The sequence below is a fragment of the Aeromonas sp. S16(2024) genome (genome assembly GCF_041403065.1).
In the GTDB taxonomy this organism is placed as follows: Bacteria; Pseudomonadota; Gammaproteobacteria; order Enterobacterales; family Aeromonadaceae; genus Aeromonas.
The window spans coordinates 57,672-111,286 of sequence record NZ_JBGLQX010000014.1; the positions used below are offsets into that span (position 1 = coordinate 57,672).

Genomic DNA, 53,615 nt, shown 5'->3' on the forward strand with positions numbered 1-53,615 from the left:
TGGGAGAGCTGGCTCTTGGCGTTGGCGATGTTCTTCTGGTACTGCGCCATCGCCGCCTGCTCCTTCTTCAGCCCGAGCAACTGCACGCTGCCCACGGGATCGTCCGAGGGCTGCAGGATCCGCTTGTTGGAGGAGATCTGGCGATCGAGGCGGGCATATTCGCCGAAGCCATGCTGCAGATTGTCGAGCATGCTGAGCTGGATCTGGTTGGTGCTGATACGCATGCGGACTCCGTCAGAACTTGTTGAGGATGGAATTGAAAAGCTGGATTTGATTGGTGCTGATACTCATGCCGGCCTCATCAGAACATGTTCAGGATGGAGTTGAAGAGTTGGATTTGATTGGTGCTGATACTCATGCCGGCCACCTCATCAGAACATGTTCAGGATGGAGTTGAAGAGTTGATCCGAGGTACTGATCACCTTGGCATTGGCCTGATAGGCCTTGGTATAGGCCATGATCTTGACCCCCTCCTCGTCGGTGTTGACCCCGCTGACGCTGCTGAGCTTGGTCGCCAGCTGCTTCTCCATGTTGGCATCGGCCTCCATGGTCGCCTTGGCCTGGCCGCTCTGCACCGCCATCTTGCCGAGCAGGGCGCTGTAGGCGTCGTACTGGCTGTCCTTGATGGTCAGCAGCTCCTGCAAGTTGCGGTTGTCGCCATTGCCGCCGCCCGCCTTGGCGAAGGCCAGGTGATCCCCGGTAAAGCCGTCGGCCACCTTGAGGGTGCCGGAAGGGTTGAGGGGATCGTAGCTGAACAGGGGTTTACCCGGGTCACCATTCAAGTCGATGCCCCCCGCCTGCTTGGCGTTGAAGTCGTCCGCCAGCTTCTTCGCAATCTGGTTCAGCTCGTCGCGCAGGGGGCGCAGCACCGTGGTGCGATACTCCAGCACCCCGGCCAGGGTGCCCCCTTGCAGCTTGGGCACCTCGAAGGATTGCGGCCCGAAGCTCAGGCTCAGAGTATCGCCGGTGAGGGAGAGGGTACTGCTGCTGCCCGCCAGCACCAGGGGCTGACCCTGGGGCAGGCTCAGGGAGAAGGAGCCATCGCTCTGGCGGTTGACCCGCACCTCCATGAAGGTCGACAGCTCACGCACTATCTGCTCGCGGCTGTCTTCCAGGGCCGAGGTGTTGACCCCCTTGGAGGCCTGCTCGCCAATCTGGGTGTTGAGCTCGGCCACCTGTTTCAGATAGCTGTTGACCTGAGTGACTGTGCTGCCGAGCTGATCGTCGATCTGTTTCTCCTGGGTCAGCAGGCTCTCGTTCAGCTGGCCGAAGCGGTTGGCCAGGGCCCCGGCAGAGCTGACGATCTGGCTGCGCTGCGCCGGCGTCTCCGGACTGTCGAGGGCGGCGCTGAGGGAGGCGAAGAAGCTGTCCAACCCCTTGGTGATGTTCATCGATTCGCTGCCAAGCAGCTGCTCTGTGGTGTTGATGTACTGATGAAACGCATAGGAGGAGCCGGTCGAGGAGCGGCTGCGCCAGTGCTGGGACACCAGATAGTCATCGGTGATCCTGCGGACCCCGGTCACCTCGACCCCCATGCCGTTATCCAGTCGGCCAAAGCCGGACAGGCTGCCCATCATGGCTTCCTGGCGGCTGTAACCGACGGTGTTGACGTTGGCGATATTCTGGGCGGTGACGTTTAACGCGATCTGCGCCGCGTTGAGTCCGCTAAAACCGATATTGAGCAGCGACATCAGTCAACTTTCCTCATGTTTGCCGAATTCAGAGGCTGACTGAAGGCAGCCAGGGTCTGGGGTTCTGAAGCGACCACAGGCTCGGCATTCTTTAATGTGGGGGCTAGCTGATTGACCATCTGCTCCTTGAGCCCCATGCCGCCACGCTTGACCAGGCTCATCGCCAGCTGGCTGTCGTACATGTCGCGGTAGAGCGCCTCCCCCTTGATGAGCTTGTCATCGTCATCCTGCATGGCGTCGGAGGCCGAGCGCATGTGCTTGAGCACCGTCTGCAGGAAGCTCACCTCGAACTGGCCGGCCGCCGCCTCCAGGGCCGCGCGCTGATCCGGGTTGCTCTTTATCTGCTGCAGTTCATTGAGATCCTGATAGAAACCAGGCTCAGAGGTAATTCTGGTCATAGAGATCCTTAGATGACCACCAGCTCGCCTTCGAGGGCTCCCGCCTCGTCGAGGGCTTGCAGAATGGCCATGACATCGTCCGGGGTCGCCCCCAGGGAATTCACTGCCTTAACGATCACCTCCAGGGAGGTGCCATCCGGCCAGACAAACATGTTGTTGCGCTCCCGGTCAACCTGGATCTGGGAGTTGGGCGTGGTGGTGGTCCGACCGTTGGAGAAGGCATTGGGCTGACTGACCGTCTGGCTCTCGCCTATGGTCACCGTCAGGCTGCCGTGGCTGACCGCGGCCTTGCGCACCTTGACGCCCTGCCCCATCACCACTGTGCCGGTGCGGCTGTTGAAGACCACCCGCGGTCGCTCCTTGCCCATGTCCACCTGGATGTCCTGCAGCAGCGCCATGAAGGAGATGCGCTGACTCTCGTCACGGGGCGCCGCAATCTGGATGCGCCCGGCGCTGACCGCCTTGGCCACGGGGCCGAGCTGACGGTTGATCTCCCGCTCCACGTTGCGGGCCGTCTTGAAATTCGGCTGATGCAGGTTGAGGGTGACCTCGGGCTTGTCCGAGAAGCTGCTGGCCGCCTCCCGCTCTATGATGGCGCCGTTGGGAATGATGCCCGCCGTCGGCACATTGATGGTGACGGACGAGCCTGACTGACCCTCCGCCTTGACCCCGGCCACCACCAGGTTGCCTTGGGCTACCGCATAGACCTCGCCGTCGATGCCGCGCATGGGCGTCAGCAGCAGGGAGCCGCCCCGCAGGCTCTTGGCATCGCCGATGGAGGTGACCGTCACGTCCACCAGCTGCCCCTTGCCCGCCAGGGCAGGCAGGGTCGCCTGCACCGAGACCGCGGCCACGTTCTTGAGCTTGGGGTCGATGTCATCGGGCAGTTGCACGCCAAACTGCTTGAGCATGTTGGTCATGGACTGGCCGGTGAACTTGACCTGGCTGCGATCCCCGGTGCCGGAGAGGCCGACCACCAGGCCATAGCCCACCAGCTGGTTGGTTCTCATCCCCTGCACATCGGCGATGTCCAGCAGCGCCCGTTTGGCGGGCGCGGCCGCCCCGGCCACCCCAGACAGGGAGAGGCAGAGCAAGGCGATATACCATCTGTTCATCGAAATCCTCACAAGGGGGCGAAGGCGGAGCTGAAGAAGCGCGACAGCCAGCCCATCTGGTTGCTGTCGGCGAGGGCACCGCGACCCGCATAGGTGATGCGGGCATCGGCGATGCGCTGGGAAGAGATGCGGTTGCCCTGATCGATGTCCTCGACCCGCACCATGCCCCCCAGACGGATGTACTCATCCCCCTGGTTGAGGCGGATCCACTTCTCCCCCCGGATCCCCAGCACGCCGTTGGGCATCACCTCGGCCACGGTGACCGTGATGGCCCCCGCCAGGGTGTTCTGCTGGCTGGAGGTGGCGCCACCATCGAAGTCCCGATCCGCCGAGACGGAGGCGCCCCAGTCGGGCCGCGACACGCCACCGATGGAGGGGGCCGGCACATTGATGCTGCTGGCCTTGTTCATGCTGGTGTTGGCTTTCTTGCTGGACTGGGTCCGCTCCTCCAGCATCACGGTCAGGATGTCACCGATGCGATAGGCCCGGCGATCCTGGAACAGGGTCATCATGTAATCGTTACGGTAGAGGCTGCCATCTTCCCCTTTGCCCGTCTTCGTCATCTCGGAGCGGGAGGGTGCCCACTTCTCGTCACCGGGCTCGGGAGCCTGCAACTCATAGGTGGAGCAGCCCCCCAGCAGCAGGCTGACCACGACACAACGCCACATCGCCCTCATCATCACAACGCCTGGGTCACGAACTTGAGCATCTGATCCGCGGAGGAGACCACCTTGGCGTTCATCTCGTAGGCGCGCTGGGTGGTGATCATGTCCACCATCTCCTCCACCACGTTGACGTTGGAGCTCTCCAGGGTGAACTGCTTGATGGCTCCCATGGCCTCTTCCCCCGGCACCCCTTCGATGGCTTCGCCAGAGGCACCGGTCGCCCGATAGAGGTTGCCCCCCAGGGCTTCCAGACCGGCCGGGTTGGAGAAGTTGGTCAGGGTGATGCGCCCCAGCTCGACGTTCTCCTGCTGGCCCGGCAGGGTGGCACTCACTGTGCCGTCGGTGCCGATGGCTATCTTGGTGGCGTTGTCCGGGATCTGGATCTGCGGCAGCATGGGCAAGCCGTCGGCGTTGACCAGCAAGCCTTCCGCGTTGCGGTGCCACTGACCATTGCGGGTATAGGCCGTCTCGCCATCCGGGCGCTCGACCCCGAAGAAGCCGGCACCGACCACCGCCATGTCCAGCTCCTGATTGGTGTTCTGGAACTGACCCGGGGTGAATACCTTCTGGGTGCCGACCACCCGCACACCGTTACCCATCTGGATGCCGATGGGGGACAGGTTCTGCTGATCCTGCTGGGCCCCTGGCTGGCGTTGCACCTGATAGAAGAGATCTTCGAACGCTACCCGATCGCGCTTGAAACCGACCGTGTTGACGTTGGCCAGGTTGTTGGAAATGCTGGCCATCTTGGCATCTTGTGCCGACAGACCCGTTTTACTCACCCAAAGCGCTGCATGCATCTTCGTCTCTCCACCGATTCATTCGGGGGCGCTCAGGCGCCCCATCAACTCTTGTTCACGGTCGGCCGGGGCCACCGCCTTCAATGCCGTCAGCCCTGGCCCGAGATCAGCCGGGCGCCCTGCCTGGCCTGATCGTCTGCCGTCTTCATCAACTTGACCTGCAACTCGAAGTTGCGGGTCAGGGACATGCTGCTGATAAGCTCATCCACCGCGTTCACGTTCGCCCCCTCGAGGAAGCCCGAGGCCAGCACCACCTGTTCGCTGATCTCCGCATCCCCGCCCTGGCGCTGACGGAACAGGCCATCCGGCCCCTTGACCAGCTCGGCCGGGTCCGGATTGACCAGCTTGAGGCGACCCACATCCAGCCGCGCACCGCCACCGGGCGGGGTGATGCTGAGGGAGCCGTCCTTGCCAAAGCTCAGATCCCGATAGGCCGGCAGCACCATCTCGCCGCCGTCCCCGAGCACGGGGCGGCCATTGAGGGTCAAGAGCCCCTCACCGTCCACCTCAAGGTTGCCGGCGCGGGTGTAGGCCTCCTTGCCATCGGCCGTCTGCACAGTGATGAAGCCTTCACCGCGTACCGCCACATCCAGCTTGCGGCCGGTCTGCATCAGGGCGCCCGCCCGAAAGTCGGTCCCCGCCTGCTCCTCCCGGGCCATCACCCGGCTCTGATAGCCGTCGCCAGCCAGGGCATAGGCGGAGGCCCGCTCGAAATCGGCCCGAAAACCGGCGGTGTTGACGTTGGCCAGGTTGTTGGCCCGGATTTGCTGGGCCATCAGGGTATGTTGCGCCCCCGACATGGCGGTATAGATAAGCTTTTCCACGCATCACGCCTTAGAAGGAGTTGAAGAGAACCTGGGTCATCTTGTCAGCCGAGCTGATGGTCTTGGCGTTGGCCTGATAGTTGCGCTGGGAGGTCATCAGGCTCACCAGTTCACCCGTCAGATCGACGTTGGATGCCTCATAGGCCCCCGCCGTCAGACCACCCAGGGTCCCGGTGCCCGGCGCGCCCAGCACCGGCTGGCCCGAGCTGAACGACTGCTGCCAGGTAGTGTTGTTGGTCTGGAGCAGGCCGTTGGGGTTGGTGAAGTTCGCCATCACCACCTGGCCCTGGAGCAGGCTTTGACCGTTGGTGAAGGTGGCGTAGACACCGCCGTCCGCATCCACCCGCACCCCGGTCAGCTCCCCGGAGGTATAGCCGTTGGACTGGTTGCGGGTGGCGTTGAAGTCGGAGGCATACTGGCTGACCTTGGCCAGATCGGCTTTGAGGCTGATGGGCTCGGCGCCGGCGGGGGCCAGGTTCAGCACAGGGGCCGTGGTCGGTGTCTTCAGGGTGCCGTTGGTGTTGAACTCCATGGCCACCGGGGTGCCGGTCTGGGTGCCGTTGAAGGCGTAATTGACCTGCCAGCTGTTGTCACCCGTCTTCACGAAATACTGGGTGACAGTGTGCTCGACCCCGAGGGAGTCATAGACCTTGCTGGACTGGGAGTAGCTGAAGCTGTCGGACTTGGCGGGATCGAAGGGATGCACGGCTTGATCGATGACGCTGGCGTCCGCCTTGAGGTTGGCCACGAACTCCAGGCTGTCGGACGGCTTGGCGGGCAGGCTGCCGGTCTTGACCTGGATGTCCCCCACCACGCCAGACTGCAACTCACCGCCCTCGTTGGTGGTGTAGCCCTGCAGACGGGTGCCGCTGGCGGTGGTCAGATAATTGCTGGCATCCCGCTGGAACATGCCGGCCCGGGTGTAGGAGGTCTGGCCGTTGCCATCCTTGAGCACGAAGAAGCCGTTGCCGGAGATCGCCAGATCCAGCCCGCGCCCGGTGCGGGTCACGTCGCCGTTGCGATCGAAGTTCTGGGAGACGTTGTTCATCTCCACGCCACCGGCCTGACCGCCGCCGTAGATGGCGGCAAACTCGGCACGGCTGGACTTGAAGCCGGCGGTGCTGGCGTTGGCCACGTTGTTGCTGATGACACTCAATTCCTGGTTGACGGCGCGCAGGCCGCTCAGTCCGATACTAAAAGACACAGTTTCGCTCCTATCTGATTACGCCGACTTGCCGAACTGGACGGCACTGAACAGGGGAACATCCCCCACGCCTGCCACTTGCAACATGATCTCGCCCGTGCCCGGCAGGTTGACCCGTTCAACCTCGCTGGCCACATAATTCTTGGTGGTGGTGGCAACCCCGGCGAGGGAGGCCTTCACCTCGAAGCTGTATTCACCGGCGGGCAGGGTCGGCAGCGCATAATCCAGCGCCCCCGCCTTGCTCTCGCCCCAACCCTTGGTCGCGACCAGGGTGCCGTGCTTGTCATACACCTTCAGTTCGACCGTATCGGCCGCACCGGCCAGCTCCACCTGACCACGGATGGCCCCCTCTTTCTGCTGCTCCAGGGTCTGGCTCGGCACCATCACTTCCTGGCCGACCAGGCCAGTGCTCTGCAGCACCTGCTGGGTATCCATCATGTTGATGGACTTCTGTTGCAACACCTTGAGCCCTTCCACCCCCTCCACCATGCTGAACTGCGCCAGCTGGGTGACGTACTGGGCCCCGTCCAGCGGGTTGGTCGGATCCTGGTTCTGGATCTGGGCCACCATCATCTGCAGGAATTCGTTGCGCAGCTGTGCGCCCTGACCGGCAGTCGTGTTGTTGCTGGCGATATCTGGCGTCGCCGAGTACTGGCTGGCACTGCGGGCGGTATCCAGACCGCTGACCTGTGGCAGGCTCATTTATGCCCCCTGACCGAGACGCAGCAGCCCTTGCTGCATGCTGTTGACGCGGTTGATCACCTCGACCGAGGTCTCGAATCCCCGGGAGGCGCTCATCATGTCCGCCATCTCCTCCACCGCATTGACGTTGGAGTAGTAAACGAAGCCATCGCCATCGGCCAAGGGGTTGGTCGGTTCGAGGCGCTTCTCCACCTGGCGGTCCGACTGCACTATGCCGGCGATCTGCACCTGGGCGGCGCCGAGCCCCTCGGCATCCTGCACCCGTTGGTAGAGGGTGGAGAAGACCGGCTTGATGGCCCGGAACGCGGCATCTTCGCTGCCGGCGGCGCTGTCGACGTTGGCGAGGTTGGAGGCGACGGTGTCGAGGCGGACGGTTTGCGCCCGCATGGCACTGCCGGCGATGTCATAGATGCGATTGAACGACATGATTAACGGCCCTCGATCGCCTTGGCGATCCCGGTGATTTTCATATTCAAGAAGGTGAGGCTGGTCTGAAAGTCGGTGGCATTGCTGGCAAACTTGCTCTGCTCCACGCTGAGCTCGGCGGTGTTGCCGTCCATGGAGACCTGGTAGGGAATGCGATAGAGGGGATGCTTCATGTCGGTCTCGCCCTGGCTGATGGCGCTGCCCTGCTCGCCCGCCGCGACCTGCTGAGCGACGCGACCGAGGATCGACTTGTAGTCGACATCCCGCGCCAGATAGCCAGGGGTATCCACATTGGCCAAGTTCCCTGCCAGAATACGGGCTCTGTCCGCCCGCACATCGAGGGCATAGGGGTGCACGCCAAGCGCGCTGTCAAATGAGATACTCATGCTTCATCCTTCTTGTGAACCAGTCAGACCAGTGCATCCTTTATCAAGACTCATGCCAATCATGAAAAACCGTTATTTCCGCTGGTCTGGGCATAGACTGCGACTGATGGCGCAGGCAAAAGGGGAAGCGTTGTTTCCCACATGGAAGCGAGGGGGCCTGCTCGCCCTGCTGATCCTGGCGCTGCCCCTGCGGGCCGAACCCGAACCGCTGGCGCAACGGCTGACCGACGGACTCAAGGAAGATGCGACGCTGGCCCTGCGCGACTATCTGCAGCAACAGGGCTGGCCAGACACCCAGGCCGACTATCAGGTCTGGCTCTCCCCCGCCGTGGCCCATCTTCCCCCCTGCCAGCAGGCGGTGCGGTACCAGGCGGGCGGGCAGTATCGCCAGCCCTGGGGGCGGCGGCCCTATCTGGTGGAGTGTACCGAGCCGGCCTGGCAGCTCAGGGCGCGGGTGGAGGTCACCCTGATGCTGCCGGTCTGGGTGACGGCGCAGGAGATCCAGAAAGGGCAGACCATAGGGCCGGGGGATCTGCTCGAGAAGTCCCTCGACGTCAGCCGGTTGCAGCGCGGTTTCGTCCCAAGCAGTGAGTCCCTGGTGGGCAGCAAGAGCACCCGCCACCTCAGGATGGGCCAGCTGATAGGGGAACTTGACTTGCAGCTGGCCTGGGCCGTCCGGGCGGGGGAAGGGGTATTGATCAGGGCGGGCCAGCAGGGCTTTTCCGCCACCACCCGTGGCACTGCACTGACCAATGCCGCCATTGGCGAGGGGGTCAGGGTCAGAAACCTCAGCTCGGGCAAGGAGATCCAGGCCTGGGTGATCGACAAGGGGGAAGTCGAAACCCGTTTTTAGCCAGAAGGAGGAGTTTGATTCAAGTTCGGCCGCTTTCGGGTCGCCTTTCAGAGATAGACCATCAGGAATTGACGTTATGAAAATCACACGCACCGACCCTATCTATGTTCAACCCCAGCAGCAGCGCAAGCCGGAGTCGGCGGCCACGGCGCAGCCACGGGCCGGCCAGGGGGATGCCCTGATCAGCAGCACGGCCCAGAGCATCAATCAGGCAAGGTCCCAGCTGGCATCCACTTCTGACGTGGACATGGAGAAGGTGAACCAGATCCGCCAGGCCATCAGCGAGGGCCGGCTCGAGCTCGACATGGATGCCCTGAGTCAGGCCATCCTGGACATGCACCGCCGATGAGCATGGCCCCCAAGCTGAGGGTCAAGGAGCTGATCATCGGCATCCAGCAGGACTGCGGCCGCTACGCCGACCTGCAGCAGTTGCTGCTCAACCAGCACTCTCTTCTGGCCAACCATGATGTCGAGGGGCTGACCGGGCACAACCGGCAGCAGACCCGGCTGATGGCCGACATCCAGCAACAGGCCCAGCAACGCTGTCAGCACCTGCTGGCGCTCGGGCTCAAACCCGACGAGCAGGGCATGGCGACGCTCATCACCAGGCTGCCCGACCCGCTGCAACAGCGCGTCGGCGAGCAATGGCAGCGCCTCGAGTGGCTGTTGCAGCAGTGCCGGCGACAGAACGAACTCAACGGACGCCTGCTGGCCGGCCAGATCGAAACGATCAACACCCTGCTGGGCCAGGAGTCATCCTATGGCAGGCAGGAACACTTCCCCGACTGAATCGTCAGCGCCCCTGCAGGGTGCGATGACGCAGGCTGGCAAGCTCGTCCAGTTGCCGTTGCTCCCCTGACTCCTGCCGCTGGCGCGCCGCCAGAGCCCGCTTGTCCAGCAACAGTTCCAGCCCCTTGACCCGGCCAAATTGCTTGAGCAGTTGTCCCTCGTGGCGCGCCAGGTCGAGGCTGGCCAGCGCGGACTGCTGCACCTGGTGATCCAGCAGGTGGCGCAGTTGCCCCTGCATCTGCTGCTTGTTCTGCCACAGCAGGGGATGGAAGCTGGCCGAGCCCGGTTGCAGGGTATCGATCACCTCTTTCAATTTCACGGCACGCAACTCTTCACGCATGGCCAGATCGCGCAGCCGCTGTCGCTCCTTGCCCATGGTATCCAGGGCATCCTGTTGCAACCCGAGGTAGGATTTCAGCATGGGGCGTCCTTAGGCTCTGCCAAGCACTTGCTTGAGGCCGCTCACCACCTGGGTGATGGGGGTCTCTTCATGGATGCCCTGCTGCAGGAAGCTGGCGATGGCGGGATAGCGCTGCACGGCTTCGTCCATCTGGGGATCGGCGCCGGGCTGATAGCCACCGAGGGGCAGCAGCTCGCGCACCTGCTGATAGCGACCCCACAGCTGGCGCAGGTTCACCGCCAGCCCTTGCCACTCCTGGGGCACCACCTGCGGCATCACCCGGCTCACCGAGGCGCCGATGTCGATGGCGGGATAGTGTCCCTCCTCCGCCAGCCGCCGCGTCAGCACTATGTGTCCATCGAGAATGGCCCTGGCGGCATCCACCACGGGATCCTGCTGATCATCCCCCTCCGCCAGCACTGTATAGAAGGCACTCAGGCTGCCGTCGGTACGGGTGCCATTGCCCGCCCGCTCCACCAGCTGGGTCAGCATGCTGAACACCGAGGGCGGATAGCCACGGGTGGCGGGCGGCTCTCCGATCGCCAGGGCGATTTCCCGCTGGGCCTGGGCATAGCGGGTCAGGGAGTCCATCAGCAGCAGCACATCCTGGCCCTGCTCACGGAAATACTCGGCGATGCGGTGGCACAGCTGGGCGGCCCGCAGGCGCATCAGCGGGGATTGATCCGCGGGCGCCGCGATCACCACGGCGCGGGCCAGCCCCTCTGTTCCCAGGCTGTGCTCGATGAACTCCCGCACCTCCCGGCCCCGTTCGCCGATGAGCCCCACCACCACTATCTGGGCGCTGGTATTGCGCGTCATCATGCCGAGCAGCATGCTCTTGCCCACCCCTGAGCCGGCAAACAGCCCCAGTCGCTGGCCCTTGCCGACCGTCAGCAGGCCGTTGATGGCGCGAATGCCCACATCCAGGGGTTCGCGCACCGGGGTGCGCAGCAGGGGGTTGGGGGGAGGAGAGAACAGGGGAACCCGCTCTCCCTCATCTGACAGCGGACGACCGTCCAGGGGATGCAGCAGGCCGTCCAGTACCCGGCCGAGCAGGTGTTCGCCGACCACTATGGTCTCCTCCCCGTCGATGGGCAGCACCCGGGCACCGGCATAGAGGCCGCTCATGGGTTGCAGGGGCATCAGATAGGATATGTCGCGGTTGAAGCCGACCACCTCGGCCAGCAGGGAGTCACCCGTTGCCGTTTCCACCCGGCAGCGCTGCCCCATCACCAGCTGACAGCCCACCACTTCCAGGGTCAGCCCGGTGACGCGCACCAGGCGGCCATAACGACGAAAGCCCGGGATCTCGTCCAGGCTGTCCAGCGCCGAGGTCAGCGCCTGCTGCAACGCCTCATGCATCCCGAGGCAGTTCCAGGGTCTGGTTGAGCTGCTCGATGCAACGACTGAGTCGCTCCCCCGTGTTGATCTCGATCACCGCGGCCCGGGTCTCGATCCGGGCGTCACCGACCCCCAGGGCCCCATCCACCTGCAGCGGCCACTTCTCGCAGCGGGTCACCCCCTGCTCGGCCAGGCGCTGTCTGTCCCCCTCATTGAGGTAGATCACCAGATCTTCCGACTCGCTCGGCAGGGTCGCCATGGCCTGTTCGACCTGCTGGAGCACCTGCTGCGGGTTGAGGGTGAATTCGGCCTGGATCACCCGCTTGGCCACCTGGGCGACCAGTTGGGCGATCAACGCCTTCTGCTCCAGCATCCGGGCCCGGGTCAGAGACTCCCACTGCTGTTGCAGCTTGGCAAAGGGGACCATGGCCTGATCGAACGAGGCCCTGCCCTCGGCCAGCCCCTGGGCCAGGCCACGCACCTGTCCCTGTTGCAGGCCCTTGGCCTCCCCTTCAATCAGACCGCTGGTCAGCCCCTGCTGGTAACCGGCCTGATACCCTTCGGTCTGTCCCTGCTCCAGCCCCTGCTGATAACCGTATTCGAACTCTTCCTGCTGGCTCCTGGCCTCTTCCCCGCTCTGTCCCAGTGCCGGGAAACGGTAGAGACGGGTGGCACCGGCCGCCAGTTTGCGAACATGCTGACTCATGCCTGTCTCCTGTTAGCTGACGGTGGCTTCTTCGAACAGCTGGAACTCGATCTCGCCCTGCTCCACCAGTTCCCGCACCAGTTGCATCACCTCTTCCCTGGCCTGCTCCACCTTGCGCAGGGAGACGCTGCCCTGATCCTGGATCTGGGCTTCCAGTGCCTGCGCCATCCGCTTGGGCATGGCCCCCAGCACCACCTTGCGAAAACCGGCGTCGGTATTCTTCAGGGCCAGCGCCAGCAGATCCGCCGGCAGCTCCTGCACCAGACGCTGCAGGGTGTCGTCGCTCTGGCGACGCAGGGCCATGAAGTCGAACATGTTCTTCTCGATCTCGAGGGCCATGTCGCCGTCGTGTTCCCGCAGCAGGGAGAGCATCTGCTCCTTGTCACCCTGATAGCGATTGAGGATGTCGGCCACCTGGCGCACCCCGTTCACCTTGGCGCCGGACTGATCGGCCACGTAGGCGAGACAGCGATCCAGGGTCAGCCTCAGCTCGGCCAGCACATGCTCGCTGACCGAGCTGAGGCTGGCGACCCGGACCAGCAGATCGTCGTGGAGCGACCCCGGCAGGGCATCGAGCACGGCCGAGGCGGTCTGGGGCGGCAGGAAGGCGAGCAGCACCGCCTGCATCTGGGGGTGTTCGTTGCGAAAGAAGCGGGCGAGGACATCCGCGGGCACCCATTGCAGGCGCTGGATATCCTGGCTCATCGCATCGCCGTAGAGGCTGTCGAGCAGGCTGCGGGAGAGGCGCTGACCCAGCGCCAGATCCAGGGTCTGCTCCAGGTATTCTCGGGACGCGCTGCCGATGCCGCTCTGCTCGCGATACTGGTTGAAGAACTGCTGCAGGGTCCACTTTGCCTCTATCGAGCTCACGCCGGAGAGGCCAGCCATCTTGGAGATGAGCCGTTGCACCTCGTCCCGCGACAGCTTCTGCATCACCTTGGCGGCCGCCTCTGTGCCCATGCTCAGCAGCAGGATGGCGGCCTTCTCTAGGTTGTCGATGTCGATGTCGACCGCGCTCTGGTTCAGATTACCGTTGTTCATTGCCACTCACCCATTGTCTGACCACTTCCGCCACCCGGGCAGTGTCTTTATCCACCAGCAGTTGCAGGTGCTTGAGCTGCACCTCCAGCTCGGAGCCAGGCTCCGGCAGCGCCTCCAGATCCAGCGAGGAGAACTGGGGTTCCAGCTTGTATTCCGCCTGCTGCAGGCTCTTGCCAACCGCAGTACCGTCACTCTCGTCATCCCCGTCACGGCGCATGGAGAGGCCTATGGTCGGCTCTTGCGCCTCATCCTGCTCCTGTTCCGACTCGGCATCAGGATATTGCTGGGTACGCACCAGGTGCTTCACCAGGGGGCGAATGCCGAAGAACACCAGAGTCAGCCCCAGCAGGCCACCCACCAGGTAGCGCAGAGAGTCTTGCCAGAAAGGGGTCTCCAGCCAGCTCGACTCCGGTGGCGTCACAGGCACGGCGCCGGTGAAGTCGAACACCTGCAGGCTGATCTGATCGCCACGCACATTGTCAAAGCCGACCGAGCGCTCCACCATCTGGCGGATCTGCTCCAGCTGCTCGGCGCTCCAGCCCCCCTTGGGGCCGCTCTGCTGATTGAGCAGGATGGAGACGTTCATCCGCTCCAGCCGTCCCTGCTGATAGCGGGTGTGCACTATGGTGCGGCTGTTCTCGTACTGCTTGCTGACCTCCTGCCGTTCGGTGCGGGTGTCATTCTTGGCAGGCTCCGGCGCCGCCGCATTCCCCTCGGCAGCCTGATCGGTCTGGGGCGCCGTCTCGGGAGGACGGTTGGAGAGAGCCCCCGGAATGCCGAGCGCCAGGGCATCTATGGTCTTGTCGGACTTGTTGGATTCCTTGGTCACCACCCCATTGGGATCCAGCTGTTGCTGGGTCTCTTCCACCGCGTTGAAGTTGACGTCAGCGGCGATCTGGACCCGGAAGTTGCCGGTGCCCAGCATGGGGTAGAGCATGTCGCTGGCACGCTGGCGGATGTACTGCTCCAGCTTGCGCACGTATTCCATCTGCTGGACGCTCTGCTTGCCGAAGCCCGCCTTGTCGCCAAGCTCGGCACTCAACAATTGGCCCGCCTGATCCACTATGGTCACGGCACCGGGCTTCATGCCCGAGATGCTGCCCGCCACCAGATTGGCGATGGCCTCGACCTGACCCGGCTCCATGGACTGGCCGGGTTGCAGATCCAGCATCACGGAGGCGCTGGGCTTCTCTTCGTCACGGCCGACAAACAGGGTCCGCTTGGGGATGGCCAGATGCACCCGGGCACTGCGCACCGCATCCAGCGAGATGATGGTTCTGGCCAGCTCCCCTTCCAGGGCATGGCGATAACGCGCCCCTTCCATGAACTCGCTGGTGCCAAGACCTGTCACTGTGTCCAACCCCTCGAGGCCGGCCGGCATGGCCGCCCTGACCCCGCGCGCCGCCAGCGCCATGCGCACGTGGGCGAGCTGGCTCTCCGGCACCAGTATCTGGCCCGAGCTTTTCTCCAGCCGGAAGGGCACCTGCTCCTTCTCCAGCATCTCCATGATGTTGGCGGTGTCGTAGAGCTCCTGCTTGCCGTAGAGGGGCACATAGTTCTTGCTGGAGGTCCAGAGGATCACCACTATGGTGCCCGCCACTATGGCGGCGAGCAGCGCTATGGTCAGGATGGATTTGTTGTCCCGGGACAGGGTGCGCCAGTTGCGCATCCCTTCCTGTACCCGGGCGATCAGGGAGCCCGACGCCCCCGGCGAGGATGATACCAATTCAGTCATGACCTACCCTCAGAGCGGCATGCGCATGATGTCATCGAAGCCGGTCATCAGTTTGTTGCGCACCTGCATCAGGGCGGAAAAACTGAGACCTGCCTTCTGGCTGGCCACCATGGCCCCCACCAGATCGTCGCTCTGACCCGCGTCGACGGCGGTCATCAGGCTGGACGCGATATTCTGCTGTTCGTTGACCCGGCCGACGACGTCACGCATGGCGTCGCTGAACGAGACAGCCGAGGCGTCGTTAGGCTCGATGGAGGGGGTGTGACTGGCAACGCGCTGCATTTCCTGCATCTGCTGCAGTAGCGTCACCTGTGATGACATGATCTCAATCTTCACTCGGTTATCCCTTAGTTTTGAATCTGCTGCTCGACATCGATGCCCTGCTCGCGCATGGCAGCCAGCTTGTATCTAAGTGCCCGGGTCGTCATCCCAAGGGCTTCGGCCGTACGAGTCCGGTGACCACGAAAACGGCGCAACGTCTCCAGGACGAATTGAAATTCGGCATGCCGTTTGGTCTCGCTGAGCCCCTCCGGGGCCGCAAGCGTCTGCGGTAACAGGTTGTCGGCTTCGACGGCATAATGGGGCAGCATCAAATCGACCGCCTGAATATGCAATCCGCGAGCCATAATAAGCGCCCGCTGGATCACGTTGTCCAGTTCACGCACATTGCCCGGCCAGTCATAGGAGAGCAGCTGTTTGCAGGCGCTCTCGCTGAGGCGATACCCCTGCTGGGCGGCGTAGCGCTCGATGAAATACTCCGCCAGCGGCAGTATGTCGTCCGGCCGCTCCCGCAGGGCGGGCCAGCTCATGGGCAGCACATCGAGGCGGTAGAAGAGGTCCTCGCGAAACGCCCCCTGCAACACCAGCTCCCTCAGGTCTCTGTTGCTGGCGGCGATGATCCGCACATCCAGCGCAATCACCTGATGGCTGCCCAGCCGCTCGACCTCTTTCTCCTGCAGCACCCGCAGCAGCTTGGCCTGCAATGCCAGCGGCAGTTCGGAGATCTCGTCGAGCAACAGGGTGCCCCCCTGAGCCAGCTCGAACTTGCCCTGCTGGCTGGCGGTCGCGCCGGTAAAGGCTCCCTTGCTGTGTCCGAACAGGATGGATTCGAGCATGGCTTCGGGGATGGCGGCACAGTTGATGGCCACGAAGGGCTTGCCCGCCCGACTGGACATCTCGTGGATGTAGCGTGCCAGCCGCTCCTTGCCCGTCCCCGACTCGCCGCCGATGAGAATGGTGGCCGAGGTCTTGGCCGCCCGCCTGGCGAGCTGCAATACCTGCAGGCTCAGAGGCGAGGTGGCGATCAGGTTGGGAATGGCCTGACGCAGACGCAGGGACCCCTTCACCACATCGAGGATCTGGCGCTGACTGAAAGGCTTGATGATGTAATCGATGGCGCCGGCCCGCATGGCTTCCGCCGCCAGATAGGCCTGGTGCTCATTGACCAGGATGACGCAGTCGGTATCCGCCAGCTCCTGCACCATGGCGGGTCCGGCCTCGGTCATGACCGCCATGTCGAGCAGCACGAGATCGGCTGAATGGTTCGAGAGAAATTGCTTGGCCAGCGGGACAGAATTCAGGCAAGAGACTCGATAACCTGCATTCAACAATATTCCCTCAATACCATCCCCATTTGAGGATGAAGAGGAGACTAATAATAAATGAGCATGCGTTTCAATACCGACAGGTATTGAACTTTCTTTGATAGATAAATCAGAAAACATATTAACCCGAACCTGTGATTGCACATGAATCAATCAACAGAACTGACGCTCAAAAATAAAAACGCACCAAGACGGAGCAGCACCTCTTATTGAGCGCTTACCCTATATCGGTATGAAAACAAGGCTGGAATCATGACCTTGGTAACCCCGCTATCATTAGCATCAATGCCGTTAGACCGGAGGCTTTGCGTCCTGACTTTTCAGTTCAGTTTGCCTTTATCATGCGACGACCCGTATTAGGATGGCATGGCTTGGTTGTCCTTAAGCCATGTGACACATCTGACTGTTTCTATTTTATTTTTTCACTGTCAGTCTGTGTCGCGTCAAAAGCCGCCACATCATAACGGCTTTATATGACAATTCAAGCAAATGTGCGGAATAGTCTCTTCCTGTCGGCAGAGGGCCAAGGCAATTCAACTTCAGCCCAGGGTGCCAATTACCTCGACCCGCAAATCTTCCGGGATCTCGTTATAAGAGAGCACTTTGAGACCTTTCGAGAAGGATCGGGCATAGCGGGCGATCAGGGGCCTGAGCTGGGGCATGACCACCAGCACGGGCGCATACCCCTGTTGCTGCAACTGCTCCTTCACCAGCGGCATGTTCTGCTGCAACTGCGCCAGCAATTGCGGGTCGACCGGGAAGCTGTCCAGCTGGATCTTTCCCTGCTGCTGGGACTGGTTCATTGCGCTCAGCAGGGTCTGCTCCAGCCGGTCATCCAGGGTGAAGGCCGCCAGTATGTCGCGGGATCCGATCGCCTGCCTGACGATCTGGCGCTTGAGGGCGCAGCGCACGTCCGAGGCCAGCAGCACAGGGTCCTTGGTCAGCTCGCTCGCATCCAGCAAGGTGGTGGCTATGGTGCGGATGTCGGTGAGGCTGATCTGCTCCTTGAGCAACTGACGGAAGACCCGCAGTTGCTGCATCTGGGTCAGGGCCAGATTGAGCTCTTCCGCCAGGCGGGGGGACTGGGTGGCCAGATACTGGCCCAGCTTGCCCACCTCGTCATGACCGAAGAGCCCATCGAGCTGCTCCCTGAGCAGCTTGCTGGCATGGGTGGCAATGACGGTGGCGGAGTCAACCACGGAGTAACCCAGGTTGAGCGCCTTGGCCTTGTTGTCCGGCGAGATCCAGACAGCGTTCATGCCATAGGCCGGATCCTGGGTCAGCTCACCGTCCAGGGCACCATAAGTCTCGCCGCTGCTGATGGCCATCAGCCGCTGGCAATCCACATTGCCCGTGGCCAGGGCGATGCCAGACAGCTTGATGCGATACTGCTCCGGTTGCAGTTGCAGGTTGTCCCGCACCCGGATCTCGGGCAGCAGGAAACCGTACTGCTCCGAGAGTGTCTTGCGAATGCCGCGCACCCGGGCGAGCAGCTCGGCCCCCTTGTTCGCCTCGGCCAGCGGTACCAGCCGATAACCCAATTCGATGGCGACCGCGTCCACCGGCGGCAGATCCTGCCAGTCCAGCCCTTGCGGCTCCGGCTGCACCATCTGCCTCGTCAGCTCCTCGGCCGCATCCAGGGCAGGATCCTTTGCCCGGCGCTGGCTGACGCTCCAGCCGGTCCAGGCCAGCACGGCGGCAAAGCTGAGGAAGGCCAGCATGGGCATACCGGGTACCAGGCCCAGGATCAGCATGATGGCCGCCGCCGTATAGATGACCCGGGGAGAGGCGAGGATCTGCTGGCCGACCTGGTCCGACATCTCTCCCTCGTCACTCACGCGAGTGACTATGATGGCCGCCGCGGTGGACATCAGCAGGGAGGGGATCTGGGCGACCAGACCATCACCTATGGTGAGCAGGGCATAGATGCGGAAGGCATCGGAGACCGGCAGCGAGTGCTGGAAGATACCGATGGCGAGACCGCCCACCAGGTTGATGATCAGCACCAGCAGGCCGGCGATGGCATCGCCACGGACAAACTTGGAGGCCCCGTCCATGGCGCCGTAGAAGTCAGCTTCCCTGGCGATCTCTTCCCGCCTGGCACGGGCTTGGTGCTGATCCAGGGTACCGGCGTTGAGATCGGCATCTATGGCCATCTGCTTGCCCGGCATGGCATCCAGGGTGAAGCGGGCGGAGACTTCGGAGATCCGCTCCCCCCCCTTGGTGATCACCACGAAGTTGATGATCATCAGGATCACGAACACCACCAGGCCCACCACGTAGTTGCCACCGATCACCACTTCCCCGAAGGCCTGGATGACCTTGCCGGCGGCCTCGTTGCCCTCATGACCATGGAGCAGCACCACCCGGGTGGAAGCGACGTTGAGGGACAACCGCATCAGGGTAGCCACCAGCAGCACGGTCGGGAACACGGAGAAATCGAGCGGGCGGCGAGCGGAGACAGAGACCAGCAGCACCAGCACCGCCAGCACTATGTTGAAGGTGAACAGGGCGTCCAGCAGCCAACCGGGCAGAGGCAGTATCATCATCGCCAGGATGGCCAGCAGCATCATGGGGATAGCCGTATAGGATTGGGTCAATACACGCCAGTTCACAACTTACCTCTCAGGTTGACGTAACTCGGGCGGCACATGCAAAGGAGCAAGGGGATTGGGTTTTTTGCCCTTGCCTGCCTCATAGGCCCGTAACTGCAATACGTGGTTCAATACATAGGCGACCGCTGTGTAGAGGCCCGCCGGCACTTCCTGATCCACCCGGGTGGAGTAGTAGATGGCCCGGGTCAGCTCAGGCAGGCTCATCACCATCTTGTCGTGTTGCCTGGCGACCTCGCGGATCCGCTCCGCCATGCCGTCTATGCCCTTGGCAATCACATAGGGGGCGTTGGCCCGCGCGGGATCATACTTGATGGCGACCGCGTAATGGGTCGGGTTCACTATGATCACGTCTGCCTGGGGCACCCGCTGTTCGATGCGCGCCCGCGCCAGCATGCCCTGCACCTGGCGGATCCTGGCCTTGATCTCGGGGCGCCCCTCGCTGTTCTTGTGCTCGTCCTTGACTTCCTGCTTGGTCATCTTCAACTGCTTGTTCAAAGACCAGCGCTGATAGGGGACATCCAGCACGGCGATCAGCATCTGCACGCTGCCTAGCAAGATAAATGCCTGAGAGAGAATGCTCAGCGCCTGTTCCATGGCGGCCTGGGGCGGCATGCGGTTCATCATCATCAACAGGGGCCACTGATGCTGGAGCATCAGGGCCAGGGTGCCGCCGATCAGCAGCACCTTGAGAAGGGATTTCAGCAGCTCCATCAGGCTGTGGGTCGAGAACATCCGCTTGAGGCCCTTGAGCGGGTTGAGCTTCTCCCCGCTTGGCATCAGCTTCTTCCAGACCAGCACCATGCCCCCCGGCACTATGCTGAGCAGGACCAGCAACAGGGCGAGCAGGCCGAACAGCGGCAGCAGGACCCACAACATGCCGATCAGCGCATCTGCGGTCCACTGGATCATCATCTGCGGATCCCGCGCCCCCTGCCAGTTGAAGCGCTGGGGCTGCTTCATCAGCTCGGCAAAGAAAAGACCGAAGCTCGGCACCATCCACTGCATGGCCAGCCCGCCTATCAGCAGCAGACCGGCGGAGCTCAGCTCCTTGGAGCGCGCTATCTGCCCCTCTTCCCGCGCCTTGCGCCGTTTCTGGGTGGAGGCCTCTTCGGTTTTGTCCTGGGCGCTGTTCTGACTCATGTCGGCGTCAACGCCCTGAGCTGGGCCAGCACATGAGCGACCAGATCCAGATACCGGGCTGGCACACCGCTGATGGAGATGGCCATGGTGAGCAGCCCCAGCAACAGCGTCATGGGGAAGCCCAGAGAGAAGATGTTCAGGGAGGGGGCGGTACGATTAAGCACCCCGAAGGTGAGGTTGACCATCAGCATGGCCACCACGGCAGGCAGGGTCAGGATCAGGGCCGCCCCTATGCTCCAGCCGAACAGGTCGATGACCCCCTTCAGGTCCAGCGCGTAGAGGGAGGCGCCCGGTGGCCAGCTGCGCAGGCTCTGCACCAGCACCTCCAGGGTCACCAGATGACCGTTCAGGCCGAGGAACAGCAGCGAGCAGAAGATCAGCATGATCTGGCTGACGATGGGCGCCGTGTCCCCGTTGGACGGATCATTCATCACCGCCATCGCCAGGCCCATCTGCATGGAGAGGATCTGGCCCGCTATGGTCATCACCATGAACAGCATCTGGATGCAGAGCCCGAACAGCAGGCCGAACAGCAGCTGCTCCAGGGTCAGCACCATCATGCCGACGCTGAAGGGATCCAGTGCCGGCATGCCTTTGAGCATGGGGGCAATCAGCAGGCTGATGACGAAGGCCAGAAAGATGCGAACCTGGGCCGGAATGCGGCCATCACCAAACACCGGCATCACCCAGAAGGCTGCCGCGATACGAATGAAGGGCCACCACCACTGTCCCAGCCAGGCGGTCAGCTCGGCCGCACTGAGCGACAGCAGGGAGTTCATCCGATGAGCCCGGGGATCTTCTGGAACAGGTCGGAAAACAGGGTGGTGATCTGCGACAGCAGCCAGTTGCCCGTGAAGATCAGCGTCAACAGGGTCACGATGAAACGGGGCAGGAAGCTGAGGGTCTGCTCCTGGATCTGGGGCGCGGCCTGGAAGATGCTGACCACCAGACCGACGATGAGGCCGGGCACGATCAGCACCGAGACCATGATGACCACCAGATTCACGGCGCCCCCGACCAGGGCCACGCTCTGTTCAGGTGTCACCTCAGCCTCCGCCGCCGAAACTGGCCGCCAGGGTACCGACCGTCATGGACCAGCCATCCACCAGCACGAAGACCATCAGCTTGAATGGCAACGAGATGATGAGGGGCGAGAGCATCATCATCCCCATCGCCATCAGCACGCTGGCGACCACCAGATCGATGACCAGGAAGGGAATGAACAGCATGAAACCTATCTGGAAGGCGGTGTTCAGCTCGCTCAATACGAAGGCGGGCAGCAGCACGCCGAAGGGCACCTCGCTCTTGGCGAGGGTGGTGGGCTCGCCGGAGATGCGTAGCATCTGCTCCAGATCCGGCTCCCGGGTCTGGGCCAGCATGAATTGCCGCAGGGGTTTCTCCGCCCGGGCCAGCCCCTCGGTCAGGGTAATCTCGTTCTGGTCATAGGGCACGAAGGCGTGCTGATACATCTCGGTCCAGACCGGTCTCATGATCACCAGGGTCAGGATCAGGCTGATGCCGATCAGCACCCGGTTGGGGGGGCTCTGCTGCAACCCCATGGCCTGACGCAGGATGGCCAGCACTATGATGATCCGGGTGAAGCTGGTCATCATCAGCAGCAGGGTCGGCAACAGACCCAGCAGGGTCATGAAGAAGAGGATCTGCAGCTTGATGCTGTAATCCTCGCCCCCGGTATCGCTGGGGGAGACAGAGAACAGCGTCATGTCTGCGCCCCAGCTCGGCAGCGCGAACAGCAGCAGGGCAACCGGCAGATAACGCATCAGTCGTTCATGCCACCCAGCAGCTTGGTGTCGACCACGTCGACCAGGCGCAGGCCGTACTTGCCATTCACCACCACCACCTCGCCCCTGGCCAGCAGGCGACCATTGACCCGCACATCCAGCGGTTCGCCCGCCAGCTTGTCCAGCTCGATGACGGCCCCCTCTTCCACCTTCATCAGTTCACCCAGCGCGACTTCGGTGCTGGCCACTTCCAGCGTCACCTTGACAGGGATCTGATGAAAGAAGGAGAGATCCCGCTGCTTGCTGCTACTGGTGGGCGCCATGTAGTCGGCCGCACTCGGCATGCTGATATCATCACCAAACAGCTGATCCAGGCCATCCAGATCCAGCGGGTCATTCATGTTGTGCTCGTTCACGATTCGACTACTCCTCTACCACAGTCGCAACCTGATACACCAGGCTGCCTTTATGTTCAGCAATGCGTCCATTAAAACAGGGGCGGTTGCCGATCAGGGCCGGCACCACCTCGGGCAAATCCAGGGAGAGCACATCCCCCACCTTGAGGCATTCCAGATCCGCCAGCGTCATGGACATCTGCCCCATGACCACCCGCAGTTGCACCGGCACCTGGATCAGGGCCTGCTCCAGCTGCGCCTTCTGCACGGGATGACCGGCTCCTATGCTGAGGGTCTCCTCGGGAGGCGCCAGCCAGAACTGCCAGTCATGGGTGCTGCCACCGGCCAGCATGCTGGCCTGTGTCAACCAGAGCCGGGTTGCCGGCACCGCATCCCGGGTGATCAGGGTCAGCTGCCAGGCGAGGTCTCCCTGACCGAGACAGGCAGACCAGATGTCGATCTGGTACTGGCATAACCGCAGCAGCAATCGCTGCTCGGTATCGGTCAATCCCCTGCCATGGGCGGTCGTGGCGCCCTTGTGTTGCAGGGAGCCACCAAAGAACAGCACGGCAAGTTGATAGATGACGGTGGGAGAGATGGAGAAATAGGCGACACGCTGGGCATCCAGCGGGGTGCGCGCCTCGACCCAGATCAGGGTATCGTCGCGATCCTGGGGCAGAGCGGAAGAGAAATCCTGATAACCCAGTTCGCAATCCGCCGCATTGAACAGCTGGGCCATGCAGCCCGATGCCTGCTGCGAAAAAGAGCCTAACTGGGCGTTGAGCTGCTTGAGCCGCGCCTGATTGGCTCGCTCGACGCCCAGCAGATCATAATGGGGAAGGGTTTTGCCCCGCTGCGCACAGAGCAACCGGGAAGGTGTGAGCATTACGCCGCTTGATGACATTACAAATCCACCTTTGCCATTTTCATCTCGCCCTACTGCCTTATAGAGACACTCATCAGGCCAGCCGCGTGATCGATACCAATAGTCCAGCCGACATAGAGCGACCGAAACGGGCGAGAACTTTATTACAAAACCCCAAAAGGCGCCACGCAGCCGCATGACAAGCCGCAAATAAAAATCCCGGCACCAGAGGTGCCGGGATTTCAAGGTAATCACTTACCAGAAATAGGTCGGAGTCGGCCTGTAAGCCGGGTTCTGTACCGGGTTGCCCCGGGTAGCAATCATTCCTCTAGGCCAGCAATCGCTCACTGGCTCAAGCAACCTACCCGCCCCCAACGCGGGCCGCGCCAATAGGGGCCTATTTGGTCTTGCTTCGGGTGGAGTTTACCGTGCCACGAACTGTTGCCAGTCGCGCGGTGCGCTCTTACCGCACCCTTTCACCCTTACCTGATCCCTTGCGGGCCATCGGCGGTTTGCTCTCTGTTGCACTGGTCGTAGGCTCGCGCCTCCCAGGCGTTACCTGGCACCCTGCCCTATGAAGCCCGGACTTTCCTCCCCTCCGCCCGTCTGTCCCGAGGGACACAACGACGAAGCAGCGATTGCCCAGCCGACTCCGAGGCGCGGATTATAGCCTCGTGACACAGTGGGGTAAACCGGCAATTCCCGTTTGCAGCAATTAATAGTGCTCGAGGCCGTACTTGTAGAGGGCATTCTTCTTCACGCCATGGATCTCGGCGGTGAGGGCCGCCGCTTTTTTCAGCGGCAATTCGGCCACCAGCAGCCCCAAAGTGCGGATCGCCTCGGCAGGCAGCTCTTCATCCACCTTGCTGGCACCGGCGACCACCAGCACGATTTCACCACGGCAGCGGTTATCGTCTTCCCCAAGCCAGGTCAGCATCTCGGAGGCGGGCAGGCCGTGGATGGATTCGAAGGTCTTGGTCAGCTCGCGGCACACCACCACCTGACGTTCGCCGAGAATGCGAGCAATCGCTTCCACCGTATCCTGCACCCTGCGCGGTGACTCGTAGAACACCAGGGAGCGGGTGTCTTCGATGACGGCCTGAAGCCTGTCGTCGCGGCCCTTGGCTTTCGCCGGCAGAAACCCTTCGAAGGCGAAGCGATCTGTGGGCAGACCGGCGGCAGAGAGTGCCGTGATGGCGGCGCAGGGGCCCGGCAGCGGCACCACCTTGACACCGGCCTCACGACAGCGGGTGACCAGGTGGTAGCCAGGGTCGCTGATGAGCGGCGTCCCTGCATCCGAGACCAGGGCGACGCTCTTGCCCTCCTTGATCCGGCCGATCAGCACATCGGCTTTCTGCTGTTCGTTGTGATCGTGCAGGGCGAAGGTCGGCACCGAGATCTGGTAGTGGCTGAGCAGGATGCCGGAGTGCCGGGTATCTTCGGCGGCCACCAGATCGACGCTGCGTAAAATGTCCAATGCACGCTGGGTGATATCCGCCAGATTACCGATGGGAGTGGGGACTATATACAGGGTTGGGGTGTCACTCATGGGATCTCCGAGTGTCCCGACAATTGTGTCGCCATATTGGCCCGTTTACACTATGGAGAACTTCAACACTGGTCGGGGAATGAACTTGAACCGGGTTACAAAGCAACTAAGTGTATCACGACTCTTCGGCATCATACTCGCGGCAGTACTGCTCGCCGCCTGTGCGTCGGAGCCCAACCCATCCTCCGCGGAGCCCGGCATGCCGTCGGCGTTCTCGGATCTGACCAAGAATGCCCAGTGGTATCTGGAGCAGGTGGATCCCGCCAAACCGGCTGAGGCCTTCACCTGGCAAGTGATGGCGGCGCGCAGTTATCTGGCGCTCGGTCAGGCCAAACCGGCCGCCGCCCTGTATCAACAGTTGCAGAAGCAGGCCGGCAACCCGGTGCAGCAGGCACAACTGCAACTGCTGCAGGCGCACCTCCTGCTGGCCCAGGGCAATGCCAACCAGGCCCTGATCCTGCTGGAAGGCAAGCCGGATGTGGCCCTCGATGCCGATACCCAGAAGGATTGGTATCGCCAGCGGGTGGTGCTGCAACTGGACATCAACAACAAGTTTGGCGCGGCCAAGTCGCTGATCCTGCTGGAGCCTTACCTGGCCAAGAATGAGCTGGCCACCAACCACCAACAGATCTGGTCGCTGCTCAAAAGCATGACCCCCTCCACCCTGCAGGCGCTGGAAGAGGCGCCGGCCCCCGACGTGACCACCGGCTGGCTGCGACTGGCGGCACTGGTGAACGAGTTTGGCGCCCAGCCGAGTCAACTCGCGCGCCAGCTCGCAGGCTGGAAACAGAGCTTCCCGAACCATCCGGCCCAGACTGACATGCCGGCTGGCCTCGGGGATCTCGCCACCACGGACACAGGTGCACTGCAGCAGGTCGCCGTCTTCCTGCCCCTCTCCGGCAACCTGGAGGCGCAGGGCGCCGCCATCCGCAACGGCATGCTGATGTCCTACAAGGAGAATCAGGGGCAATTCACCCTGAACTTCTATGACACTCAGGGCAAGGCGATGGGGGATCTCTACAAGCAGGCGATCCAGGAGGGGGCCAACATGATCATAGGCCCGCTGCTGAAAGATCAGGTCGAGGAGCTGCTCAAGGCCAATCCGACAGTGCCGGTGCTGGCGCTCAACGAGCTGGACAAGCCCATCGTCAACGACAACACCTTCTACTTCTCCCTCTCCGCCGCCGCTGACGCGAGCCAGGCTGCCCAGTACCTCTATGGTCAGGGTTACCGCAAGCCGCTGCTGATCGCGGCGCAAGGCCGGATTGGCTACAACAGCATCAAGGCGTTCGAACAGGCCTGGGCCGGCGTCAGCCAGGAGAAGCCCGTGGTCGCCACCTTCGGGGCGCGCAACGAGGTGCAGGGCATGGTCAAGAATGCCCTGAGCGGTCGTTCCACCGCCCGGGCCGGGGAGATAGTGCAGCTTTCTGATGCCGCGCCCCGCAGCATAGATGCCGTCTATGTGGTGGCCAACAGCCTGGAGACCCGGATGATCAAGCCCTATGTGGACATCTCGGTCAATCCCATGGGCAGCCTGCCCATCTACAGCAGCTCGCGCGGCTATGACAGCGGGGCAACCGAGGTCGCTTCCGAACTCAACGGCATGCATATCTCCGACATGCCGCTGCTGCTGGGAGGCTATGAGCAGCAACGGGAACAGATAGCCCTGCTCTGGCCACAGACCCAGGGTGACCTGCTGCGCCTGTTTGCCCTCGGCTACGATGCGGTCAGCCTGGCCGGCAACCTGCCGCAGATGCGCAAGCTCAATGCCATGCAACAACCGGGCATGAGCGGGCAGCTGAGCGTGGACCCCCAGGGCAACATAGTGCGCATGCTGGACTGGGCCACCTACCAGAATGGCAAGCTGGTCAGCGACAGCGCCGTGCCCCAGTTGGAGGATGCACCCCATGAAGAGGCTACTGGCACAGCTGCACCAGCAGTGGTTGAACCTGTTGCCGTCGGCAGCGACGAGCAAGGGACAGCACTTTGAGCAAGTAGCGGAACACTGGTTGCAGGCCCGCGGCCTGCAACCCGTTACCCGCAACTACCGCTGCCGTGGTGGTGAAATAGATCTCGTCATGCGCCAGGGGGATACCCTGGTGTTTGTCGAGGTCAGATATCGCGCTCGGGCCAGCCATGGCGGAGCCGCCAGCTCGGTCACCCGGCGCAAACAGCACAAGATCGTGCTGGCCGCGCGCCACTATTTCAAGCAACATGCCATCAACGAGGCCAGCCAGGCCTGCCGATTCGATGTGATCGCGTTCGAGGGCGACCAGCCAGACTGGATCCAGAACGCTTTTTAAGAGGACCCCATGACTGATCCCATCAAAGAGAATTACACCGAAAGCATCCAGACCAAGATAGCCGCCGCCGAGGCGCTGCCGGACGCTATCCACACCGCGGCCCAGATGCTGACCATCTGCCTGCTCAATGGCCACAAGGTCATGGCATGCGGCAATGGCCCCTCCTCGGCCCTGGCACAGCTGTTCATCTCCGAGCTGGTCAACTGCTACGAGACGCCACGCCCCTCCCTGCCCGGCCTGGCCCTGACCCCCGACATGGCCACCATCAGCGCCATCGCCACCGACCACGGCTTCGAAGAAGTCTATGCCAAGCAGATCAGGGCCCTGGGTCAAGCCGGCGACATCCTGGTGGTGCTCACCACCACGGGCAACAGTCGCAGCCTGATCAAGGCCGCCGAGGCGGCACTCTCCCGCGACATGACCATCATAGTGCTCGGGGGGGGCGACGGTGGCGAGATTGCCGGCCTGCTCGGGCCCAATGACGTGGAGATCCGCGTGCCATCCGCCCGCCGCCCTCGCATTCTGGAGGTGAATCTGTTGACCCTGCACTGCCTCTGTGATCTCATCGACCAGACACTTTTCCCGCAACAGGAAGATTGAAACCATGAAGAAGCCTATTCTCGCACTCGCCCTACTGACCGGCGCCCTGCTGCTGCAAGGCTGTGCCGCCGTGGTGGTCGGTGGCGCAGCCGGTACCGCCAAGGCGACCGGGGATCGCCGCACCCTGGGTGCCCAGTGGGACGATCAGACCATAGAGCTGAAAGCGGCCAATCTGCTGGCCGACAACAAGTCGTTGAGCGCCTCCAGCAAGATCAGCGTCTACAGCAACAACGGCCGTGTCTTGCTGGTCGGTCAGACACCGTCTGACGCTTACAAGCAGGAAGCGGGCAAGATTGTGGGCCGGATCGAAGGGGTTCGTCATGTCTACAATGAGCTGCGCCTCGGCAAGCCGGTGAGCATAGGAGTACGCAGCAACGATACCTGGATCACCTCCAAGGTACGGGCCGACATGCTGGGCACCAAGAACTTCGACAGCACCAAGGTCAAGGTGGTCACCGAGAACAGCGAGGTGTTTCTCATCGGCCTGGTGACCCGTCAGGAAGGGGATCAGGCAGTGGAGATCGCCCGCCACGTCAGCGGGGTCAAGCAGGTTATCAAGGCCTTCGAATTTGCCCAGAACTAAGCGGGCAATGAGAGATAAAAAAACGCAGCCAGTTGGCTGCGTTTTTTATTTGATGACTTTCAGGGTCGGACGACCCGTCGGGCGCGGTGGCTCCGGCTCGGGTTCTACCGGCGCCTCGGCCTGCTCCAGCCAGAGATCGTAGCCCGGCTCAGGCGGGAACAGGGTTCCCACGCCGTTTTCCCTGGCATGAATGGCCAATATGGCCGCCATGGGAATATAGACCTGCTGTGACACGCCGCCGAAGCGGGCGCTGAAGCTGACGGCATCGTTATCCATGTGGAACTGGCCTACGGCCCGAGGCGCTATGTTCAGGACAATCTGCCCATCCTGCACGAACTGCATCGGCACCATCACATGGGGGATATTGGCATTGACCACCAGATGCGGGGTCAAATCGTTATCCAGCAACCAGTCAAAAAACGCCCGCAACAGATAGGGGCGACTGGGTGTCATGGTCGGTTCACTACTCATACGCTGGCACGGATCTCGCGTTCAGCCTCGGTCAGGGAGGCCTGGAAGGATTCCCGTTCGAACAGGCGGACCATGTAAGCCTTCAGCTCTTTGGCACCACGACCGGTGAAGTCGATGCCCAGGCTCGGCAGGCGCCACAGCAGCGGAGCCATGTAGCAGTCAACCAGACCGAACTCTTCGCTCATGAAGTAAGGCATCTCGCCAAAGATAGGGGCGATGGCCAGCAGGTTGTCACGCAGCTCGGCACGGGCGGCTTCGGTATCTGTGCCCGCCATGATCTTGTCGGCCAGCGAGTACCAGTCCAGCTCGATGCGATGCATCATCAGACGGCTGTTGCCACGAGCCACCGGATAGACAGGCATCAGGGGCGGGTGCGGGAAGCGCTCGTCCAGATACTCCATGATGATGCGCGAGGTGTACAACGCCAGCTCGCGGTCCACCAGAGTTGGTACAGTGTTGTACGGGTTCAGCTCGGCCAGCTCGTCCGGCAGGTTGCTCGGGTCAACCTGGCAGATATCCACGCTAACACCCTTCTCCGCCAGGACAATACGCACCTGATGGCTGAACATATCGTTGGCACCGGAAAACAGCGTCATTACCGAACGCTTATTGGCAGCTACAGCCATTGAACCCTCCCGTCATTAAAAAGCAGAAACGGCAATGAAGCATCTTGATCTCCATTGCCGTGCGTCATATTACTCCGATCTGGTCGCTTAGTGAACGTCGCGCCAGAATTCCTTCTTCAACAGCACAGTGAAGATGAAGAAGATTGCGATGAAACCGAGCACCCAGAAGCCCATGCGTTCGCGCTCCTGCTGCACCGGCTCAGCCGAGTAGACCAAGAAGTTTACCAGATCCAGTACCGTCTGATCATATTCTTCGTTGTTCATTTCACCATTGCCGTCAGATTTGATGCTGACGACTTGCTGCATCTCTACTCCATCCAGGGTGTGCGTCTCGAACTCGGCACGGGGAGTCCCCTGCAACGGCTCCAGCACATGGGGCATGCCCACGGACGGGAAGACCGCATTGTTCACACCGAATGGCCGGGTTTCATCCACATAGAAAGAACGCAGATAGGTGTAAATCCAGTCGGCGCCCCGCACCCTGGCCACCAGGGTCAGATCCGGTGGCGGCGCCCCGAACCAGCGCGCCGCATCCTTCTCTGACATGGCGCTCTTCATCAGATCGCCAATCTTGGCACCGGTGAAGACCAGATTCTCCCTCATCAGCTCTTCCGGAATGCCGATGTCGGCGGCAACCCGGTTATAGCGCTGATATTGGGTGGAGTGACAGCCGGCACAGTAATTCATGAAGGTCGCGGCCCCCCGTTGCAGGGATGCCTTGTCACTCAAGTCGTACTCTGCCTTGTCGAGGGGGAAGCCACCACCAGCGGCCAATACCAGACCGGGCAGCAGGGCCAACACTGCAAAAATTATTCTTTTCATTTGAATGTCACCCTCTCCGGCAGCGGCTTGGTGCTCTCATTCTTGCTGTAGAAGAACAACAGGATGAAGAACCCGAAATAACCCAGAGTGCAAAGCTGCGCGATCAGCGTCAGCATCGGCGTCGATGGCAGAACGCCCAGCACACCCAGAATGACGAAGCAGACCACGAACTGGGCAATGTTCAGCTTGTGCAGGGTGCTGCGGTAGCGCACCGAACGCACCTTGCAGCGATCCAGCCAGGGCAACAGGAAGAGCACGACGATGGAGAGCCCCATCATGATGACCCCCAGCAGCTTGTCCGGCACAGCGCGCAAGATGGCGTAGAAGGGAGTGAAGTACCAGACAGGGGCTATGTGCGCCGGCGTCTTCAGCCCGTTCGCCACTTCAAAGTTCGGTTTCTCGAGGAAGTAGCCCCACATATCCGGCTTGAAGAAGATGATGGCGCAGAACAGGAACAGGAAGCCCGCCACACCTATCATGTCCTTGACGGTGAAGTAAGGGTGGAACGCCACCGCATCCAGCGGCCAGCCCTTCTCATCCTTGTGCTTCTTGATATCGATGCCGTCCGGGTTGTTGGAGCCCACCTCGTGCAGCGCCAGGATGTGCATGGCTACCAGCATCACCAGCACCAGCGGCAGCGCGATGACGTGCAGCGCGAAGAAGCGGTTCAGGGTAGCCCCGGAGATGACGTAGTCCCCCCGGATCCACAGGGTCAGATCGTCACCTATGACCGGAATGGCACCAAACAGCGAGATGATGACCTGAGCCCCCCAGAACGACATCTGTCCCCAGGGCAGCAGGTAACCCATGAAGGCTTCGGCCATCAACACCAGGAAGATCAGCATGCCGAAGATCCACAGCAGCTCGCGCGGCTTCTGATAGGAGCCGTAGATCATGCCGCGAAACATGTGCATATAGACCACAACGAAGAAGGCGGAGGCGCCGGTGGAGTGCATGTAGCGCAGCAGCCAGCCGTAGTCCACGTCCCTCATTATGTATTCCACGGAGGCAAAGGCCCCCTCCGCCGACGGGTTGTAGTTCATGGTGAGCCAGATGCCGGTGATGATCTGGTTGACCAGCACCAACATGGCAAGGGAACCGAAGAAGTACCAGAAGTTCAGGTTCTTGGGAGCCGGATACTTGGCCATGTGGTCGTTGTACATGGCCGTGAGCGGGAAACGATCGTCAATCCAGCCCATGAGTTTGGCAAACATGGTCAGGCCTCCTTGCCATCGGCACCGACCAGAATGGTGGTGTCGCTAAGAAATTGGTATGGCGGAATGACCAGGTTCAGCGGTGCGGGCACGCCCTGGAACACTCGACCGGCCATGTCGAACTTGGAGCCATGGCATGGGCAGAAGAAGCCGGAGGTCACCCCTTGCACCTGCTCGCCGAAGCTGTCCGGCAGGTAGGAGGGGGAGCAACCCAGGTGGGTACAGATACCGACCGCCACGAAGATCTCCGGCTTGATGGATCTGTAGCCGTTGTGGGCATAGTCCGGCTGCTGTGGCTCATCGGAGGCGGGATCGCGCAGTTTGTCATCGTGCGTGGCCAGGGCATCCAGGGTCTGCTTGGTGCGCTTCACCACCCAGACCGGCTTGCCGCGCCACTCGACGCGGATCAACTGACCCGGCTCCAACTTGCTGATATCCACCTCTACCGGTGCCCCGGCCGCTTTGGCTTTGGCACTCGGGTTCCATGACTTTATAAACGGCACTGCGGTAAAAGCAGCTCCTACACCGCCAACGGCAACCGTTGACCAGGTAAGAAATCTGCGGCGACCGGTATCAACTGGCGCATTGCTCATCCAAAAACTCTCCCATGTGGACTCCGCTCATTCTTATAGTGTCCCCGTTTCCTATCTCCTCTCCCTCTGACAACTGCGGCGGAAGCGGAGTGGCAATTGACACAGAAAGACCATGGAAATTTTAAAGAAAAGATAACAATTTGACAAGAAAGAGAAGCGATGGGCAAAAACAATAAATACACAAATTTTTGTCTTTTGTGACGTATGGTTAGCATTGGCGTAGGTAATATTACCAATAAAAAAAGCCTGGCACATGGCCAGGCTTTTTTGACACTCGTGAGAGTGCGTACCAAAAGCGAATTAACGCTTGGAGTACTGCGGACGCTTACGCGCTTTGTGCAGACCGACTTTCTTACGCTCAACCTTACGGGCATCGCGAGTAACAAAGCCAGCTTTACGCAGTTCGCCACGCAGGGTCTCGTCGTACTGCATCAGAGCACGAGTGATACCGTGACGGATCGCACCAGCTTGACCGGAGATGCCACCACCGTTAACGGTGATGTACAGATCCAGTTTCTCGGTCATCTCAACCAGTTCCAGCGGCTGACGAACTACCATGCGGGCAGTCGGACGGCCGAAGTATTGCTCCAGGGAGCGCTGGTTGATTACGATTTTACCGCTACCCGCTTTGATAAATACGCGAGCAGTGGAGCTTTTGCGACGGCCGGTACCGTAGTATTGATTTTCTGCCATGTTGCCAGTTCCCGTTAGATATCCAGTACTTGAGGTTGCTGAGCAGCATGAGCATGCTCTGCGCCTGCGTAAACTTTCAGCTTACGGAACATGGCACGGCCCAGCGGACCCTTCGGCAGCATGCCCTTGACGGCAGCTTCGATTACCATTTCCGGCTTGCGCTGAATCAGCTTGTCAAAGCTGATGGACTTGATACCACCCGGGAAACCGGAGTGAGAATGGTACATTTTGTCGGTAAATTTCTTACCGGTTACGTGTACCTTCTCAGCGTTTACAACGATGATGTAATCACCGGTGTCAACGTGCGGAGTGTATTCAGCTTTGTGCTTACCACGCAGACGAGCAGCGATCTCGGTTGCGATACGACCCAGAGTTTTACCTTCTGCGTCCACAATGTACCAGTCACGTTTTACGGTTTCTGGCTTGGCAACGAAAGTTTTCATTAAGTTAAACCCAATTACCTGTTACAGACCCAATTGCTTATGGGGGCTCTCCCACAAACAACAAACGATGGCCTACCTGTACCCCTTCGAATACAAGTAAAGCTTAAAGTGTTGCTGTCTTATCGACAGCTGTAACGTGGGCCGGGCGATTATAAGTGAAGTTGCCTTAAATATCACCTGCTAATTTCACTGCCATGAAGCTAGCAAATGTCGCCCGGCCCTACCTGCCGCAGATGCCCATCCGACTGGCAGGCGCGGTATTGTGACTAAGGAAGGTGCACTCTGGCAAGGTATTCGTGCGATTGCATTTCCTGGAGCCGTGAAAGACAACGCTTGAATTCGAAATTCAGCAGGCCATCTCCGTAGAGCGCGGTCATGGGCACCGCCGCCGACAGAATGAGTTTGACGTGCCGCTCATAGAACTCGTCCACCATGGCGATGAAACGGCGCGCCGCATCGTCCGTGCCTGTGCCCATGGGCTGCACGTTGGCCAGCAGGACGGTGTGAAACTCCCGGGCCAGCTCTATGTAGTCCCCCTGGGATCGCGGGGTGCAGCAGAGCTGCTCGAACTCCATATAAAGTACCCCTTCTCCCACGCCCAGCGCACTCAGCTGGCGATGGTTGATCTCCAGGGGCGCGGCCGTGATCTGCCCCAGCCCGGTCAGTTGCCCGAAATAGCGGTCCAGGTTGGACTTGGCCTGCTGATCCAGCGGGAAGTGGTAGATTTCCGCCTGCTCCAGGGTGCGCAGCCGGTAATCGACGCCACCATCCACATTGAGCACCTCGCAGTGGCGCTCGATCAATTCGATGGCGGGCAGGAAGCGGGCTCGCTGCAGCCCATTGCGATAGAGATCCTTTGGCGGGATGTTGGAGGTTGCCACCAGCACCACCCCATGACCGAACAGCTCCTGGAACAGGGTGCCCAGCAGCATGGCATCCGTGATGTCGGAGACGAAAAACTCGTCAAAGCAGATGATGTCTGTCTCGCTGGCGAGCTTGCTGGCGATCAGCTTGAGCGGATCGGCCTGACCGGTCAGCCCCTTGAGTTCATCGTGCACCCGATGCATGAAGCGGTGGAAGTGGACACGCAGTTTGCGCTCCCCCGGCAGGCTGTCGAAAAAAGTATCCATCAGCCAGGTCTTGCCTCTGCCCACTCCGCCCCACATATAGAGACCCAGGATGGGCTCGCGGGCTTTCGGCTTTTGCAGCCAGCCCAGCAGGCCACGGGATCTGGTCGGAGTCGGGCTGGCGCACAAATCCTGATAGAGTCGCTCCAGGCGTGTCACGGCCATCGCCTGGGCCGGGTCGGCCAAAAAGCCGGGACGCTGCAAATCCTGCTGGTATTTTTGCTGCGGGGTCATCCTGTAAACCGCCTCCAAGTCCCTGAATGAGGGACAAAATGGTATCACGCTCTCGGGGTGCACGGTATAGTGCCAACGAGGCATCGCGGTCAATCCGGCCGCCTCAAACTCATCGATTTAGCTGTAACAAGGAGCTTCTATGACTCTGTTAAACGGGATCCTGCTGGCGGTAGCCGCCCTGATCATCGGCGTGTTGATCGGCCGTTTCACTGTCCGCAGCCGGGATGCCGGGCGCCTGGAACAGGAGTTGAAAAAGGCTCACAAGGAGCTGGAAAGCTACCAGGGCCAGATCACCACTCACTTCGCCGACAGCGCCGCCCTGATGGAGCAGTTGGCCGATCAATACCAGACCCTCTATCGCCACATGGCCGAGCAGAGCAAGTTCCTCGCCAAGGCACAGGAGCCCTTGTTCCGCGAACCTCAGGTGGAAGAAGCAAACGCTGACTCCGCCAACGAGGAGCCGGGCCAGCCGCCCCGTGACTACGCCGGTGCGTCCGGCCTGCTCAAGCAGCCTGGTTAGCCTCTGGTGGAACTAATTACGCCTTATCGTGGTCAGACCTTGACGATTGCATTGCAACTTTTTCTGGGAGCTGTTTCTCATATGCGTAAATCTCTTTCTGTATTCAGTGTGTTAGCCCTCAGTGTCGGTATCGCCCTGTCAGCCGCGCCGGCACAAGCCGCCCTGCCCCTGATGGGCAACAGCCAGGAGATGCCGAGCCTGGCCCCCGTGCTCGAGCAGGTGACCCCTGCCGTGGTCAATATCTCCGTCTCTGGCAAGAAGATCACCCGCCAGCGCCTGCCGGAACAATTCCGCTTTTTCTTCGGCCCCAACATGCCCGATGAGCAGGTGAGCGAGCAGCCATTCCAGGCGCTCGGTTCCGGCGTCATCATAGATGCCAAGAAGGGCTACGTGATCACCAACGCCCACGTGGTTCACGAGGCGGACGAGATCAAGGTCAACCTGAAAGACGGTCGCGAATACGCGGCCAAGAAGATAGGTGAAGACAAGCAGTCCGACATCGCCCTGCTGCAAATCAAGGCGGAGGACCTGGTGCAGATCAAGTTCGCCGACTCTGACGAGCTGCGGGTCGGTGACTATGCCCTGGCCATCGGCAACCCCTTCGGCCTGGGTCAGACCGTCACCTCGGGTATCGTCAGCGCCCTGGGTCGCAGCGGCCTCAACATCGAGAATCTGGAGAACTTCATCCAGACCGATGCGGCCATCAACTCGGGCAACTCGGGTGGTGCCCTGCTCAACCTGCGTGGGGAACTGATCGGCATCAACACCGCCATCCTGGGCCCGAACGGCGGCAACATCGGCATCGGCTTCGCCATCCCCTCCAACATGGTGCGCGATCTGTCCGAGCAGATCGTGAAATACGGTGAAGTGCGCCGTGGCCAGTTGGGGATCACCGGTACAGAGCTGACCACGGATATCGCCAAGTCCTTCGGCTACAACAAGAAGGATGGTGCCTTCGTCAACCAGGTCATGCCTGACTCCGCCGCCGCCAAGGCGGGCATCAAGGCCGGCGACATCATCATCAGCATAGATGGCAAGCCCATCCGCTCGTTCGGTGAACTGCGTGCCAAGATCGCCACCATGGGCGCCGACAAGCAGGTTGCACTCGGCCTCATCCGTGATGGCAAGGAGCAGACCGTCAAGGTCACCCTGAAGAAGGCCGATGACAGCGAGATCCTCGCCAGCGCCCTGCACCCGGCACTGGAAGGGGCCAAGCTCAGCACCACCACGGATCCGGTGACTGGCGTGGCTGTGGCCGAGATAGATCCGCGCTCCCCTGCCGCCGGCGCCGGCCTGCAGAAGGGCGACATCATCATCGGGGTCAACCGTCTGCGCATCAACTCCATGGATGAGCTGACCAAGGCCTTGAAAAACAAGCCGGAAGTGCTGGCGCTGAACATACAGCGCGGCGACTCCTCGCTCTATTTGGTGATCCGTTAAGTCCCTCACACCCGCGGCAACCGCCGCGGGTGATTTTTATCCACCGATAATGTTATTCTCTGCGCGCAGCATGTACGGACGAGAATGACATGAAAATCCCACCTTTGATCAGTTACTTGGGCAAGTCTGTCGGCTTTGGCCTCACCGTGGCTGCGCTCCTGTTGCTGCTGTTCCCCAGTTTTCGGGGCGGCGCCCCCCTGCAGGGTCTCATCACCAATGCCCGCGAGCTGAGTTTCTCCTATGCTGCCCACCGTGCCGGCCCTGCCGTCGTCAACATCTATACCCGCAGTTTCGCCGGCAATCGCGGCGAGAAGGTGGAGCTGAGGCCACAGGGGCTGGGCTCAGGGGTCATCATGAACCAGCGCGGCCATGTGCTGACCAACTACCACGTCATCGCCGATGCGGACCAGATCATAGTCGCGCTGCAGGATGGCCGGGTATTCAGCGCCGAGCTGGTCGGCACCGACAAGCTGACCGATCTCGCCGTGCTCTACATAGAGTCGGACAACCTGCCGGTGATCCCGCAGGATCCCGAGCGCCTGCCCGACGTAGGCGACGTGGTGCTCGCCATCGGCAACCCCTACAACGTCGGCCAGACCATCACCCAGGGCATCATCAGTGCCACCGGCCGCATCGGTCTCTCCAGCATGGGACCGGACAGCAACGGCCGGCAGGATCTGCTGCAGACAGATGCCGCCATCAACGAGGGCAACTCGGGTGGCGCCCTGGTCAATGGCCGTGGCGACCTGGTGGGCATCAACACCGCCGCCTACCACCTCAACGGCAATCAGGAGAGCTACGGCATCAGCTTCGCCATCCCCTACAAGCTCGCCAAGCGGATCATGGACGAGCTGATCGCCAATGGCCGTGTCATTCGCGGCTACCTCGGCATCTCCAGCGTCGAGATCAACCCAATCGTCGCGCGCATGATGAATCTCGGGGATCTGCAGGGTCTGGTGGTGGAGAGCCTGGATCCCGATGGGCCCGCCACCAAGGCCGGCCTCAGGCGCGGGGATGTGCTGCTCAAGATCAACGGCGAGGCCATCAGCGGCGTGCGCCCCGTGATGGACAAGATCGTCGAGAGCCGCCCCGGCACCAAGCTGCGCATCTCGGTGATCCGCAATGGCAAGCCCCTGGATGTCGACGTCATCATAGAGGAAGACGTGCGCTACCAGAATCTGCCCACCAGCAGCGCAGTCCCCGCCAGCTGACGGCAAGGGAGCCAATAGAGGGGCCATCAGCAGGGCCCCTTTTTCGTGCCTCCCTCTCATGCCCCCCTTCTCTGACGTGAGATGACTCACAGTTTCCACCAGCGCCCGACCGGCCGGCTGTGGGGTGAAACTGTGGTCCCGCTCACACAGCGCCGGGGGTAATCCCCTCCCTTTCCCCCTTGCTGCCACAAATTCGGCCTCTTTCGGGGCTTCTTGCCCGGGATTTCCATTTCGAATCGGAAAAACAGTGCCTCCTCCTGCCCTCTTCCCCGCCTTAAGGTAATCCCATCCTTTCTGCCAGCCTTGGAGAGCAGACCTTGACTACCGACACTCATGACACCGCCCTGACCCCGAACAGCCCGGCGTTGCTGCGCAAGACAGATCTCACTCTGGCGCGCATCCACGGCCTGCTGGCGGATCAGGGCATCATCCCCAACGAGGTGCAAAAACAGATGCTCGCCTCCCACGTCAAGGCCATGGTGTGGCGCTCCCACAGCGGTGAAGCCCTGCCCGAGGTCGACCTCGGCCTGTTCGAGGAGATCTCCCCCCTCTCCCTGCGCCTCGCCGAACAGGTGGTCGGCTGGCTGGACAGGCTGGCCTATGAAGAGGCCCACCTCTTGTCCGTCCATTTCGAAGTTGCCAAAGAAAATGAACTCAGCTCAGTCAAAGGAGAAATCTAAATGTCAGCCATCAAACTCGTGATTGGAGATCGTCTCGGCAAGGGCCAGAAGGTAGGAGCCGGGGCAGAAGCCGCCGGCGCCAGCGTGACCGTCATCCCCGGCATGGCCGCCGACATGAAGCTCGGTGATGTGATGAACAAGGAGCAGGCGGATCTCGGCATCTCCTTCTGCGGCAGCGGCGGCGCAGGCGCCATCACGGCCCAGACCAAGTACGGCTACAAGTGCCGCTACGGCATGCGCTCCGTCGAGGAGGGGGTGACCGCCATCAACGAAGGGTGCGTGGTACTGGGCTTCGGCTTCATGGACAAGGAAGAGCTGGGCCAGAAGCTGGTCGAGGCCTTCGCCAAGAAACACGGACGCGCCTGATGAAAGAGGACTTCACCACCCAGGTCATGGTCAACGGCAAGGGGGCGACCCGCCAGCAGGCGTTTGCCGCCGCCCTCGGTCAGGTGCAATCCAGCCTGCTCAAGGACAACCCCAGGGTGATGCTGCGCATCGAGCCACTCGAGGTCAGGGTCATCAAGGCCGAGGAGTCGGTGCGGGTGGAGAAGTTCCTGTTCTTCTTCCTGCCGCGCCAGCGCCGCGAGTTCAGGGTCCAGCTGGAGATCAGGGTCAAGGTCAGCAGCCTGGATGTCGACAAGGTGGATTTCACCAGGGCGTAACCCCACAACCAAAAGGACATGTTGGATGTTTCTAATCATTTTGATGAAGTCACTCATCATCGGCGGCCTGGTGGGCGTCGGCGTGGGAGCCGGTGCGGCGAGGATGTTCCACGCCCCGACAGTACAGGGCATGGGTGCCTTCCGCACCCTGGGTGAGCTCAACTCCTGCGAAGGGGATCCCGCCTCCCACTTCTCGTTCGGTCTTGGCTTCTTCTTCAACGCCTGGGCCTCCACGGTCGCGGCGGGTGCCTTCACCCAGGACGTGGATCACCGCATCATCCCGCACTGGGCCACGGCCGCGCTGCTGTTCAAGAACCGGGATCTCGCCACCACCTTGCACGACCCGAAGAAGATGGCCATCGCCGGCGGCATCATAGGTGCCATCGTGGTCGCCTTCCTCAACAGCACTGCGGCGGCCGTGCCCGAGGCCCTGCAGGTCACTGCGGTCAAGGTGCTGGTGCCAGCGGCAAATCTGCTGGTCAACACCGTCATGCCGGTGATCTTCTGGCTGGCCGCCATCGAGGCGGGCAAGAAGTCCGGCTTCTGGGCCACCATCTTCGGCGGTCTGGCGCAGCTCATCATGGGCAACGCCGTCCCCGGCCTGGTGCTTGGCATCCTGATCGGCAAAGGAGTGGAAGAGAGCGGCTGGAACCACGTCACTCGCGTGATGATGAGCGCCATAGTGCTGCTGTTCGTGCTGAGCGGCTTCTTCCGTGGCTTTGATATGAAACTGATTGAGTCCTTCCACCTGGGCATTCCCCTGTGGCTGGAAAACGTCCATCACCTGCTTGGCAGTAAATAAGGGACCACCACATGGATGAGAAACTGAGAAACAACTTCTGGTACGCCGACTGGTCCTTCCCCATCTTCGTCGGCCTGCTGTCGGCCGGGGTCTTTGCCGGGACCCACATGTTCTACCTGTACGGGGTCGGCGCCTTCAACGAGGTGGCCTTCGTCGCCATGCTGAAAGCCGGGATGGACACGGGTGCCTACGGCGCTGTCGCGGCCTTCGGTGCCAGCTTCCTGTTTGCCCGCATCATAGAGGGCTCCCTGGTGGGGATCCTGGACATCGGCGGCGCCATCCAGACCGGCGTCGGCCTGGGGGTGCCCGCACTGCTGCTGGGTGCCGGCATCGTCTACCCGGTGGAGAACTTCGGTGCCTCCCTGGTCACCGGCATGGCCATAGGGCTTGCCATCGGCTACGTGATCATCCTGGCGCGCAAGTTCACCATCAACCAGAGCAACTCCACCTACGGGGCGGACGTGATGATGGGGGCTGGCAACAGCTCGGGCCGCTTCCTCGGTCCCCTGATCATCCTCTCCGCCATGGGGGCCTCCATCCCCATAGGGCTGGGTTCCCTGGCAGGGGCCCTGCTGTTCTATATCTGGGAGAAGCCCATCACAGGCGGCGCCATCCTGGGTGCCATGCTGCTCGGTACCTTCTTCCCGGTTGCTCTGGCTTAATCACAGGCCGTCTCTCGGGCGGCATTTAAGAACCTGTTTGCGCTCTGTCGCGAGAGGTTGTCAGCAAGGTGAAGAGCAGCGCAGGAACCGGAGCGTATAGATATACGTGAGAACTCTTGGTTACAAATAAGCGAGCAGCACATGAGCCTTGGAAGCGGCCTCGCAGTAAGAGCGCAAGCAGGTTCCAAGAGGGATATCAGCATGTACGACATCATCATCAGAGCGGGACGCCAGGGAGATGGTCAGCTCATCGACATCGCCATCCAGGACGGCAGGATAGCGGCGCTGGGTGCACTGCCAGAGACCATCGAGGCGAAGCGAACCCTCACACTAGCCGGGCAGGTTCATGTGAGCGCCGGCTGGATCGACGGCCACACCCACTGCTACCCCGCCTCCCCCATCTATCAGGATGAGCCGGACAAGGTGGGCGTCGAGTCCGGTGTCACCACCGTCATCGATGCGGGCAGCACCGGGGCCGACGACGTGGACGACTTCCAGCGCCTCGCCGCTGGCTGCAAGACCCGGGTCCACGCCCTGCTCAACATCTCCCGCATCGGCCTGCTGCGCCAGAACGAGCTGGCCGACAGCCGGGACCTCGATATGGATCTCGCCTCGGCGGCCATTCGGCGTCATCCCTCCTTCATCGTCGGCATCAAGGCCCGGATGAGCGGCAGCGTGGTGGGCGAGAACGGCCTGCAGCCCCTGCGCATGGCCAAGGCACTGCAACAGGCCCACGGTCGGCTGCCGCTGATGGTACACGTGGGCAACACGCCGCCGGATCTGGACGAGATCGTCGCCCTGCTGGGCGATGGCGATCTGCTGACCCACTGCTTCAACGGCAAGCCGAATCGTATCCTGACCCCGGCAGGCGAACTGCGCCTGGCGGTACGCGAGGCGATGAAGCGGGGGCTCTTGCTCGACATCGGCCACGGCGGCGCCAGCTTCAGCTTCGAGGTGGCGGAGGCCGCCATCCGGCAAGGGATACTGCCTCACACCATCAGCTCGGATATCTACTGCAAGAACCGCATCAAGGGCCCCGTCTACAGCCTGGCCCACGTGATGTCGAAGTTTCTCGCCATCGGCATGACCCTGGAGCAGGTGCTTACCTGCGTCACCCACCAGGCCGCCGATGCCCTGCGCCTGCCCGGCAAGGGCCGGCTCGAGGTGGGCACCGATGCCGATCTGACCCTGTTCGAGGTGAGCTGCGGCCCCACTCTCTTTACCGATACCGAAGCCGGTGCCCGCAGCGGCGACCGGCAACTGCACCCCCTCGCCGCCCTGGTCGGCGGTGACCTGGTTCTCACTCAATATGGACAATCCCACCATGCCTTCCGTGTATGAGAAATATCGGCTCAAACCCGTGATCAACGCCTCCGGGCGCATGACCATCCTCGGCGTCTCCACCCCTGAGCAGGAGGTGGTCGACGCGGTCAACTTCGGCCTGGGCCACTACTTCGAGGTCAAGGATCTGGTCAACAAGACAGGTGCCTACCTGGCCAATCTGCTCGGCGTGGAAGACGCCGTGGTGGTCTCCTGCGCCAGTGCCGGCATCGCCCAGTCGGTGGCCGCCGTCATAGTGCGCGGCGATCCCTACCGGCTGGAGCAGTTGCATGCCCATGCCCATGCCGTGCCAAGCGAGATAGTGCTGCCCAAGGGTCACAACGTGAACTTCGGCGCACCGGTCGGCACCATGGTCAATCTGGGGGGCGGCAAGGTGGTGGAAGCAGGCTATGCCAACGAGTGCTCCCCCGCCCAGCTGGCCGCCGCCATCAACCCCGATACCGCCGCCATCCTCTACATCAAGTCCCACCACTGCGTGCAGAAGAGCATTCTGTCGGTGGCCGAGGCGGCCGAGGTGGCCAGGGCCCACGGGCTCCCGCTCATCGTCGATGCGGCGGCGGAAGAGGATCTGCGCCTCTATTACAACCAGGGTGCGGATCTCGTCATCTACAGCGGTGCCAAGGCCATCGAAGGGCCCACCAGCGGGCTGGTGCTCGGCAAGCGTCAGTATGTGGAGTGGGTCAAGCAGCAGGCCAATGGCATCGGCCGCGCCATGAAGGTGGGCAAGGAGGGGATCCTCGGCCTGACCCACGCCATAGAGCGCTACCTGGAGAAAGAGCAGGAGAGCGGCGCCGCCATGGCTGCCAAGATGGCGTCCTTCATCGAGCGCCTCAACCTGCTGCCCGGCGTCACCGCCCGAGTGGTGTGGGACAGCGCCGGGCGCGACATAGCCCGCACCGACATCGCCTTCGACCACGCTCAGATCGGCATGACCACGGTGCAACTGGTGGCCCGTCTGCAGCAGGGTAATCCGGCCATCTACTGCCGCGGCTACAAGGCCAACGAGGGGCACATCGAGATCGACGTGCGCAGCGTCAGCCCGGCCCAGCTCGACCAGATCCATGCCGCCATTGCCCACCTCGTTCAGGAGAACCGCTGATGTCCCTTGCTCCCAACTACTACCGTGATCGCGTCTGCCTCAACGTATTAGCGGGTTCCAAACAGCATGCCGTCGTCCAAGACCATATCTAATTCAGGAGGATCACTGATGTCCCTTGTTCCCAACTACTACCGTGATCGCGTCTGCCTCAACGTACTGGCAGGTTCCAGACAGAATGCCGTCGACATTCATGAAGCCGCCGAGGGCCACGTGCTGGTCGGCGTGCTCTCGAAAAACTATCCGGATGTGCCCTCCGCCGTCGCCGACATGGGTGAGTACGCCAGGCTTATCGACAACGCCCTCTCCATCGGGCTGGGGGCCGGCGATCCCCGCCAGTCCGCCATGGTGGCCGAGCTGGCTCGCCAGCTGCAGCCCCAGCACGTCAACCAGGTGTTCACCGGAGTGGGCCCCAGCCGGGCACTGATGGGTCAGTCTGAGACCATCGTCAATGGCCTTGTCTCCCCCACCGGCACGCCGGGGATGGTGAAGATCTCCACCGGCCCCCTGAGTAGCCAGCAGCCGGACGGGATTGTGCCCATCGACACCGCCATCGCCCTGCTCAAGGACATGGGCGGCAGCTCGGTCAAGTTCTTCCCCATGGGAGGCCTGGCCTGCCGCGACGAGTATCAGGCGGTGGCCGAGGCCTGTGCCCGGCACGGCTTCTGGCTGGAGCCCACCGGCGGCATCGATCTCGACAACTTCGAGGAGATAGTGCGCATCGCGCTGGAGGCCGGGGTCGAGAAGGTGATCCCCCACGTCTACAGCTCCATCATCGACAGCGAGAGCGGCCAGACCCGCCCCGAGGATGTGCGTACCCTGCTCGCCACGGTGAAAGCGCTGCTGGCATAACGACACCCGCAGGCACCGGTCCGATCACTGGCCGGTGCCTGGCTTGTTGGTGACACGCTTGTTAACATCGACCCTTTATTTCGCAACAGGAGTCTTGCCTTACCCCATGATCAAGCTGCCCCACCCCAGGCTCCATCAACTGCTGACCCAGCTCCATGCCGAGCCGCTGCCCCAGGAGGAGCTGGCCCGTCGCCTCAATGTCTCCACCCGCACAGTGCGCACCGACGTGGCGACCCTCAACGAGCTGATCGCCACCCAGGGCGCCCACCTGATCCACCAGCGCGGCACCGGCTATCAGCTCAAGATTTACAATCAGGGGCTGTTTGATGCGCTGCTGGCGGCACAGGAGCAGGAGAGCAGCCTGCCGCGCACCAGTCGCGAGCGGGTGCTGCATCTGCAGATCCTGCTGCTCACGGCGGAGCAGGGGATCAAGCTCGATGAGCTGGCGGATACCTGGTATCTGAGCCGGGCGGCCCTGCAGGGAGACATGGCACAGGTGAGGGAGCGGCTCGCCCACTTCGGGCTCACCATAGAGAGCAAGCCACGGCTGGGCATGCGCATCCAGGGGAGCGAGACGGCGATCCGCGCCTGCCTGACCCAACTGCTGTGCCAGGAGCTGCTGCACAACCACCCGCTGCAGAGCCTGTTGCCCACCCTCTGCCCAAGCAAGACCCTGGAGGTCGTGGGCAACCACATTCACGATCAGCTCGGCCGCCATCAGTTGCGCCTCGCCGACGAGAGCCTGCAACAGCTCGCCATCTATTGCGCCGTCGCCCTGCTGCGTCAGGCGGCGGGCCACGAGCTGCGCGAGTTTGCCAGCGACGACATCACCCAGACCCTGGCAGCGGTGGCCCGCGACATCTATGGCGAGCTGCCGACCCTGACTCCGCCTGGGGAGGAGGAGATCGCCTGCCTCGCCATCCAGATCCAGGCCCGCCTCACTGCCGATACTCCCCAGCTCAGCCCGGCCATGGCCGCCGAAAGCGAGCAGCTGGTGGAGCACCTGCTGACCTACATCCACCAGCACTACCCCTATGATCTGCGCGCCGACCCGCAGTTGCGGGCCGACTTGCAGACCCACATCAGCGCCATGCTGCTGCGGGTCAAATACCAGATAGGCAGCCACAACCCGCTGGCGGACCACATCAAGCAGTACTATCCCCTCGCCTACGACATCACCCTGGCCGCCATCTCGGAGTGGATAAGGCAGACCCCCTACCGGCTGACCCATCACGAGATCGGCTATCTGGTGATCCATATCGGGGTCGGCCTTGAGCGCCACTATGACATCGGCTACAGCCGTCGCCCCCAGGCCATGCTCCTGTGCGATGCGGGCAACGCCACCTTCCGGGTACTGGAGGCACGCATCCGGCGGGAGTACCCCCAGCTGCAGCTGACCAGCCTGGAATCGGTACGGGATTACGAGGGACTGGCGCACATCGAGCAGGACTTTGTCATCAGCACCGTCAAGGTGAGCGAGAAGAACACCCCCGTGGTACAGGTCGCCCCCTTCCCGACCCAGTACCAGCTGGAGCAGCTCGGCAAGCTGGTGCTGATCGATCGCACCCGCCCCTACCTGCTGGACAAGTACTTCGATGCGGACCACTTCATGGTGGTCACAGAGCCGCTCAGCCAGGCGCAGCTGTTTGGCCGCATCTGTGACCAGCTGGAGTCCGAGCAGCTGGTGGAGCCGGGCTTCAGGGGGTCGTTGCACGAGCGGGAGCGCATCGTCTCCACCCTGCTGGGAGAGGGTATAGCCCTGCCCCACTCCCTCGGCCTGCTGGCCCGCCGCACCCTGGTCTATACCGTACTGGCCCCTCAGGGGATCGACTGGGGCAATGGCGAGACCGCCACCCTCATCTTCGTGCTCGCCATCAGCAAGGCGGACTACGAGGAGGCGATGGGGCTCTACGATCTGTTTCTGGCGCTGATGAACGAAAAAGCCAGCAGGGCTCTGCTGGCTTGTCGGGATTTTTGCGACTTCAAGGCGCTGGCGCGCGCCGGATCATGACGGCAAGGGGGGCGCGGCTCACTCCTCGTTGAAACCCGAGGTGAACAGCGCCACCACAGCGGCCAGGGCCTCCACCTCTTCGGGGCCCTCCACCTGCACCTCCACCTGCTTGCCCTGGGCGGAGTCCAGCATCAGCAGGCCGATCACGCTGTCCGCATCGGCCTCGATGCCGTCCTCGTTGCGCAGCAGCACATGGGCATCGAACCCCTGCACCAGCTCGAACAGCATCATGGCCGGTCTGGCATGGATTCCCAGCTTGTTTTTGACTTCTACCGAGGCGGAAACTGTCATCTCAACATCCTGTGGGTCTGTCAGGCTTGGGTGGAGCGCTTGTCCAGCGTGCGGTGACGGATCTGCACGTTCTTGCCAAGCAGTCGGAAGGTGCTGGCCAGCCGCTCGGCGATGAACACCGAACGATGCTGTCCGCCGGTACACCCTATGCCGACGGTCACATAGCTGCGATTGTTGCGCTCCAGGTGGGGCAACCAGGTCACCAGCATGTTCTCTATCTGCTGGATGAACAGCATCACGTCCACCTGGGCCGAGAGGTAGTTGGCCACGGGCTCATCCTGACCGGTAAACGGCTTGAGCTCGGGGATCCAGTGGGGGTTGGGCAGGAAACGGGCATCGAACACGAAGTCCGCATCCTTGGGGATGCCGTATTTGAAGCCGAACGACTCGAACACCAGCACCAGCTCGTTCTCTTTCTTGCCGAGCACCCGGGTCTTGATGAGCTCGCTCAGGTCGTGAATGCTGAGGTTGGTGGTATCGATGCGCAGATCGGCGGTCGATGAGAGGGGCGCCAGCAGGTGGGTCTCTTCCCGGATCGCCTCATCCAGCGACAGCTGTTTGCGAGACAGGGGGTGCAGCCGGCGGCTCTCGCCATAGCGCTTGAGCAGGGTCCCGTTGTCTGCATCGAAGAAGAAGCTGGAGAACTCCACCCGCCCCTCGTTGCGCACCTGGGTCAGCAGGTTGTCCAGCTTGTCTGGCTGGGTCGGCAGGTTGCGCACATCTATGCTGACCGCCAGCTTGTCATACTGGCTCTCCACCGAGACGATCAGCTGGGGCAGCAGGTTGACCGGCAGGTTATCCACGCAGTAGTAACCCAGATCCTCCAGCACCCTCAGGGCCACCGTCTTGCCGGAGCCCGAACGACCGCTTACCACTATTAACTGCATCTTGTCCCCTCACGCCAACGCGGCGGTGTCAGACCCGGCATCAGGCCGAGGTCATGATCCGATAGAGTTCTTCGTCGCTGGTCGCCTGGCGCAACTGGCGGCAGACGGCCTTGTCACCCAGCTTGGATGCCATCAGGGAAAGGGTCTTGAGATGCTGCTTGCACTCGCTTTCCGGCACCAGCAATGCAAAGAGCAGGTCAACCGGTTGATTGTCGATAGAATCGAAAGGGATTGGTTCGGAGAAGGTCATCAGCACGGCGGTCGGCGCAAAGGCGTCGTCGATCCGGCCATGGGGAATGGCGATACCGGCACCGATCCCGGTACTGCCCATCTTTTCCCGCGCCAGCAGGCTTTCAAACAGCACCTGGCGGGAGGCGCCGAGGCGCTCTGCGGCCAGCTCACTGATGATCTCGAGGGCGCGTTTCTTGCTGGTACAAGGGACCGCACTCTTGGTGCAGTCCCGACTCAGTATGTGTTCAAGTTGCATAGTTATTTTTGATTTAACTTATCTTTGTGCTTGATGATCTGCCGATCCAGTTTATCCAGCAGGGTATCAATCGCCGCATACATATCGGCATGCTGCGAATTGGCGAACACCTCTCCCCCGCTGACGTGCAGCTTGGCTTCGGCGATCTGGTTCAGTTTTTCGACGCTCAACACCACATGTACGTTGTTGATATGGTCAAAGTGACGCTCGAGTTTGGCAAATTTGTTATTCACATAATCACGCAGAGCTTCGGTAATCTCGACATGGTGTCCGGTCAGGTTAATTTGCATAACGTCTTCCTTTTGTTTGCCTAAACCAGGCGTTTGCGCTGATTGGATGGCGGGATCAACAAGGATTCACGGTACTTTGCGATCGTGCGTCTCGCCACCATAATACCCTGTTCGGCCAGCAAATCCGCGATCTTGCTATCACTAAGCGGCTTGGCCGGGTTTTCGGCCGTCACCAGCTTCTTGATCAGGGCACGAATTGCGGTCGATGAGCACTCTCCTCCTCCCTCCGTGTTGACATGACTGGAGAAAAAAAACTTCAGTTCAAAGATGCCACGGGGCGTATGCATGTACTTCTGGGTCGTCACCCGTGAAATCGTCGACTCGTGCATCTCCACCGCCTCGGCGATGTCGTTGAGTACCATGGGCTTCATGGCCTCTTCCCCGTATTCGAAAAAGCCCTGCTGCTGCTCGACGATGCAGCTGGCCACCTTGAGCAGGGTGTCGTTTCGACTCTCCAGGCTCTTGATGAACCACTTGGCTTCCTGCAAATGGGAGCGGATGAACTGGGTATCGGTGCTGCTGCGGGCATTGCGTGCCATGGCCGCATAGGCCTCGTTGACACGGATGCGCGGCGCCGAATCCGGGTTGAGCTCAACCACCCACTTAGCCCCCTTTTTGACCACTGAGACGTCCGGGATCACGTATTGCGATTCACTCTGGATGATGCTGTTGCCGGGTCTCGGTTCCAGCTGCTGGATGAGATCCAGCACCTCCTTGAGGTCGCTCTCCTTGAGCCGGGTCTTGCGCGCCAGGGTGCGGTAGTCGCGGTTGCCGAGCAGGTCCATGTGCTCGCGGATCACCTCCCTTGCCTCATTGAGCCAGGGCAGATCCGGCGAGTACTGGCCGAGCTGGATCAGCAGACACTCCTGCACCGAGCGCGCGGCTATGCCGACCGGATCGAAATGCTGCACCCGCTTGAGCACGGCTTCCACTTCATCCAGTTCAACTTCTACCTCTTCACTGCTGACTGCAGCCTGAATGTCTTCGAGGGAAGCGGTCAGGTAGCCGGAATCATCGATGGCATCGATGATGGCGAGGGCGATAGCGGCATCCAGATCGCTGAACGGCGTCAGTCGCATCTGCCACAACAGGTAGTCCTGCAGGTTCTCGGTGGTTTCCCCCTGATAGACGCTGTCTTCCCCGTCATGGATGGGGCCGGCGCTCTGAGCCGTGCCGGCGGAGTAGACATCCTCCCAAGTGGTGTCCACCGGCAGTTCATCCGGCATCTTGTCCTGGGCCATGGCGTCGCTGGAGTCGAGTTGACTGGCGTCCTGGGGCTCTATCGGGCTGGTTTCCTGCGCCTCATTCTCCTCCTGCTCCAGCAAGGGGTTATTATCGAGCGCTTGCTGAATTTCCTGCTGGAGTTCCAGAGTGGAGAGCTGGAGCAGACGAATCGCTTGTTGTAATTGTGGCGTCATGGTCAGTGACTGACCGAGACGCAACTGTAATGTCGGCTTCATCTACGTCGGGATATCCTTATGTTCAGCGAGGCAGTCACCTAACAAAAATGAGGGGTGCCCCCTTACTATAGACTGAATTGATCGCCCAAATAGACGCGCTTGACCTGCTCATCGGCGAGGATATCGGCTGGCGCACCTTCCGCAATCATCTTGCCGTGGCTGACGATGTAGGCCTTCTCGCACACATCCAGCGTCTCTCTGACGTTGTGATCCGTGATCAGCACACCCAGCCCTCTTTCCTTCAGATGCTGGATGATCTTCTTGATGTCTATGACCGAAATAGGATCAACACCTGCAAAGGGTTCATCCAACAGGATGAATCGCGGCTCTGCCGCCAGCGCCCGGGCAATCTCGACCCGGCGTCGCTCCCCGCCGGACAGACTCTGACCCAGGCTGTCGCGAATATGGGTGATGTTGAACTCTTCCAACAACTGCTCGACCTTATCCTCACGCTCCTCACGGCTCAACCCCTTGCGGGTCTGCATGACCCCCATCAGGTTGTCGAACACCGACAGGCGGCGGAAGATGGAGGCCTCCTGAGGCAGGTAGCCGATGCCATTGCGGGCGCGGATATGCATGGGCTGCAGGCTGATGTCCTGCTCATCTATGGTGATGAGGCCCGCATCCCGCTGCACCAGGCCCACGATCATGTAGAAGGAGGTGGTCTTGCCGGCACCATTCGGGCCGAGCAGCCCCACTATCTGGCCGGTGCCCACTTCCAGGCTCACGTCGCTGACCACCATGCGGCGCTTGTAGCTCTTCTGCAAACCCGTTGCTTTTAACACTGCCATGGCTTCTGTTTCCTACTTCTTCTGATCGGCGGGTTTGTCGAAGTTTTCTACCTGATCCGGCAGGAACACCGTCTTGACCCGCTGGGTGGGTCCCTTGCTCTCGGCGATCATCTTCTGTTTGACGATGTCGTAGCGGATGAGGTCGCCGGTGACCTGGCTGTCTTCCTGCTTGAGCTGACCGTTGCCCGTGATGGTGACCAGGCGGTTCTTCAGCTCGTAGCGAATGCTGTTGCCGTGGGCATTGACCGGCTTGCCGTTGTCCAGGATCTGGAAGAAGGTGGCGGGGTTGCCATAGGCGGTCATCACCTCGGCCCCTTTATCGCCGGAGCGGATCACCACCACCTTGTCGGCCTTAATCTTGATGGTGCCCTGGGTGATGATCACGTCTTCGCTGAAGGTGATGCGGTTGTCCTGCATCTCGGCCACTTGCTTGACCGCATCCACATAGACCTTCTCGGCAAAGTCGGACTCTTTGGCGCTCACTGTACTGCACAGCAGCAAGGCCGCGAGGGCCAGATTAACGTTTTTCATTGAAATAAGTGGCATGGCCTTTATCCAGTAATTCGAAATATTTACGTTCCAGATGGCCCTTCAGGCCAACGCCCTCGGTCTGGAATTCCTGACCCACTATGCTGATGTGCTGGTTGCTTCTCATGTCCTGGGTCACCAGATCCAGCTCCAGATAGGGGGTATCCAGCGTGGAGATGAAAGACGCCGGCAGCAGGCCGTCCAGATGTACCTTGTCACGCAGGATCACGTTGTCATCTGTGTTGAGCACCCCGGTTTCGGCCGTGACTTTCCATTCGGCCTCCCCCTGCTCATCGAACATGTAGACCACCGGCTTGTTGAAGGTGGCCTGCTCGAGGATCTGGTAATACTCCGCATATTCGGACTCCAACCGCTCTGTCCGCTTGCCCTGCTCATTGAAGCGGGTGGTGACCAGGTTCTTGGCGGTAAAGTCCGGTTGATAGTTCTCTACCTTGGCAGCAGGTTCTGGCGCCAGCTCGATCTCGCCAAACTGCCAGGCGGCCAGCGCCGCCAGAAACAGCAGGCCGAACAGAAACGTCTGCTTGTTCATACCGAGGCCTCGGGTTGGTAATCGCCCAGGCCCTGCGCCTGCAGGATGAGATCGCACACCTCGCGCACCGCACCCACTCCGCCCCCCAGACGGGTCACCAGATCGGCACGAGCCAGCACCAGCGGATGGGCATCCGCCACCGCTATGCCGAGGCTGCAGGCCTGCATCACCGGCAGATCTATGGTGTCGTCCCCCATGTAGGCGGCCTGTTCCGGCGTCAGGCCCAGCTTGGTCAGCAGCGCCTCGAAGTGGGGCAGCTTCTGATCCGCCCCCTGCACCAGGTGCTGCACCCCCAGGCCCCTCATCCGATCGCTGACGATACGGGAGTTGCGCCCTGTGATGATGGCAATCTCGATGCCGGCGTTGAGCAGGGCACGCATGCCAGCACCGTCACGGGTACAGAAAGTCTTCAGCTCTTCGCCGTTATTGCCCATATAGATGAAGCCATTTGAGAGCACCCCATCCACATCGCACACCAGCAGGCGGATCTGCGCCGCCTTCTCGTACTGGCTGCGCGTCACCGGACCATAGAGGGTCGGTACGTCTTGCATCAAATCACCCCGGCTCTCAGCAGGTCGTGCATGTTGAAGGCGCCAAGTGGCCGCCGCTCTTCATCCACCACCAGCAATCCGTTAATCTTTCTGGTTTCCATCAGTTTGACGGCCTCGGCCGCCATCATCTCAGGCCCTACGGTAACACAGTTGGCCGTCATTACGCGGCTGATCGGGGTGTGGTGAATATCCACCTGCAGATCCAGGATCCGGCGCAAGTCACCGTCGGTGAACAGACCGGCCAGCAGCCCCTGCTCATCCACCACAGCCGTCATGCCGAGGCCCTTGCGGCTCACTTCCAGCAGCGCCTGGCTGATGGTGGCATCTATCCCCACCCGGGGCAACAGCTCGCCGCTGTGCATCAGATCGCCGACCCGCAGCAGCAGCCGTTTGCCCAGCGATCCGCCCGGGTGCGAGAGCGCGAAGTCATCGGCGGTAAAACCGCGAGCTTCCAGCAGGGCCACGGCCAGGGCGTCCCCCATCACCAGGGTCGCCGTGGTGCTGGAGGTCGGGGCCAGACCCAGCGGGCAGGCCTCTTTCTCCACCTTGATGCACAGGTGCACGTTGGCCTCCTTGGCCATGGTGGAAGCCGGATTGCCGGTCATGCAGATAAGCGGAATGCCGCGGCGCTTGAGCACCGGCAGCAGGGCCAGGATCTCGTCACTCTCGCCGGAGTTGGAGATGGCGATGATGAGGTCCCCGGCGGAGATCATCCCCAGATCCCCGTGGCTGGCTTCGCCAGGGTGGAGGAAGAAGGCAGGAGTCCCGGTGCTGGCCAGGGTTGCGGCAATCTTGTTGCCGACATGACCCGACTTGCCCATGCCGGTGACCACTATCTTGCCGGCGCAGCGCAGCACCATCTCGCAGGCGCGCTCGAAGGTCTCGTCGAGGTACTGGTAGAGTCCATCGATGGCTTGTTTTTCTATGTCCAGCACCGCACGGGCACTGCGACGGAAATCGAACAATTCAGACACTTTTTCAGGCTTTACAGACATAAAGGCACAGCTCCGGGCCGAAATTTGCTGCGGGATTATAAAAAAGTCTGCCGAGATAAGCGAATCGGATGCGGGGCGCTCTGCCGCTGATGCAAGTTGTTACATAAAACTGTCGCGTATTTGGGGGGCAAAGCCGCTCAATAGTTGTTCCTTGCTGTTGCTTAGACCTAGACTAGCCCATAAAATTCGCTCTTCATTTATACCGGATGGACAATTGTTTGAACGATGACCTGATCACCATCTCCGACCTGACCTTCAGTCACGGAGATAGGTTGCTGTACGACAGGATCAACCTGACCATTCCCCGTGGCAAGGTCACCGCCGTCATGGGCCCCAGCGGCATCGGCAAGACCACCTTGCTGCGCCTGATCGGTGGCCAGCTCAAGCCTGAGTCCGGTCATATTCTGTTTGACGGGGAAGATATCCCCACCCTCTCCCGCGGCCGTCTGTATGAGGTGCGCAAGCGGATGAGCATGCTGTTTCAGAGCGGCGCCCTGTTCACCGGCATGACGGTGTTCGACAACGTGGCCTTCCCGCTGCGGGAGCACTCGGGTCTGCCGGAAGAGCTGATCCACACCATCGTCATGATGAAGCTGCAGGCGGTGGGATTGCGTGGTGCCGCCCGCCTGATGCCCTCCGAGCTCTCCGGTGGCATGGCCCGTCGTGCAGCCCTGGCCAGATCCATCGCGCTGGATCCGGATCTCATCATGTATGACGAGCCCTTCGTCGGCCAGGATCCCATCACCATGGCGGTGCTGGTCAAGCTCATCAAGGAACTCAACGATGCCCTCGGCATCACCTCCGTCATCGTCA

64 protein-coding genes, 1 other RNA gene and 1 riboswitch (2 of these 66 cut by a window edge) are annotated in these 53,615 nt (G+C 61.5%); of the genes, 20 read left to right on the forward strand and 45 right to left on the reverse strand.

Annotated elements, in window-relative coordinates; translation table 11 throughout:
• The 11 genes from lfgL to lfgB all read right to left on the reverse strand — a co-directional run.
• Positions 1-224, reverse strand: partial view of a lateral flagellar hook-associated protein LfgL gene (gene lfgL / locus ACB030_RS12145; protein ID WP_371160072.1) — the 5' end (the start) only. The gene continues 676 nt to the left of window position 1, outside the view; 224 of the gene's 900 nt are visible here — the first part of the coding sequence; the start codon lies at positions 222-224; its stop codon lies off the left edge, out of view.
• 147 nt (positions 225-371) lie between these two features.
• Positions 372-1,691 carry a lateral flagellar hook-associated protein LfgK gene (gene lfgK / locus ACB030_RS12150; protein ID WP_371160074.1) on the reverse strand — a complete coding sequence of 440 codons (1,320 nt, stop codon included), beginning with the start codon at positions 1,689-1,691 and terminating at the stop codon, positions 372-374.
• Positions 1,691-2,089 carry a rod-binding protein gene (locus tag ACB030_RS12155; RefSeq protein WP_371160076.1) on the reverse strand — a complete coding sequence of 133 codons (399 nt, stop codon included), beginning with the start codon at positions 2,087-2,089 and terminating at the stop codon, positions 1,691-1,693. The genes lfgK and ACB030_RS12155 overlap by 1 nt, the downstream gene beginning before the upstream one ends.
• Positions 2,090-2,097: 8 nt before the next feature.
• The gene (fgIL, locus tag ACB030_RS12160; RefSeq protein ID WP_371160078.1) at positions 2,098-3,204 is read right to left on the reverse strand and encodes a lateral flagellar basal body P-ring FlgIL; all 1,107 of its coding nucleotides are present in this window, start codon (positions 3,202-3,204) and stop codon (positions 2,098-2,100) included.
• An 8-nt stretch (positions 3,205-3,212) separates the two neighbouring features.
• A complete protein-coding gene (flgH, locus tag ACB030_RS12165) occupies positions 3,213-3,884 on the reverse strand; it encodes a flagellar basal body L-ring protein FlgH (protein ID WP_371160080.1) in 672 nt (223 codons plus the stop codon).
• On the reverse strand, positions 3,884-4,669 hold the full coding sequence (lfgG, locus tag ACB030_RS12170) for a lateral flagellar basal-body rod protein LfgG (protein WP_139745583.1): 786 nt from the start codon (positions 4,667-4,669) through the stop codon (positions 3,884-3,886). The genes flgH and lfgG overlap by 1 nt, the downstream gene beginning before the upstream one ends.
• Before the next feature lie 89 nt (positions 4,670-4,758).
• Entirely contained in the window at positions 4,759-5,493 is a 735-nt protein-coding gene (gene lfgF / locus ACB030_RS12175) for a lateral flagellar basal-body rod protein LfgF (protein ID WP_371160083.1), read from the reverse strand.
• A 10-nt stretch (positions 5,494-5,503) separates the two neighbouring features.
• Positions 5,504-6,697, reverse strand: coding sequence for a lateral flagellar hook protein FlgEL (flgEL, locus tag ACB030_RS12180; protein WP_371160085.1), 1,194 nt, complete (start codon positions 6,695-6,697; stop codon positions 5,504-5,506).
• 18 nt (positions 6,698-6,715) lie between these two features.
• Complete coding sequence (locus tag ACB030_RS12185) at positions 6,716-7,399, reverse strand: flagellar hook assembly protein FlgD (protein ID WP_371160087.1); 684 nt, start codon at positions 7,397-7,399, stop codon at positions 6,716-6,718.
• Positions 7,400-7,825, reverse strand: coding sequence for a lateral flagellar basal body rod protein FlgCL (flgCL, locus tag ACB030_RS12190; RefSeq protein ID WP_371160089.1), 426 nt, complete (start codon positions 7,823-7,825; stop codon positions 7,400-7,402). It abuts the gene before it with no gap.
• Between the two features lie 2 nt (positions 7,826-7,827).
• Positions 7,828-8,211 carry a lateral flagellar basal body rod protein LfgB gene (lfgB, locus tag ACB030_RS12195; protein WP_371160091.1) on the reverse strand — a complete coding sequence of 128 codons (384 nt, stop codon included), beginning with the start codon at positions 8,209-8,211 and terminating at the stop codon, positions 7,828-7,830.
• Positions 8,212-8,341: 130 nt separating this feature from the next.
• Between lfgB and lfgA the strand changes: the two genes are divergently transcribed.
• The 3 genes from lfgA (at position 8,342) to lfgN (ending at position 9,853) form a co-directional block, all read left to right on the forward strand.
• Complete coding sequence (gene lfgA, locus ACB030_RS12200; protein WP_371160093.1) at positions 8,342-9,064, forward strand: lateral flagellar basal body P-ring formation protein LfgA; 723 nt, start codon at positions 8,342-8,344, stop codon at positions 9,062-9,064.
• A gap of 76 nt (positions 9,065-9,140) precedes the next feature.
• Positions 9,141-9,413 (forward strand): flagellar biosynthesis anti-sigma factor FlgM, encoded by a 273-nt coding sequence (gene flgM / locus ACB030_RS12205; RefSeq protein ID WP_025328492.1) that lies wholly within the window; start codon positions 9,141-9,143, stop codon positions 9,411-9,413.
• Positions 9,410-9,853 carry a lateral flagellar protein LfgN gene (gene lfgN / locus ACB030_RS12210; protein ID WP_371160095.1) on the forward strand — a complete coding sequence of 148 codons (444 nt, stop codon included), beginning with the start codon at positions 9,410-9,412 and terminating at the stop codon, positions 9,851-9,853. The genes flgM and lfgN overlap by 4 nt, the downstream gene beginning before the upstream one ends.
• 4 nt (positions 9,854-9,857) lie before the next feature.
• Here the strand turns inward: lfgN and lfiJ are convergent, their stop codons facing one another.
• The 16 genes from lfiJ to rsmI form a co-directional block, all read right to left on the reverse strand.
• Positions 9,858-10,274 carry a lateral flagellar protein LfiJ gene (gene lfiJ, locus ACB030_RS12215; RefSeq protein ID WP_289980695.1) on the reverse strand — a complete coding sequence of 139 codons (417 nt, stop codon included), beginning with the start codon at positions 10,272-10,274 and terminating at the stop codon, positions 9,858-9,860.
• Positions 10,275-10,283: 9 nt separating this feature from the next.
• Positions 10,284-11,615, reverse strand: coding sequence for a lateral flagellar FliI-like assembly ATPase LfiI (gene lfiI, locus ACB030_RS12220; RefSeq protein WP_371160098.1), 1,332 nt, complete (start codon positions 11,613-11,615; stop codon positions 10,284-10,286).
• The gene (gene lfiH, locus ACB030_RS12225) at positions 11,608-12,300 is read right to left on the reverse strand and encodes a lateral flagellar assembly protein FliH (RefSeq protein WP_371160100.1); all 693 of its coding nucleotides are present in this window, start codon (positions 12,298-12,300) and stop codon (positions 11,608-11,610) included. Before lfiH ends, lfiI begins: the two co-directional genes overlap by 8 nt.
• Positions 12,301-12,312: 12 nt before the next feature.
• The gene (gene fliGL, locus ACB030_RS12230) at positions 12,313-13,341 is read right to left on the reverse strand and encodes a lateral flagellar motor switch protein FliGL (RefSeq protein WP_025328497.1); all 1,029 of its coding nucleotides are present in this window, start codon (positions 13,339-13,341) and stop codon (positions 12,313-12,315) included.
• Positions 13,328-15,067, reverse strand: a complete 1,740-nt coding sequence (gene fliFL / locus ACB030_RS12235; protein WP_371160162.1) for a lateral flagellar M-ring protein FliFL — start codon at positions 15,065-15,067, stop codon at positions 13,328-13,330. The genes fliGL and fliFL overlap by 14 nt, the downstream gene beginning before the upstream one ends.
• An 18-nt stretch (positions 15,068-15,085) precedes the next feature.
• A complete protein-coding gene (gene lfiE / locus ACB030_RS12240; protein WP_371160103.1) occupies positions 15,086-15,412 on the reverse strand; it encodes a lateral flagellar hook-basal body complex protein LfiE in 327 nt (108 codons plus the stop codon).
• A gap of 11 nt (positions 15,413-15,423) precedes the next feature.
• Positions 15,424-16,800, reverse strand: coding sequence for a lateral flagellar response regulator transcription factor LafK (gene lafK / locus ACB030_RS12245; protein ID WP_371160105.1), 1,377 nt, complete (start codon positions 16,798-16,800; stop codon positions 15,424-15,426).
• 137 nt (positions 16,801-16,937) lie between these two features.
• A riboswitch (cyclic di-GMP riboswitch) is annotated at positions 16,938-17,025 on the reverse strand.
• Positions 17,026-17,219: 194 nt separating this feature from the next.
• Positions 17,220-19,295, reverse strand: a complete 2,076-nt coding sequence (lfhA, locus tag ACB030_RS12250) for a lateral flagellar biosynthesis protein LfhA (RefSeq protein WP_371160107.1) — start codon at positions 19,293-19,295, stop codon at positions 17,220-17,222.
• Between the two features lie 3 nt (positions 19,296-19,298).
• Positions 19,299-20,435: a flagellar biosynthesis protein FlhB gene (gene flhB / locus ACB030_RS12255; RefSeq protein ID WP_371160109.1), complete on the reverse strand. Its 1,137-nt coding sequence runs from the start codon at positions 20,433-20,435 to the stop codon at positions 19,299-19,301.
• Positions 20,432-21,214 (reverse strand): lateral flagellar biosynthetic protein LfiR, encoded by a 783-nt coding sequence (gene lfiR / locus ACB030_RS12260; RefSeq protein WP_371160111.1) that lies wholly within the window; start codon positions 21,212-21,214, stop codon positions 20,432-20,434. Before lfiR ends, flhB begins: the two co-directional genes overlap by 4 nt.
• The gene (fliQ, locus tag ACB030_RS12265; RefSeq protein WP_371160113.1) at positions 21,211-21,480 is read right to left on the reverse strand and encodes a flagellar biosynthesis protein FliQ; all 270 of its coding nucleotides are present in this window, start codon (positions 21,478-21,480) and stop codon (positions 21,211-21,213) included. Before fliQ ends, lfiR begins: the two co-directional genes overlap by 4 nt.
• A 1-nt stretch (position 21,481) precedes the next feature.
• Positions 21,482-22,216 (reverse strand): flagellar type III secretion system pore protein FliP, encoded by a 735-nt coding sequence (gene fliP / locus ACB030_RS12270; protein ID WP_371160114.1) that lies wholly within the window; start codon positions 22,214-22,216, stop codon positions 21,482-21,484.
• The gene (gene lfiN, locus ACB030_RS12275) at positions 22,216-22,593 is read right to left on the reverse strand and encodes a lateral flagellar motor switch protein LfiN (RefSeq protein WP_025328506.1); all 378 of its coding nucleotides are present in this window, start codon (positions 22,591-22,593) and stop codon (positions 22,216-22,218) included. The genes fliP and lfiN overlap by 1 nt, the downstream gene beginning before the upstream one ends.
• 7 nt (positions 22,594-22,600) lie before the next feature.
• Positions 22,601-23,458 (reverse strand): lateral flagellar motor switch protein LfiM, encoded by an 858-nt coding sequence (gene lfiM, locus ACB030_RS12280; protein ID WP_371160116.1) that lies wholly within the window; start codon positions 23,456-23,458, stop codon positions 22,601-22,603.
• A gap of 246 nt (positions 23,459-23,704) precedes the next feature.
• Positions 23,705-24,091: RNase P RNA component class A (gene rnpB / locus ACB030_RS12285), an RNA gene on the reverse strand.
• 61 nt (positions 24,092-24,152) lie between these two features.
• Positions 24,153-24,986, reverse strand: coding sequence for a 16S rRNA (cytidine(1402)-2'-O)-methyltransferase (gene rsmI / locus ACB030_RS12290; RefSeq protein ID WP_205642588.1), 834 nt, complete (start codon positions 24,984-24,986; stop codon positions 24,153-24,155).
• Positions 24,987-25,185: 199 nt separating this feature from the next.
• Here rsmI and ACB030_RS12295 point away from each other — a divergent pair, with 199 nt between their 5' ends.
• The 4 genes from ACB030_RS12295 to dolP are packed head-to-tail and all read left to right on the forward strand — an operon-like array spanning position 25,186 to position 28,472.
• A complete protein-coding gene (locus ACB030_RS12295; protein ID WP_371160118.1) occupies positions 25,186-26,976 on the forward strand; it encodes a penicillin-binding protein activator in 1,791 nt (596 codons plus the stop codon).
• On the forward strand, positions 26,894-27,289 hold the full coding sequence (locus tag ACB030_RS12300; protein ID WP_205642590.1) for a YraN family protein: 396 nt from the start codon (positions 26,894-26,896) through the stop codon (positions 27,287-27,289). The genes ACB030_RS12295 and ACB030_RS12300 overlap by 83 nt, the downstream gene beginning before the upstream one ends.
• Positions 27,290-27,298: 9 nt before the next feature.
• The gene (locus tag ACB030_RS12305; protein ID WP_205642591.1) at positions 27,299-27,889 is read left to right on the forward strand and encodes an SIS domain-containing protein; all 591 of its coding nucleotides are present in this window, start codon (positions 27,299-27,301) and stop codon (positions 27,887-27,889) included.
• A 4-nt stretch (positions 27,890-27,893) separates the two neighbouring features.
• Complete coding sequence (gene dolP, locus ACB030_RS12310) at positions 27,894-28,472, forward strand: division/outer membrane stress-associated lipid-binding lipoprotein (RefSeq protein ID WP_106885641.1); 579 nt, start codon at positions 27,894-27,896, stop codon at positions 28,470-28,472.
• Positions 28,473-28,517: 45 nt separating this feature from the next.
• Here dolP and ACB030_RS12315 read toward each other — a convergent pair whose 3' ends face one another.
• The 8 genes from ACB030_RS12315 to zapE form a co-directional block, all read right to left on the reverse strand.
• Entirely contained in the window at positions 28,518-28,943 is a 426-nt protein-coding gene (locus ACB030_RS12315) for a ClpXP protease specificity-enhancing factor (protein ID WP_371160122.1), read from the reverse strand.
• The gene (gene sspA, locus ACB030_RS12320; protein ID WP_025328513.1) at positions 28,940-29,569 is read right to left on the reverse strand and encodes a stringent starvation protein SspA; all 630 of its coding nucleotides are present in this window, start codon (positions 29,567-29,569) and stop codon (positions 28,940-28,942) included. Before sspA ends, ACB030_RS12315 begins: the two co-directional genes overlap by 4 nt.
• Positions 29,570-29,656: 87 nt before the next feature.
• The gene (locus tag ACB030_RS12325; RefSeq protein ID WP_025328514.1) at positions 29,657-30,391 is read right to left on the reverse strand and encodes a cytochrome c1; all 735 of its coding nucleotides are present in this window, start codon (positions 30,389-30,391) and stop codon (positions 29,657-29,659) included.
• Complete coding sequence (locus ACB030_RS12330; RefSeq protein WP_371160125.1) at positions 30,388-31,605, reverse strand: cytochrome bc complex cytochrome b subunit; 1,218 nt, start codon at positions 31,603-31,605, stop codon at positions 30,388-30,390. The genes ACB030_RS12325 and ACB030_RS12330 overlap by 4 nt, the downstream gene beginning before the upstream one ends.
• A 2-nt stretch (positions 31,606-31,607) precedes the next feature.
• Complete coding sequence (petA, locus tag ACB030_RS12335; protein WP_025328515.1) at positions 31,608-32,198, reverse strand: ubiquinol-cytochrome c reductase iron-sulfur subunit; 591 nt, start codon at positions 32,196-32,198, stop codon at positions 31,608-31,610.
• 300 nt (positions 32,199-32,498) lie between these two features.
• Positions 32,499-32,891, reverse strand: a complete 393-nt coding sequence (rpsI, locus tag ACB030_RS12340; RefSeq protein ID WP_005891084.1) for a 30S ribosomal protein S9 — start codon at positions 32,889-32,891, stop codon at positions 32,499-32,501.
• Between the two features lie 14 nt (positions 32,892-32,905).
• The gene (rplM, locus tag ACB030_RS12345; protein ID WP_033132308.1) at positions 32,906-33,334 is read right to left on the reverse strand and encodes a 50S ribosomal protein L13; all 429 of its coding nucleotides are present in this window, start codon (positions 33,332-33,334) and stop codon (positions 32,906-32,908) included.
• 266 nt (positions 33,335-33,600) lie between these two features.
• Positions 33,601-34,695: a cell division protein ZapE gene (gene zapE / locus ACB030_RS12350; protein WP_371160127.1), complete on the reverse strand. Its 1,095-nt coding sequence runs from the start codon at positions 34,693-34,695 to the stop codon at positions 33,601-33,603.
• Positions 34,696-34,834: 139 nt separating this feature from the next.
• Here zapE and ACB030_RS12355 point away from each other — a divergent pair, with 139 nt between their 5' ends.
• The 12 genes from ACB030_RS12355 to ACB030_RS12410 all read left to right on the forward strand — a co-directional run bounded on the left by ACB030_RS12355 (position 34,835) and on the right by ACB030_RS12410 (position 45,972).
• Positions 34,835-35,215 (forward strand): YhcB family protein, encoded by a 381-nt coding sequence (locus ACB030_RS12355; RefSeq protein ID WP_139438885.1) that lies wholly within the window; start codon positions 34,835-34,837, stop codon positions 35,213-35,215.
• An 81-nt stretch (positions 35,216-35,296) separates the two neighbouring features.
• Entirely contained in the window at positions 35,297-36,655 is a 1,359-nt protein-coding gene (locus ACB030_RS12360) for a Do family serine endopeptidase (RefSeq protein ID WP_205642593.1), read from the forward strand.
• Between the two features lie 89 nt (positions 36,656-36,744).
• On the forward strand, positions 36,745-37,866 hold the full coding sequence (gene degS / locus ACB030_RS12365; RefSeq protein WP_371160130.1) for an outer membrane-stress sensor serine endopeptidase DegS: 1,122 nt from the start codon (positions 36,745-36,747) through the stop codon (positions 37,864-37,866).
• A 317-nt stretch (positions 37,867-38,183) separates the two neighbouring features.
• Positions 38,184-38,546, forward strand: coding sequence for a transcriptional regulator (locus ACB030_RS12370; RefSeq protein ID WP_371160132.1), 363 nt, complete (start codon positions 38,184-38,186; stop codon positions 38,544-38,546).
• Positions 38,547-38,912 (forward strand): SFCGS family glycine-rich protein, encoded by a 366-nt coding sequence (locus ACB030_RS12375; RefSeq protein WP_139438894.1) that lies wholly within the window; start codon positions 38,547-38,549, stop codon positions 38,910-38,912.
• Positions 38,912-39,208 (forward strand): DUF4312 family protein, encoded by a 297-nt coding sequence (locus ACB030_RS12380; RefSeq protein ID WP_139438896.1) that lies wholly within the window; start codon positions 38,912-38,914, stop codon positions 39,206-39,208. Before ACB030_RS12375 ends, ACB030_RS12380 begins: the two co-directional genes overlap by 1 nt.
• A 25-nt stretch (positions 39,209-39,233) precedes the next feature.
• Positions 39,234-40,010 (forward strand): DUF4311 domain-containing protein, encoded by a 777-nt coding sequence (locus ACB030_RS12385; protein WP_139438898.1) that lies wholly within the window; start codon positions 39,234-39,236, stop codon positions 40,008-40,010.
• Positions 40,011-40,021: 11 nt separating this feature from the next.
• Entirely contained in the window at positions 40,022-40,672 is a 651-nt protein-coding gene (locus ACB030_RS12390; protein WP_025328524.1) for a DUF4310 family protein, read from the forward strand.
• A gap of 201 nt (positions 40,673-40,873) precedes the next feature.
• Positions 40,874-42,013 carry an amidohydrolase/deacetylase family metallohydrolase gene (locus ACB030_RS12395; RefSeq protein ID WP_371160135.1) on the forward strand — a complete coding sequence of 380 codons (1,140 nt, stop codon included), beginning with the start codon at positions 40,874-40,876 and terminating at the stop codon, positions 42,011-42,013.
• Positions 41,997-43,112 carry a DgaE family pyridoxal phosphate-dependent ammonia lyase gene (locus ACB030_RS12400; RefSeq protein WP_371160137.1) on the forward strand — a complete coding sequence of 372 codons (1,116 nt, stop codon included), beginning with the start codon at positions 41,997-41,999 and terminating at the stop codon, positions 43,110-43,112. Before ACB030_RS12395 ends, ACB030_RS12400 begins: the two co-directional genes overlap by 17 nt.
• Before the next feature lie 108 nt (positions 43,113-43,220).
• Complete coding sequence (locus ACB030_RS12405) at positions 43,221-43,961, forward strand: KDGP aldolase family protein (protein ID WP_371160139.1); 741 nt, start codon at positions 43,221-43,223, stop codon at positions 43,959-43,961.
• 106 nt (positions 43,962-44,067) lie between these two features.
• Positions 44,068-45,972 (forward strand): transcription antiterminator, encoded by a 1,905-nt coding sequence (locus ACB030_RS12410; protein WP_371160141.1) that lies wholly within the window; start codon positions 44,068-44,070, stop codon positions 45,970-45,972.
• Positions 45,973-45,990: 18 nt separating this feature from the next.
• On the opposite strand, the gene npr is transcribed toward ACB030_RS12410, so the two are convergent.
• The 10 genes from npr to ACB030_RS12460 all read right to left on the reverse strand — a co-directional run bounded on the left by npr (position 45,991) and on the right by ACB030_RS12460 (position 52,802).
• The gene (gene npr, locus ACB030_RS12415; protein ID WP_005331359.1) at positions 45,991-46,263 is read right to left on the reverse strand and encodes a PTS phosphocarrier protein NPr; all 273 of its coding nucleotides are present in this window, start codon (positions 46,261-46,263) and stop codon (positions 45,991-45,993) included.
• Between the two features lie 20 nt (positions 46,264-46,283).
• Positions 46,284-47,150, reverse strand: a complete 867-nt coding sequence (rapZ, locus tag ACB030_RS12420; protein WP_205642594.1) for an RNase adapter RapZ — start codon at positions 47,148-47,150, stop codon at positions 46,284-46,286.
• A gap of 40 nt (positions 47,151-47,190) precedes the next feature.
• Positions 47,191-47,637 carry a PTS IIA-like nitrogen regulatory protein PtsN gene (gene ptsN / locus ACB030_RS12425; RefSeq protein ID WP_205642595.1) on the reverse strand — a complete coding sequence of 149 codons (447 nt, stop codon included), beginning with the start codon at positions 47,635-47,637 and terminating at the stop codon, positions 47,191-47,193.
• 2 nt (positions 47,638-47,639) lie between these two features.
• Entirely contained in the window at positions 47,640-47,927 is a 288-nt protein-coding gene (gene hpf, locus ACB030_RS12430; RefSeq protein WP_005305957.1) for a ribosome hibernation promoting factor, read from the reverse strand.
• A 20-nt stretch (positions 47,928-47,947) separates the two neighbouring features.
• Positions 47,948-49,387, reverse strand: coding sequence for an RNA polymerase factor sigma-54 (locus ACB030_RS12435; protein ID WP_371160144.1), 1,440 nt, complete (start codon positions 49,385-49,387; stop codon positions 47,948-47,950).
• Between the two features lie 65 nt (positions 49,388-49,452).
• Positions 49,453-50,178 carry an LPS export ABC transporter ATP-binding protein gene (gene lptB / locus ACB030_RS12440; RefSeq protein WP_010675872.1) on the reverse strand — a complete coding sequence of 242 codons (726 nt, stop codon included), beginning with the start codon at positions 50,176-50,178 and terminating at the stop codon, positions 49,453-49,455.
• Positions 50,179-50,190: 12 nt separating this feature from the next.
• Positions 50,191-50,709 carry a lipopolysaccharide transport periplasmic protein LptA gene (gene lptA, locus ACB030_RS12445; protein WP_025328531.1) on the reverse strand — a complete coding sequence of 173 codons (519 nt, stop codon included), beginning with the start codon at positions 50,707-50,709 and terminating at the stop codon, positions 50,191-50,193.
• Positions 50,696-51,256, reverse strand: a complete 561-nt coding sequence (gene lptC, locus ACB030_RS12450) for an LPS export ABC transporter periplasmic protein LptC (RefSeq protein ID WP_205642597.1) — start codon at positions 51,254-51,256, stop codon at positions 50,696-50,698. Before lptC ends, lptA begins: the two co-directional genes overlap by 14 nt.
• On the reverse strand, positions 51,253-51,807 hold the full coding sequence (gene kdsC, locus ACB030_RS12455) for a 3-deoxy-manno-octulosonate-8-phosphatase KdsC (protein ID WP_371160147.1): 555 nt from the start codon (positions 51,805-51,807) through the stop codon (positions 51,253-51,255). The genes lptC and kdsC overlap by 4 nt, the downstream gene beginning before the upstream one ends.
• Positions 51,807-52,802 (reverse strand): KpsF/GutQ family sugar-phosphate isomerase, encoded by a 996-nt coding sequence (locus ACB030_RS12460; protein WP_025328534.1) that lies wholly within the window; start codon positions 52,800-52,802, stop codon positions 51,807-51,809. The genes kdsC and ACB030_RS12460 overlap by 1 nt, the downstream gene beginning before the upstream one ends.
• Positions 52,803-53,008: 206 nt before the next feature.
• Here ACB030_RS12460 and mlaF point away from each other — a divergent pair, with 206 nt between their 5' ends.
• A protein-coding gene (mlaF, locus tag ACB030_RS12465; protein WP_139438919.1) for a phospholipid ABC transporter ATP-binding protein MlaF crosses the window boundary here: on the forward strand, positions 53,009-53,615 show its 5' portion. Its footprint extends 194 nt past the window's final position; 607 of the gene's 801 nt are visible here — the first part of the coding sequence; the start codon lies at positions 53,009-53,011; its stop codon lies off the right edge, out of view.

Excerpts from the sequence above, each read along its gene's own strand:
- ACB030_RS12360 (WP_205642593.1), top strand. The coding sequence starts at position 35,297 with ATGCGTAAATCTCTTTCTGTATTCAGTGTGTTAGCCCTCAGTGTCGGT.
- fgIL (WP_371160078.1), bottom strand. The coding sequence starts at position 3,204 with ATGAACAGATGGTATATCGCCTTGCTCTGCCTCTCCCTGTCTGGGGTG.
- lfiH (WP_371160100.1), bottom strand. The coding sequence starts at position 12,300 with ATGAGTCAGCATGTTCGCAAACTGGCGGCCGGTGCCACCCGTCTCTAC.
- hpf (WP_005305957.1), bottom strand. The coding sequence starts at position 47,927 with ATGCAAATTAACCTGACCGGACACCATGTCGAGATTACCGAAGCTCTG.
- ACB030_RS12395 (WP_371160135.1), top strand. The coding sequence starts at position 40,874 with ATGTACGACATCATCATCAGAGCGGGACGCCAGGGAGATGGTCAGCTC.
- ACB030_RS12300 (WP_205642590.1), top strand. The coding sequence starts at position 26,894 with ATGAAGAGGCTACTGGCACAGCTGCACCAGCAGTGGTTGAACCTGTTG.
- ACB030_RS12185 (WP_371160087.1), bottom strand. The coding sequence starts at position 7,399 with ATGAGCCTGCCACAGGTCAGCGGTCTGGATACCGCCCGCAGTGCCAGC.
- lptA (WP_025328531.1), bottom strand. The coding sequence starts at position 50,709 with ATGAAAAACGTTAATCTGGCCCTCGCGGCCTTGCTGCTGTGCAGTACA.
- lfgG (WP_139745583.1), bottom strand. The coding sequence starts at position 4,669 with ATGCATGCAGCGCTTTGGGTGAGTAAAACGGGTCTGTCGGCACAAGAT.
- lfgN (WP_371160095.1), top strand. The coding sequence starts at position 9,410 with ATGAGCATGGCCCCCAAGCTGAGGGTCAAGGAGCTGATCATCGGCATC.
- sspA (WP_025328513.1), bottom strand. The coding sequence starts at position 29,569 with ATGGCTGTAGCTGCCAATAAGCGTTCGGTAATGACGCTGTTTTCCGGT.
- ACB030_RS12325 (WP_025328514.1), bottom strand. The coding sequence starts at position 30,391 with ATGAAAAGAATAATTTTTGCAGTGTTGGCCCTGCTGCCCGGTCTGGTA.
- ACB030_RS12315 (WP_371160122.1), bottom strand. The coding sequence starts at position 28,943 with ATGAGTAGTGAACCGACCATGACACCCAGTCGCCCCTATCTGTTGCGG.
- ACB030_RS12155 (WP_371160076.1), bottom strand. The coding sequence starts at position 2,089 with ATGACCAGAATTACCTCTGAGCCTGGTTTCTATCAGGATCTCAATGAA.
- flgH (WP_371160080.1), bottom strand. The coding sequence starts at position 3,884 with ATGATGAGGGCGATGTGGCGTTGTGTCGTGGTCAGCCTGCTGCTGGGG.
- flhB (WP_371160109.1), bottom strand. The coding sequence starts at position 20,435 with ATGAGTCAGAACAGCGCCCAGGACAAAACCGAAGAGGCCTCCACCCAG.
- flgM (WP_025328492.1), top strand. The coding sequence starts at position 9,141 with ATGAAAATCACACGCACCGACCCTATCTATGTTCAACCCCAGCAGCAG.
- ptsN (WP_205642595.1), bottom strand. The coding sequence starts at position 47,637 with ATGCAACTTGAACACATACTGAGTCGGGACTGCACCAAGAGTGCGGTC.
- ACB030_RS12400 (WP_371160137.1), top strand. The coding sequence starts at position 41,997 with ATGCCTTCCGTGTATGAGAAATATCGGCTCAAACCCGTGATCAACGCC.
- lfiM (WP_371160116.1), bottom strand. The coding sequence starts at position 23,458 with ATGCTCACACCTTCCCGGTTGCTCTGTGCGCAGCGGGGCAAAACCCTT.
- rapZ (WP_205642594.1), bottom strand. The coding sequence starts at position 47,150 with ATGCAGTTAATAGTGGTAAGCGGTCGTTCGGGCTCCGGCAAGACGGTG.
- ACB030_RS12295 (WP_371160118.1), top strand. The coding sequence starts at position 25,186 with ATGCCGTCGGCGTTCTCGGATCTGACCAAGAATGCCCAGTGGTATCTG.
- ACB030_RS12380 (WP_139438896.1), top strand. The coding sequence starts at position 38,912 with ATGAAAGAGGACTTCACCACCCAGGTCATGGTCAACGGCAAGGGGGCG.
- ACB030_RS12435 (WP_371160144.1), bottom strand. The coding sequence starts at position 49,387 with ATGAAGCCGACATTACAGTTGCGTCTCGGTCAGTCACTGACCATGACG.
- lfgK (WP_371160074.1), bottom strand. The coding sequence starts at position 1,691 with ATGTCGCTGCTCAATATCGGTTTTAGCGGACTCAACGCGGCGCAGATC.
- degS (WP_371160130.1), top strand. The coding sequence starts at position 36,745 with ATGAAAATCCCACCTTTGATCAGTTACTTGGGCAAGTCTGTCGGCTTT.
- flgCL (WP_371160089.1), bottom strand. The coding sequence starts at position 7,825 with ATGTCGTTCAATCGCATCTATGACATCGCCGGCAGTGCCATGCGGGCG.
- npr (WP_005331359.1), bottom strand. The coding sequence starts at position 46,263 with ATGACAGTTTCCGCCTCGGTAGAAGTCAAAAACAAGCTGGGAATCCAT.
- lfiR (WP_371160111.1), bottom strand. The coding sequence starts at position 21,214 with ATGAACTCCCTGCTGTCGCTCAGTGCGGCCGAGCTGACCGCCTGGCTG.
- dolP (WP_106885641.1), top strand. The coding sequence starts at position 27,894 with ATGAAGAAGCCTATTCTCGCACTCGCCCTACTGACCGGCGCCCTGCTG.
- kdsC (WP_371160147.1), bottom strand. The coding sequence starts at position 51,807 with ATGCAAGACGTACCGACCCTCTATGGTCCGGTGACGCGCAGCCAGTAC.
- ACB030_RS12330 (WP_371160125.1), bottom strand. The coding sequence starts at position 31,605 with ATGTTTGCCAAACTCATGGGCTGGATTGACGATCGTTTCCCGCTCACG.
- zapE (WP_371160127.1), bottom strand. The coding sequence starts at position 34,695 with ATGACCCCGCAGCAAAAATACCAGCAGGATTTGCAGCGTCCCGGCTTT.
- lptB (WP_010675872.1), bottom strand. The coding sequence starts at position 50,178 with ATGGCAGTGTTAAAAGCAACGGGTTTGCAGAAGAGCTACAAGCGCCGC.
- fliGL (WP_025328497.1), bottom strand. The coding sequence starts at position 13,341 with ATGAACAACGGTAATCTGAACCAGAGCGCGGTCGACATCGACATCGAC.
- ACB030_RS12385 (WP_139438898.1), top strand. The coding sequence starts at position 39,234 with ATGTTTCTAATCATTTTGATGAAGTCACTCATCATCGGCGGCCTGGTG.
- rplM (WP_033132308.1), bottom strand. The coding sequence starts at position 33,334 with ATGAAAACTTTCGTTGCCAAGCCAGAAACCGTAAAACGTGACTGGTAC.
- ACB030_RS12460 (WP_025328534.1), bottom strand. The coding sequence starts at position 52,802 with ATGTCTGTAAAGCCTGAAAAAGTGTCTGAATTGTTCGATTTCCGTCGC.
- lafK (WP_371160105.1), bottom strand. The coding sequence starts at position 16,800 with ATGTTTTCTGATTTATCTATCAAAGAAAGTTCAATACCTGTCGGTATT.
- fliP (WP_371160114.1), bottom strand. The coding sequence starts at position 22,216 with ATGCGTTATCTGCCGGTTGCCCTGCTGCTGTTCGCGCTGCCGAGCTGG.
- ACB030_RS12375 (WP_139438894.1), top strand. The coding sequence starts at position 38,547 with ATGTCAGCCATCAAACTCGTGATTGGAGATCGTCTCGGCAAGGGCCAG.
- ACB030_RS12305 (WP_205642591.1), top strand. The coding sequence starts at position 27,299 with ATGACTGATCCCATCAAAGAGAATTACACCGAAAGCATCCAGACCAAG.
- lfiI (WP_371160098.1), bottom strand. The coding sequence starts at position 11,615 with ATGCATGAGGCGTTGCAGCAGGCGCTGACCTCGGCGCTGGACAGCCTG.
- rpsI (WP_005891084.1), bottom strand. The coding sequence starts at position 32,891 with ATGGCAGAAAATCAATACTACGGTACCGGCCGTCGCAAAAGCTCCACT.
- lptC (WP_205642597.1), bottom strand. The coding sequence starts at position 51,256 with ATGAACAAGCAGACGTTTCTGTTCGGCCTGCTGTTTCTGGCGGCGCTG.
- rsmI (WP_205642588.1), bottom strand. The coding sequence starts at position 24,986 with ATGAGTGACACCCCAACCCTGTATATAGTCCCCACTCCCATCGGTAAT.
- ACB030_RS12405 (WP_371160139.1), top strand. The coding sequence starts at position 43,221 with ATGTCCCTTGTTCCCAACTACTACCGTGATCGCGTCTGCCTCAACGTA.
- ACB030_RS12355 (WP_139438885.1), top strand. The coding sequence starts at position 34,835 with ATGACTCTGTTAAACGGGATCCTGCTGGCGGTAGCCGCCCTGATCATC.
- petA (WP_025328515.1), bottom strand. The coding sequence starts at position 32,198 with ATGAGCAATGCGCCAGTTGATACCGGTCGCCGCAGATTTCTTACCTGG.
- ACB030_RS12390 (WP_025328524.1), top strand. The coding sequence starts at position 40,022 with ATGGATGAGAAACTGAGAAACAACTTCTGGTACGCCGACTGGTCCTTC.
- lfiJ (WP_289980695.1), bottom strand. The coding sequence starts at position 10,274 with ATGCTGAAATCCTACCTCGGGTTGCAACAGGATGCCCTGGATACCATG.
- lfgB (WP_371160091.1), bottom strand. The coding sequence starts at position 8,211 with ATGAGTATCTCATTTGACAGCGCGCTTGGCGTGCACCCCTATGCCCTC.
- ACB030_RS12410 (WP_371160141.1), top strand. The coding sequence starts at position 44,068 with ATGATCAAGCTGCCCCACCCCAGGCTCCATCAACTGCTGACCCAGCTC.